A 43,615-nucleotide genomic window follows, 5' to 3' on the forward strand; every position below is an offset into this window, starting at 1 on the left:
CCCGACCTCAGGACACCGTGAACCCTCAGGACACCGCGAAAGCCCCCGCCTTCCCCTGGATCGGCCTGCTCACGCTCGCCGGCGCCGTCTTCGTCTCCGTGACGAGCGAGTTCCTCCCGACCGGGCTCATCCCCGACATGTCGCGCGACCTCGGGGTGAGCATCTCGCTCACCGGCCAGCTCGTCACGATCTTCGCCGCGACCGTCGTCGTCGCGACGACTCCGCTGACCCTGGTGACCCAGCGCTTCTCGCGCAAGAGCCTCCTCCTCGTGGCGCTGTGCACCATCGCGGTCGCCAACGTCCTCGCCGCGCTCGCCCCCACCTTCGGGCTGCTCATCGGCGCGCGCATCCTCGGCGGGCTCGCCCACGGCCTCTTCTGGGCGATCGTCGCCGCCTACTCCGCGCACCTCGTCGCTCCGGAGCAGCTCGGCCGCGCGACCGCGATCACGGCGGGCGGCGGATCCGCGGCCTTCGTCCTCGGCGTCCCCCTGGGCACGGCGCTCGGGCACGCGTTCGGCTGGCGGCCCACCTTCGCGATCCTCGGCGGCGTCGTGCTCGTGCTCGCGCTGATCGTGGTGAAGTTCCTGCCCGCGGTCGACCACCACATCCCGCTGCGGACCGGCGAGATCCGCCTGCCGGCGCGGAAGGACCGGACGCTCCCCCGCATCATCGGCGTCTGCGTCGTCATCCTGCTGGTGCTGATCGGCCAGAACACCCTCTCGACCTACATCACGCCCTGGCTCGAGAACGCCTCCTTCGCCCCCGACACGGTGCCGCTCGTGCTCTTCGCGTTCGGCGGCGCAGGGGCGGTCGGACTCGTCCTGGCCGGCTTCGCGACCGACCGGTTCCCCCGCTCGGGCTTCGTGGTCGCCGCGATCGCGGTCGTGCTGGCGCTCGCGGGCCTGGCCGTCGCCGCGGGCACCGGCGCCGCCACGGCCGTGGTCGTCGCCGCGGTGATCTGGAACATCGCGTTCGGCGGCATCCCGGCGATGCTCCAGACCCGGATGCTGCGCACCTCCTCCTTCCAGCTGCGGAGCCTCGCCGCGGCGCTCCAGACGACGGCCTTCAACATCGGCATCGGCGGCGGCGCGGTCGTCGGCGGACTGGCGATCGACGCGAGCGGGCTCGACGTGCTGCCGTGGGTCGCGATCGTCATCGTCGCAGTGGGGCTCGTCGTCAGCCTGATCGTCGACGCCCGGGCGACGGCGGCGGTGCGGGCGGAGGCGGTCCCTACTCGCTGATCGTGTTGATGACGGAGGAAGAACGCGTTCCGGCGCATGCCGATCCGCGTGTTCGCGCTTGAGTCGGAACGTTCTTCCTCCGTTGTAAAGACGGCGGCCTCCGGCTTCGTGGACACGGCGGCGTTCCTCCGGCGCGAACACCGGGATGTCGTCCGCACGGCCGACGCGGCGGCGCGGGGAGCAGGGGATACGGTCGAGGGATGAGAGACGGAACCCGATGAGCCCGAGCACCCTCGAGCCGCCGCTGACCCTCCCCTACTACGGGGCTCCGCCGATGGCGGCGCTCCGCCGCTTCTTCGGCAACTACCTCCGCTTCCGCGGGAGGGCGAGCCGGGCCGAGTACTGGTGGATCATCCTCCTCGGCAGCGTCCTCACCGCGCTGCTGCAGCTGGCCGACGGCGGTCCGTGGCGCCTCGACTTCACGCTGACCCCGTACCCGAGCGGCGCGCCGTTCCAGACCTTCTGGGTGTCGCTCGCCGCGGGCGCGATCGCCCTGGCGACGTTCCTCCCGTCGCTCTCGCTGATCTGGCGGCGACTGCACGACGTGAACCGCAGCGGGCTGTGGATCCTCGCGATCCTCGTGCCGATCGCCGGCTACGTGTTCCTGCTGATCCTGTTCGTGCTGCCGCCGCGGCCGGAGGGCGCGCGGTTCGACTGAGCGGCGGGCGCCTCGGCGGTGGAGTGCCGGACCCGGCCGACGAGTCGGCAGTGCGGCTCGCCTGCCGCCCGCAGGACGACGCCCGTTCTCGCATCAACCGCAGGAACCGTGATGCGCCCGAGCCCCAGGGTCGTGTAACCGGCTTCCTTCTCACCGGTGACCCTGGACGTGCCGATCGCGAGACAGATCATTGACCAAGCGAGAGCGGCGAAGAACAGCACCAGCTGCACGAAAAGGGGCAGACGCGATCCCGGAGGAAGGACCGCGAACCCGACGAAGAGCCAGATACAGGCGATCGCCTGGGCGAGAGTTCCCCACCCGGTGCTGAGAACACGGGTAAGCGCAGACCAACGGGGCATCACTTCCACCCTCTCCGGCACCAGCGCAGGTACCCTCTCCGCCCCCGACATCATGCGCCCTCCGTCGGCGGCGCCAGGGCGACAGCGCCAGCGGCGCGCGCATCAGCCCGCTGCACCGCCCGATAGACCGTCGACCGCGCGACCTTGAACTCCGCCGCGAACTCGGCAACGGTGCAGTTCCCGGCACGATGCTCTGCGACCAGATGCGCCTCGATCTTCGGCGACAGCTTCGGCTGACGGCCACGCAGACGCCCCTTGGCCTTCGCGACCTTCATCCCCTCACGAGTGCGGGCACGAATCAGATCCCCTCGAACTCCGCGACCATCGCGAGCACGTTGAACAGCAGCCGGCCGATCGGATCCTCCGGATCGTGGACCGATCCCCCGATGCTGAGCTTCACCCCGCGGCGGGTCAGCTCATCAACGATGTCGCGAGGGTCTGTGATGGACCGCGCGAGCCGGTCGAGCTTCGTCACGAGCAGAGTCGATCCGGCGTCGCACGCAGCCAGCGCCTCTCGTAGCGCGGGACGCTCGCGGTTCCGGCCGGTCAGACCCAAGTCGGCGTAGATCCGATCGGATGGGACGCCGGCCGCCCGGAGCGCGTCGCGCTACGCGGTCGCATCCTGCTTGTCGGTTGAGACGCGGGCGTATCCCACGAGCGACCGTGCGCTCAGTGTGTCAGTTGACGCCCCACCATCGGGCATCTCATCGGGCGGGTCTATTGCGACAAACAGCGCCGCGAGATTCCGGTCTCATGCACGGCCATCCTGGGCGGCCGGATGACGACCCCTCATCGGACGCCGGACGCATCGACGCACTAGCCCTCCGAGGCTCGCGCCGCACTACCGTCGAATGCGCCCGCCCAAGGCACCCCTAATCCAGTAAGGGGGTGTCCTGCCCGCAGCATGGTGAGGGTGGCAGCCCGTTCGAGCCGGGCCGGGTCAGAGGAGCCTCGCGCTGCGGGCGCGAGGCTCCCGCTCGACGCGGAGAGCGATTCCCTATCGGTACGCATGTCCAAATCCTCGCGCATCGAACAGGGGCCGGAGAGGCTCCTCGACGCCGGAGCGGCTGTCCTCATCTACTCCGGAGGTGTCCGTTAGGGGGACTTGGGTTCAGCCGGTCGTTGCAATACCACCGCGAGTCGGAGTGTTGGCGATGGGATCGAAGTTGAAGCAGCGTGCCCGGGGTGGCGCGGTTCTGGGAGCTGCCGAGGGAAGGGTCGAGTCGGTCGGCGGCCCGTGATGCTGTCGGCGTGCCGGTGAAGAGCCGCTCAACGGAGCAATCAGCTGCTTTCCGTCCGTCGCCTCGCAGGGGGTGTCTGCTCGGATCTTATGCTTGATTCGTCACATTGTTTAGTGGTTCAGTATCGCGTCGACGTTTTCGGTCGTTCCGTATCCCACCATTCGATGAGGTTGGCGTGCAAGATTAGCGCGAAGGCTTCGACTGCAAGGTCGCCTCCGGTGGTCAGGGAATCGATTGCGGCAGGGTCCCACTGGTCGAGATTCACTACCTCGTCAGTGGAGGTGGGTGTAGCTCGAATGGTTGTGTCAACGCTCCATCCGTTTGAGCTGTGGGTTGCGGTAGCCGCGATGACGTCGTACGGGGTGGAGTAGTGGCGGCGCATCCACCCCACGACGTCGGCGAGGTCGCGGGTGTCGGTCAATCGTTCTCGATCGGGGTGTAGACGGGGCATCCGGTCCCGTAGGGCGGTTGGATGATGGGTGCGGCGGTGGTGCTGCTGGTAGATCGGGTGTTTATGGTGCTGTCGATTTTGTAGGCGTTGACGATGCCGATGGGGTTAGCGAGGGGATCGGAGCCGTTGTAGGCGTTATATCCGAAGAGAACGAAGTAGACGGGTGTGCAGTTCGCGTCGTAGAGCGTCTTAGAGCCTGAGCTCCCGGGTGCCTAGAGGCCGTAGCTGAGTGTCTGCTGAATATCGAAGTTGGTGTCCGCGTCAAAGTGGCCGCGAGCGATGATGTGATTCAGTCCGAACCGGGAATTTCCGCAACGCAGCGGCAAGTCCCCCTGGTCGTTGCTGTAGCTGCCGAGCGAGTGGTCGTACGTCTGTCCGTCGCAGGAATGAGTGTTCAGTCCTGGTACGTCAGCCTGAGCGGCAGGTGCGACAACCGTACCCAGGACGAGCGCAACGAACACCGTGGCGATTTTGCCAGCGGACCGATTTCGTGAGGTGTGCATGACTATTACGACCTTCATCCAAGTCCCCGCGCTCATCCCTTGTGAGCGGTCGTCGTGCACGTCTAGGTCTACTCCGCATAGCTCGGCAATACAACCCTGGGTGTTGCCGACACCCGGGCTTGGCAGCGGGACACGCATGCCCTTCGAAGATCATCAGTGGGACAGTGTTCGTGGCAGCGAGCTGCAAGTTGGCGTCTGCGGGAGGGCCGTTCCCCGCACCAGCCCGGCGCGCGGGATGCGCCGCGCGCGGGCGCGGGCGGCAGCGTTCCGCAGGACAGCCGCTCGCGGCCATCACTGCTACTGCAGCGACCAGCGCCAGTTCCGAGCGCAGTAGGAACATCCCGCGCTGATGTCCTCCGGCCCGAACGTCGGAGTAATGATCGACGGTGCGAGCTTCACCGCCACAGGCTTCGCGGGACGATACCGCTGCCCGCAGACGTCTAGGCGCCCGGCCAACCATCCCCATACGGGACCAGGCGGTCTCGGGGTGGAAGAATCTGCGGTAGCTTCACGACCGCGGGTGGTCATGGTGGAAGTACTCAAAGGCTTGAGCCTGCTCGCGTCGGGTGTCGTGATCGCCTTAATCTGCTCGGCGTTGGGGTTTCGGGCCGGCGTTCGTGCGGACCTGAATCAGACCGGGGGCCAGCTCAGCCCGGTCCTGGTCGTGGGCTTTCTGATCGGACTCGTCGTGTCAGCCGTCGGCGCGATCCTGCTCTACCGGTGCTACGAACGTGCCCGCCGCGTTCGATAGCCGCAGTTGCTTCCCTGACGGTTCATGCCTGAAGCTCATGGAATGACCGAGCTGATTATCGAGATCCACATCCCCCTCGTCGCAGACCCCTCGATATCGGCTGATGAATACCCCTACCCCTGGATCGACGACGTCCAGAACCACCTCGCCACCCTCGACGGTCCCGGCGAGGAGTATGACGACGGCGAAGAATGGGCCACCCTCGATGGCGACCCGGAGTACCTCTTCTTCCTCGACGGCGCCACCGAACCGGAACTCCTCGCGATCGCACGCGACGTCGCCCAACTACCCGGCGTACCCACCGGCGTCTACGCCACCGCAAACGACCCCGACGGCGACATGGGCCAAGGACGGCGCATCGACCTCGGTCTTTGACCCCACCCGGCCACCGCACCGAAGTACCGCCCAAAAAGCTCTACCGGTTGCGTCTTAGCCGCCCGGGATCGCGGCGTGTCCGCTTGGCCAAACGGCCGTAGCCGGTGCTGTGATCGCCGCACCGGGTGCCATCCTCTGGCGCCGCGAACGTCGTTCCTGACGTCCCGTCGCACGGATCACGGCGACCCGCTGAGCGATCCCCTACCGGACGCATGGTTGACGGTCCCATGGAGGGCGGCCGCCTCCACTAGACCTCTTTATCCGACTGGGGTAGCTACCCTCGAGCCCATGACCGACCAGCAGAACGATGCACGGTTGCGCGCGAGGCGGATCGCCGGTGCGACGGCGATTGTTCTCACCGTTGTCGCCGCGCTTCTCGTTCAGGCCGGCGCGAGCTTGCTGACCCTCGCCTCACCAGCCATGACGGACTGCCGGCCGCGCGAGATCCCGCTGAGCGCAGCAGCCTGGTACCTCGGCGCCCTGCTCGTTATCGGAGGATCCGTCTATGCGGCGGCGAAGACCGCGCGTGCGCTCACGTCGACCGCGCTCCCCTACGCCCTCCTCCTCACAGCGATCCTCGGAATCGTGACGTTCTCGGGACTAGCGATCCTCATCGCCGGGCTGATGGGCTTCGCGGAGATGGATGACCCTGGACCGCCTCCGACAGGCGGACCCGTCCTGCTCCTCATCGCCGCACTCAGCACACCTGCCTGGGCGCTCGGCGCATCCAGCATCCTCATGCTGTCCAAGAGACGCAGAGTGCCGTCTCGTCCGGCGGCGTCGCTCATCGCGTTCGCTGCCATCACTGCGACGAGCGTTGGTCTCCAGCTCGTCAGGTTCACCCTGACCTGCTGACGGTGATCACAGAGGTCCTCTACGAAAGGGGCAACGACGGTACCGCCACACGGCACCGATCATCGGCACCGCGGGACTCGAGAAGTTCCTGCTCAGCGACCCCCTTACGGGACGCCAGAAGCGATGGAAGCACGGCGGAGCGCGCGACGGCGTGGCGATGCGCTCGCTACGCTCACGGATGTTCGGCCTCTCGCGTTGGCGCCCGCGAGCTGACGCGCGCCGTTCGCGCCGCGCTCGGTTCCGCTCCCTGCTCGCTGAGGCCTGTTGCGCGTGCTCTCACCCGTGGGTGGAGCACGTCGCGGATGCCGGACCGGCCGGCGGTCACGTCTGCTCGGAATGCGTCTACGAGCTCGAGCACGGGTTCAGCCACGGGCCGACCTGTCACCGACCGGTTCCGATCGACGTGTCGAGTCGCGCTGACGCCGCCGCCGCGACAGCAGCGCGGGGCGGCAGCGAGCGACTGGTCGGAGGAGGTCGGATGCGAGACGATGCAGAAGACCGTGATGACCCTTCGATCCCGACCCTGCGCGAAACGACAGCCGCTCTCTTCTTCGGGCTGGTCCAGCCCCGAGACGTGATCGCTCTGGCAGCGAATCTCGTCGCAGCAGGGAGTGACAGCGAGTCCCTTGTCGCTCTCGCGTCCCTCTACTCCAGCGCCACTCCCGCCGACGTCTTCGACCTCAGCTCGGCGGCACTCATCGAAGCGGGCGCGCGGCCATTGGATCGGGACGGTGAGGAGATCCCGCTTCTCGCGCTGCGCGTCGCATGCCGTCGTTTCCTCACCGGCGACTGGGATCTCCGCTCCTTCTCATCCTGGGTGCACGACCGGATCGGTCACGACGGACCGGCAGCTGCGCAGCCGCTTGTCGAGGTCGATGACGAGCTCGACGCGCGAGGCATCGGAGCCTGCGAGCGATACCGCCAGAAGGTCGCTCGACTCGCCGCCGCCTTCCTCGCTGACACAGAAGGGCCGGCGAGCGAGAACCCCTAACGAATCCGTCCGGTGCACGATCGGCTATCGAGACTGAAACTCCTACCGCCTTGGTACGCGACTGGTTCCCCCGCATCGACCGCGACGCCTGCTGACATGATCGTGGTCATGCCCTCAATTCGTTCGGCAAAGTTTCGGGCAGAGTCGTCGGTGGACGCTGTGCTCCTGCGGGTACTCGCCGGGCACGAGTCGAAATCGGTGCGCATCGCTGTTGCCGAGAACGCCGCTGCGGATGACCTGACGATCGGGCGTCTCCTCGCTGATGACGTCGACGCCGTGCGCCTCGCCGCCGCCACCAGCCTTCGTGAACGCCCTCAACTCCACGAGATCGCGGCGAAATCAACGGACAAGTGGGTCCGTGCGATCCTTGCCCACCTGTACGCGGACGACGACCAAAGGTCGCTCGCCCTTGCGGTACAGAGAACACTCGCGGCGGATCCCTTCGGGGAGACTCGTGGCCGGACGGCTCAGACCACCGACGACTTGGAGATCTTCGAGTCGCTTCTCACCGACCCGTCACCGGTTGTCCGCGGCATGTGCGCGCGCAACCCCCGCATCTCCCTGACACAGATGGAGCGTCTCATCACCGACCGCGATCGCGCCGTCCGCGCCGGAGCCGCAGAGGGCGGACTCCAGTACCCCAATGACGAGCAGTTGCTCCGGCTGGCGCGCGACCGGTCGGTCGAGGTGCGCTGGGCAGTACTATTCCGCGCCGACCGACCCAGACGAGCAATCGAACTCATCGCAGAAGACAGCGACGAGATTAACCGACACCACGCGCGGATCGCCCTCCACGACGAGCACGACATCATCGCGCCAGCGGTGACGCACCGTGCACGCGCAGAACGTCGACGGGCACAGCTTGTTCGCTCATTCGGTGAGTGAACGGCGGGGAGTGAAGAGCGCCTTGTACGGCACGCGGTCTCGTTAGCCGATCCCCATATGGGACGGAGCTGAGCGGATAGCGTCACCGGCATGACCTCGGGTTCGCGTCACCGCATTCGAGTTGCTGCCGCACTCACAACCGGAGCGGCGCTGCTCACCGCCGCCGGCTGCGCGCCGGCGGTGCAGACGTCGGGATGCCCGGGCTGGGCGTATTTTGGATCCGCGGAAGCCCGCTACGAGGTCGCCGAAGCGGTCATCACGACCGCCTCCCCTCGCGCCTCGGGAACTCAGAGCGTCTTCAGCGTCGCAGCATCCGCATACATGGTCACCGTGGATGAGACAGAGAAGGGACCGTTCATTGCAGGAGAGACAATCCGTGTCGTGTCGATGCCTGATGCGTGCAGCGGCACCGACCTCTACCCGGACGGAGACCCGATGGACACCGACCAGCCCCTCCGCCTGTACCTCAGTTCCGGGAACGGATTCTGGGCGACGCTGACTCCGCTCGAGGGCGCTGAACCGATCGAGGAATAGCCCGCCAGTCGATCCTCTTACGGGACGTAACGCCTTCCGTGGGATGGCTCAGTCGGCAGATGCCGCGAGTGCCGGCGCTGCCAGGCCGAGTCCTTCGCAGAAGGGGCCAGTGGGCTGGCCCGCTCTGTTCGGGAAGACGCCGAGCCTGGTGTCCGCGAGGACGCAGACCGTCGGGTTAGGTACGTTGATGGGTCCGCTTCCCGGGTAGGGCTCGTCGGGGACGGCGCTCCAGCTCGCTTCGCATCGTTCGAGGGCGGCGGCGACCCGCTCGGACAGTGGAAGCAGCTCGAATGCGTTGCGGTCGTCGTCCACGAGGATGCTCGTGGTGTGGTCCGCGCGGACGTCGGCGACGGAGTAGCAGTCGAAACTCGTGTTGGCTTCGTCGTTGCTAGCCTGCGTTACGGTGATCGCGGCGGCGCTGGTGCCGATCGCGACGACGGCCGCGAGGCCGAGCCCGACGAGGCGGCGGCGCTTGGTGGAGCGGTGGCGGGCAGCGATGTCGGTGAGGATGGTGGCGCGCATCCTGGTGAGCTGTCCCGTGGTCGGGCCGAGGTCGTGGGTCATCAGTTCTCCCTTTCAAAGGGGCGCAGGGTGGTGCGGAGCGCGGTCCGGAGCCGGCTGAGCCGGTTGCGGATAACGCCGTGGGTGGAGCCGAGTGCTTTCGCGGCGTCGGCGTAGCTGCTGCCCTGCTCGATACACAGGTAGTACAGCGCTTGATCGGTGTCGGAGAGCTCGGAGACGGCTTCCTCGATCGCCGCGGCGAGCTGGCGCCTCGCAACTTCTTCGTCAGGGGTGCCACGTCGATCCGGGTGCAGGGACAGGTCCGCGTCCTCGGTGCGGTTCCGTGCACGGGTCTTGGTTCGGACGAGGTTCAGCGCGGTGAACCGGGCGGTGGTGAGCAGCCACGGAAGGGCGGATGCGTCCACGATCGCGACGTCGTTGATCCGCGTCCACGTGGTGAGGAATACGTCTTGCACGACGTCTTCGGCGTCGCTGGGCGTGCGAACGATGCTGAGGGCGTAGCGGTAGGTCGTCGCCGCGTGCCGGTCGTAGAGCCGGCCGAACGCAGCCCGGTCGCCTCGCCTCGCGCCGTCCATCAGGGCGGCGTCATCAGTGCGCGCCGCAGCGTCTCGCGCGAGTGCTGCTGCTTCCGGTGGCGTGCTCATGCCTAGTGGTGTCCGATCCGAGCCGATCGTCTCAGACGAGATCCGCTTTGCAACTCTCCGCTCGAGGATCCCCAAACGGGACTGGCTGACGTCTCCTCAACGCCCTGCCGGTTTCACGTCGAGTTGTATCACTTGAGTTTGATTTGGAACCAACTCGATCAAGCGGACACTTCTAGGCATGGGTGTGGAATGGGAGACGGATCGCGAGGTCTGGCGGCGCGCGACGGGGGCTGATCCGCGGGCATTCGCGCTGATCTTCGACCGGTATCACCTGCGCGTTCGGGCCTACTGCCGTCAACTGCTCGGGGAGTCCGTCGACGCGGAGGATGCCGCGGCCGTCGTGTTCCTTGAGGCGTGGCGTAAGCGCGCCGACGTCCGCTTCGTCAACGACTCGCTCGCCGCGTGGCTGCTCGTCGTCGCCCTGAACGTCACCCGGAACATCGGTCGCGGTCGACGCCGATACGAGCGGATGCTGCGCACTCTTCCACCTCCTGTCAACGCGCCCGATCCAGCAGTGACGGTGGCAGCCGCAGCGGCATCCGCCGAACGCAGCCGCACCATCAGAGCTGCACTGACGATGCTGCGGCCGGCGGATCAGCAGATCCTCGCGCTCTGCGTCATTGAGCAGCTCACCCTCGAGGAAGCAGCCGCCGTGCTGCGCATTCCGGTCGGGACGGTGAAGTCCCGACTGTCCCGCGCCCGAGGTCGCCTACGCGATGAGTTCACACGCAGGCGGACACTTCCCCACACCTTCCGACCCGCGGAGTACTGACATGACAGCACCAGAGCACGACCGTACCCTCGCCCTCCGAACGGTGATCGCGCAGGCCGCAGAGAATGACCCAGGCAGCGGGCGCCACCGACGTCACCGGATCGCGATCGCCGCGGTTCCCGCGGCCGTCATCCTCGCCGCGGTCTCGGGCGGACTCTTCTTCGCCCAAGCGCCGGTGTCCGACACCATGACGGTCGCTTGCTTCGCGCGAGCAGAACGCAATGGGTCCGAGTTCCCCGGCACCACAGGAGCCCTCGCAACACAAGACGGAATACCCGGCAGCGGCGATCAGGTGCCGATCCCGGACGCGATCGCGTTCTGCTCCGACCTGTGGAGGCAGGGCGCACTTGACGTCGACACGGCGAATGGCTCACCAGTCGGCCTTCGACCAGGACAGATTCCCTCCGAACTGACCGTCTGCGTCATGCCCGACGGCATTGCAGCTGTCATTCCCGGTACCTCCGACGTCTGCGGGCAGCTCGGCCTCGCCAACCGCGTCAAGTGACTACCAGCGCACCCGATGAACCATCCCCTACCGGACGCCCGCTGGATAATCCTCCGATGAAATACCCGTGCGCCCTCTTCGGCACTGCTCTGGGAGGCGCCGAACTACAGCTAGGGAGAGACTTGAGGCATGTGGTTAGAGGGAATCGCGCTTGAGCGGCGGTTGCGCGAGCTGGACATCCCTGGGCCCGGCGATGAGCCGGTTGACTTCGACGGTCAGCGACTGGCGGCAAAGGTGGACGCCCTCGTCGCACTGCTCGATGAGAGCTTTCCCAGTGCTGTAACGGCGGATCGTCCCTGGGAATGGCAGGACTCCGCGACCTTCACGCACGTCACGATCGACGGTGCAGCAAACCGCACTTCGGCGAACCTCGTCATCTGCATCAGCCGACACGGGGACCTTTGCTTCATTGCCCTCGAAGCCCAGGAAGCGTATACACGCGAGGAGTTCGATGCGCTGGTCGAACCAGAGGACTTGTCACCGATACTGGCAGCCCTCGACACCGTGAACTTCACAGTCACTGCCGAAGAAACGCTCTGGGCCCGATACGACGGACCGCGCGTGATGAGCAACTCGAGCTGGATCGAACGCTACTTCGGGTATCCGATTTGAGCGCGCCCGGCGAGCAGGTCCGCGCGCCGAAGCTGCGCTGACCGGTAACCCATCCCCAGTACGGGACATGTCGAGCTACACCGCCCACTGCTTGGGTCCAACTCCACGCAGCTCATCAGGCGTGCCGGAAGAGCTAGGTTTTCCCACGACCAGAACTGCTGGCGGTGAGCGGGCGGCCGGCAACAGAATCGCCGCTTCGGGTTTCTCCTGTGGCGACGAGTGCGTTGTCCCTACGCGCAGAAGAGAAGTATAACCAATGGACGAACGATATATTCAACTAGTAGCAGGCATTATTTTCATTACCGCCGCAATATTGCTGACATGGAAAGGAAAGGCTTACGCGCGCTTCAACGCGAGGATGATACGGAGAATTTACGGGAACAGGGCGGAACGTGTCGCCAGGTCATCAACCCCGGCCACCGTATTATTTGTTTCTATAGCAATGCTTGTTCTCGGGATTTCTTTCTTAGTATCATCTATTGTTAAAATCAGCGCCTAGCCGAAGCGATGCTTAGACAGCAAATTCCGAACGACTCAACGGTGCGGATCCACCCCGACGACGCTGTACTGGACGATGCCACAGGAGACCGCTGGACGCAGCCCGGCAATACTCTGTCCTGCACCGACGCAGCCAGCGAGACCTCGCCAGAGATCACGATCCACCACTACAGGTGGGACGCCACCGCCCTCTTCACCGTAGCCGCCGCCCTCGCTCTCGCGGGAACCGTCGTCGCGCTCAGAGCCGAACGCAAGCAGGAGCTCATCACCGAGTCGCAGGAAGATCGAGCGAGGACGTAGCGGAGAGCCCCTCTGCCGGTCAACGATCCCCTTACGGAACGGGGTGCGTTCGACGTCGCCTAGCTAGCTGGTGCCGTCCGTGACGAGCTCGTTCTCTGTGAGCAGTTCGCGGAGAGCTGTGCGGGCGCGTTGGTATCGTCCGCGGGCGGTGCTGGCGGAGAGGCCGAGGATGTTGCCGGCATCGATGACGGTGAATCCGTCCCAGAGCACGAGCTTGATGAGCTCCGCCTGGTCGGGAGCGATCGCGTCGAGCGCTCGTCGGACGTCGAGATGCTCCGCGGTGGGGTCCTCGAGTGGCATCGCCCGCAATGTCCCGGCGAATTTCATGGCCAGATCGGAGCGGCGGGCATTTCCCCGCTGAGCGTTGGCGAGGGTGCGGCGGGCGACGCCGAACAGCCACATTCGTGCTTGCTCGGGATCCGTTGGGATGGAGTCGACTTTGCGCCAAGCGACGAGGTAGGTGTCGCTGAGTAGATCCGCTGCGTCCGCGACGGGCGAGACGCGTCGCTCGAAGTAGCTGAGCAGGTCGGAGGCGTTGGCGAGGTAGACGGCCTTCAAGACGGCGGTCCTCTTCGCCTTCACGGCGCCTGCTCCTCGGTAATGTTGCAGCCGCCAGCCGATTCAATGGACACGCCTTCGCCGTATCCGGCCTCTCTGAACTGCTCGATGATGCGGTCCGCGATCAGCCGGGTCACCGCGATCCCAGGATCCGCCGTGAAGCCACGGGTGTCTGCCTCTGTTTGCTCCTGCTCGATGACGGTACGTCTGGCTTCGGCGTCGACGCTCGCGATCGTCGGGTCCCAGTCGTGGGTACTGAGGAAGACGCGCGCTTCGCGCGCCTCACGCTCGACGTCTGCGCCCTGGCCGGCGGAGTAGTCCGGCTCGACGCGAATCGCGACCTGGCAGAGAACGTTGCCCTGCCCGTCTCCGAGGTCGAAGGAGCGCTGCACGGCTGCGTCGGGGGTGAAGCCTGCCCAGTCGAGGATCGCGGGGCCTGCCACCGCGCCCGTGATGCCTAGGCTCAGGCCGGCGACGCTCAGCGCGCCGACCAGCCACAGGTTGCGACGTCGCCGCGGACGACGGGTGCTGTCGCCGACCTCCTCGATCGTCAGGCGAGCAAGACGGTCCGCATCGCCGCGCAACGCGGGATACGACTGGCGGGTGGGTGGTGCGGCGCGGCGGATCAGGTCGTCGAGTGGGTCGGCCACGGGTGCTCCGTTTCGGGTGCTCATACCGAGTACATGTCCGGCACCAGCCCGAACGTAATGGGAGCCGTACGAAACGGCCCCATCCGCCCGGGTGGCAATCCCCTAACGGACACCACCCGGAGCAAGGCAGCGTGAATGAGCGACGACTCCTTGGCACGACCACGGACACAGGCTTGGATGAGCACATGCAGACGCTCATCCCTCTGTCAGGCCGCGAGCTGTGGACCACGACTCATGGCGCCGGCACCGATGAAGACACGACGATCGCGATCGATCGCGGACTGCACGTCGCGCGTTGCTCGGTCCGCACTATGGTGCGACCCGGGACTCGCGTCGGACCCCGCGGTCACGTACACGGGATGGTGACCGACCCTGTGACGATCGCCTCCCTCGCCGCCGGCTGTCTCCTCCTCGGCACGCTCCCCACAGACTCCCGAAAGCGCGATGGGGTCGCCGTGATCGAGGAAGTCGAAGCTCGTTCGCTCGCTCTCGCCCAAGACCGAGACGGATGGACCGTCTCGATACTCTCTGTCGACGGGATCGACTACGCCCTCTTCTCGCGCACCATCCCGGAGGGCACGATCGCACACGCCGACCTCGGGTGGGCCGTCATCGCCATGTGGAGCACCGGCAGCGTCTACGACGGACCTCTACAGCGAGCGGACATCAATCCGGATGATCACCTGCCCGACCGGTAACCCATCGTTCAGCGGGACGGTCGGCGGACTAGCATTTCGAGCATGGGGCGACGTCAGCACACCAAGGCTCTGGTCCGGTTGGCGTGCGCAGCTACGCTCATGGGCGTCGCGCTGTGGGTGACCTGGGCAACGTCGTCCTACTGGCAGGCATGCACAGGCGCTAGATGGAATAAAATGAACCCGTCCTGCGCTGACGCCATGTCGTCCTACGACCTCATGCCCCTTCTGTACCTCTGGGGCGCCCTCGCTCTCGTCGTTGTAGCCCTGGTGGTCGCACGCCTCGTTCCCTGGGTTCCCGCAGGGGTAGCGACGGTTGCAGCAGTTGTTCTCGCCTGCCCTGTGGCAGACCCCGGGTTCTTCTGGGTCGAATGGGGCAGCGCCGACGGCACTCCCGGACACGGCCTCTGGACGGCGTGCTGGATTGCAGCTGCCGGTCTCGCCCTCGTCTACCCATCACGCACCTGGAACCCTGGGGCTCGCCCAAACACACCGGTTGAAGCAGCTGCTACACGGTCCTTCGCTAGCTAATTGTTCGGCCCGGCCCGCTGCGCACTCCGGGCTGAACACTGCGGCTGGACCCAGCTCGGCAAGAACCTGTAGGTCTGCGCGAGCTGACAGCAAGGGCACTCTCTCACTGAACCGCCGAACCCGGCGGAGAGACGACCCACTGAACGATCCCCATACGGTATGCGCGCGGAACGGCCTAAGCCGCTCACCTCGTGCCATAACCTCGTGCCATGCGCACCCTTGAGCGGCTACTGCTAGCGGCGCTCATCACTGCTGCCTGCGCTCTTGTGGCGACGACCACCCTCCTGGGGTTGGCGTCCCTCGACTCCCCTCGGGACACGACTCCGCCATACGACCCCACACCCTCGGTCCATCCGACCGCTCGTCCGATACCTCAGAAGATCGATGGCTGACCGGTCAATGATCTCTATACGGAACGTGCCGTGGTCTGCTCAACCGACGATCACGGCGGTACGCAGAGCCAGAACCCAGCTGGTGACGGCGCCGACGACCCCCAAGGCGAGCAGCAGCGACCTCCATCGAGCGTGGGAGCGCGTGCTGACGCGCATCGCTACGACCAGGAGAACGAGGGTCGCGAGGGCGACAGAGCACAGAGCCGGCCACGCGACGTGGAACCCCGTGCACTGAGGAGGAAGGGACTCGTTGCACGCAAACGTGAATCCGTCGAGGAAGACGCCCGCGACGAGGGCGAGGAGAGTGATTACGCCCGCGATCACGGCGGAAGCATTGAGCGACAGTGTCTGCACACCATCACTCTCGGACCAGCGAGTGAACGGCAGGAGCGCACTGGTCCATCCGGGTCGGATCTGTCCCGGAGACCGATCCCCATACGGAACGGATGCAGCGCCCGTTCCTTGGTCCGTGTCACGCCGGCGGTGCACCGCGCTTCGCGCGCGTGGTTACGGGATGAACTCTTGGGACCAGTAATCGGCCCGCACCTTCAGGAGAGGTCCCTCGATGGCGGAACTGACCGTGATGGTGCGCGGGTCCCAAAGCGTTCCTGCGATGCGCGCTTGCGGCGTCGTTCCGAGCTCGCTCGACAGCTGCTCGGGAGTCATCGCGTCGGGCGGGCGCACCGAGAACAGCCGCCAGCATCCACCGGAGGCGCACTCGACGGTCTCGCTGACGAGCTCGCTTCCGGCCGGAAAGTCGATGGCCGAGGCCGCCGGCACGTCCCCCTCGGTCCGGAAGACGGCCAGACCGGCGTAGTACACGAAAGCGCAGAGGACGGCTGCAGCCGCGATCGTCGCTCCCGCGACGACGAGCGGGTGTCCGCGCTTTCGGGGCTCATCCATAAGTCCGGACCCTAGCAAGGCGCTGTAGCCCCTAGCTGGCCTCAGCGGAGGGAACCGCGACCACTCCATCCAGTCGCCCCAACCGCACGACCAAGGGAAGAGCGAGGACGTCGCTTACCCTGAGCCAGTGGGGACATTCTCGAAGGCGCGAAAAACGGTCGCGATCGCAGCATGCCTGATCGTCGTCACGGGATGCACGCCACAGCCTGAACCGCCGGCTCCGCCTCCGGTGTCCACAGACAGCAGCTCCGACGCCGCACTGACCGGTGACCTTGGCGTGGCAACGTTCACGGGGAGCGATGGGACGGCCGGCAGCATCCGTTTGAGTGCGGCTGATGGCCGGCTGGCTCTGGCATCAGACGAGCTCGACATTCCCGCCGCGACCGCATCTTCCTCAGGTTCCGTTGCGGTCATGGCAGCGCTGGACCCGATCGATGAGGGCGCCACCTGTTTCGACATTGCTTTCCCAATGGGTCTCGCGGATGCGGAGCCAGGGAAGCCCTACAAGGCCTGGCGGAACCTCGCAGAGTTCCACGGCGACCCGACAGCGATCGATCAGCTCGTCATCACCACCAAGCCCCAGAACGACCCCGACTGCTCGATGAGGATCATTGCTGTCGCTGACGTCCAATGGAGCGTGAAGCCTCAACGCAGTGATCTCGTCGCCCAGGACGCCGGGCCGCGTGCAGCAGCGCGTGGCGAAACGACATCGACGGACGGAATGCCGACGACGTACACGGTCGCTCGCAACGACCTCGCAGAGGACGTCGCGGCACGATTCGACATGACGGCCGATAACCTGTTCTACCTCAACCCGTTCCGCTTCCCTTCCGACGAAATTCTGCGCGTCGGCGAAGAATTGAACCTCACCGTCGCGGCGCGATGACCTCCACGCGGGCCACTCGATACCGGGCCTGACGTTCCGGCTCTTGATCAATCTGGTGGAGCGCGGTGCATGATGTCCCGATGAACGTTGGAGAGCCCCCGCGACCGAGTGCAGCGACGCCCATCGTTCTCGCCTTGGTCTTCGGCGGTCTTGCAGCCGCCCTGGGAGCCGTAGCCTCCATCTACATGTGGGACCCGAGCGAGACGTGCAGGACCCGCGGCGGAGGCAGCCTGACGGGAGAGGGGTTCCTCTGGAACCCGCTGTGCTCAGATGGTTCAACCGTTCAGCCGATATGGATGACGTTGTCGACTGCTGCGGCGTTGATCGTGGCCGTGACATGCGTCGTCATTGCGGCCAGCCGTCAAGTTGAACGTGACGGACAGGAGATTGCGTCGCCCGACGTTCTGCACGACTACTCGCGCCAAACCCTGCCGGAGGACAACGGGCTCCGCAAGCTGGGCGATGAGTGGTGAGAGATGGCAACTCCGGGGGGGGGGGGGGGGGCACCCTCCCGATGAGCGTTAGACAGTCTCCTCGGCCGGATCACGCGATCCCCCTCGTTTTCGCCGTGATCTTCACCGTTTTCGCCGCCGCTCTCGGGTTGATGTCCTCTCTCTACATGTGGGATCCGGCAGAGGCGTGCGAGGTTCGTGGAAGCTACTCCAGCTCCGAGAGCTTCCTGTGGAATCCGCTGTGCGTGGACGGTTCGGCTGTCCAACCGCTGTGGATGACGGTGGCTGGCGCTGCCGCATTGATCGGTGCCGGCGTCTGCGTCGTCCTCGCGATCGCTTTTCGAGTGCTCAACCACGAGCGGGAAGTCCCGCCGCCCGTCGTCTCGCACTGGGAGTGAGCAGTCAAAGGTAGATTCGCCGGATGACGACGACTCGGACCTCCCACTCGACTCTCGCCCTGCTGCTCGCCGTTTCGGTGTTCGCGCTCGTCGGTTGCGCCGGTTCGACGGCGGGGGCTCCGGCATCGACGTCGGCCGCCGCGCCGGCGTCGACCGCGACCGCCGCCCCGACGTCCGCCCCCGCTACTCCGGCGGCGACCGCGACTGCGGGTGCGGCGGCGGCTGGTCCGGTGTGGCCGGCGGACCCGTGCCGGGACACGCAGCTCACGGTCACGGTGGAGGACCGGCCCGAGCTTTCCGGGGCGGGCCAGGAAGGGTTCGCGATCGTGCTCACGAACGCCTCGGATCAGGCGTGCTCGTACTTCGGGTGGCCGGGCGTTCTGATGCTCGGTGCCGATGGGACGCAGCTCACCACCGCCGGCACGTCGGGTGCGGAAGCGTTCCCGGGGGCTCTCGCTCCGGGTGAGTCGGCGCAGGCGGAGGGCCAGCTCTCGGCGGTCGGCGCATACGACTGCACGCCGACGACCGCGACGACTGTCCGGGTGCTCGTCACCTCGGACGGCGCCGGACCGGGAATCGACACGCCCTCCGATTTCCAGGTCTGTGGCGGGGACGGTCGGAGTGACTTCACGACCGGGCCGCTCACGCCGGCGTCCTGACTCTTCTAGAGTCGCGGCTGCGGTCATGGACGGGCTCGAGGGTGGAGACAGCTTCGTGCTGTTCCTGGTTCTAGGTGCCCTTCCCTTCCTCCTTCTGGTCGCCGTGGTTTCGGTCGTCACGATCGGCATCCTTCAATGGATCGGAGGGCGGGGGCGGCCCCGTCCGTAGACTGAGTGCAACCACCCCTTCGGCACGGCGCCGACCGGAACTCAAATGAGCAAATGAAGCAATGAGCACATGGGTGTGGAGTTGATCGCTTTGTGGCGGCAGTCTTTGATCGCTCCTTGACGTCGCGCTACGCGTGCGTCGGATCACCGAGGATTTCAGCGAGTCAGGAATTTCGCGAGAAACGTGCGGTAAATCACTGTGAGCTGCTGCAGATCGCTTACCACGACGTGTTCGTCGATCTGATGGATTGTGCTGCTGATGAGGCCGAATTCGGCGACCTCGCCATAGTGGGCGATGAATCGCGCATCGGAAGTTCCTCCGCCGGTATCCAACGAGGGAGTTCGCCCGGTCACGGATGTCACCGCCTCGGATAACAGCGCGACGTGGCTCGATCCAGCAGTGATGAAGGGGTCGCCACTTACCTCGACTAAGAGGGTGAAGTCGGTTGCGAACTCTTCTGCCGCCCGGCGGATCAAGCCCTCGAGGCTCTCGGCTGAATGAAGGTCGTTAAAGCGAATGTTCAGATGCGCGGTTGCTTCGGCGGGCACCATGTTGTTCGCCGCATTGCCGACGTCGATCGTGGTGATCTGGAGACTCGACGGCTCGAAGCACTCGGACCCCTCGTCGAGTGGTGTTGTGGCGAGTCGGTTGAGAACGCGGATGAGGCGGTGCACCGGGTTGTCGACGAGGTGGGGGTAGGCAACGTGCCCCTGGAACCCGCGCACCGTCAGGTTGGCGTTAAGGCTTCCGCGCCGTCCGATCTTGATCACGTCGCCGATCCGCTCCGGGTTCGTCGCTTCGCCGACAAGGGTGAAGTCCGGCATGTCGCCGCGATCGGCGAGCCACTCGAGCACACGCACGGTGCCACCCGTGGCCGGCCCCTCTTCGTCTCCGGTGATCAGGAGGCTGACCGACCCAAGGTCGAGCACTTCGGGCTGCGTCTGCGAGACCGCTGCGAGGAAAGCGGCGATGGCGCCCTTCATATCGCTGGCACCTCGACCGATGATCGTCCCGTCGCGGAGTGTCGCATCGAAGGGGTCGGAGCTCCAGTCGTTAGAGCCTGGGGGAACGACATCGGTGTGACCGGCGAAGCACAGGTGCGGTCCGTCGATTCCTCGGCGGGCGTAGAGATTCGGGGTGCCATCGAAGTCCAGCCGATGAACGATGAAGCCAAGGCTCTCAAGTACGCCTGCCACGACATCGAGGGCTCCGTCGTCGCTCGGGGTGACCGAAGCACATCGGATCAAAGACTGCGTGAGCGCGACGGGGTCCACGGGAGCGAAACTATTCGGCACGGAGACACCGTACCTGCAACATCAACTGCATCTCGGAAAACAACAGCTTTCTGAGACGCCCGGTCGGCATCGCTGTCGCGGTGTCGGGTCCGCGCGATTCCGAGGTCGCAGATGTCTCGAAAATGCGTCTCAACAGAAACCGTCTCAGGGTCATGACTGCGAGGAGTTTGTGAGTCAAACTGGTCGAGTGAGACTTCTTGGATACACCCGCGTGAGCACATCGAGTCAGGATGCGCAGTTGCAGCTCGACGCGCTGGTGGCTGTCGGCGTTCAAAAGCGCGACGTGTTGGCTGATGTCACCTCCGGGAGCAAGACCGCGATCGAGCGCCGAGGGATGAAGAAGCTCCTCGAGCATGCAGAGTCCGGTGACACCGTGGTCGTGTGGCGAGTTGATCGGCTTGGCCGCTCCTTGATGGACGTCCTGAACACGGTGAACCTGCTGCGTGACCGCGGCATCCACGTCCGGTCTATCTCTGATGGCATCGATCCGGCGACGTCGACGGGCCGGCTGATGCTCAACATGCTGGCCACCCTCGCCGAGTACGAGCGCGAACTGATCGTCGAGCGGGTGAATGCGGGGATCGCAGCGGCGCGGCAGAACGGCACACGCTTCGGCCGCCCACTGTCCGATCCTGCAGTAATCGCCGACAAGCTCGCCATCGCCTCCGATGCTCGAGCGAAGGGCCGCACCGCCGAAGACGCAGCACGACTCGTTGGCTGGAGTCGCGCCACCCTCTACCGTCACCAGCAAGCCCTCGCCGGCCGCGAGAGCACCGCCATGTAGCAAATGCCATGGACGGTGACGAGCGGTGGCGAATTCTCCGACTTCACGTCGAAGATCAGATACCCCTCGCCGCCCTCGCACGAGACATCGGCATCGGCCTCCGCACACTACAGCGCTGGCATCAGCTCTACCGAGGAAGCGGCGTCACTGCTCTCGATCCGCACCAGCGATCGGACGCTGGTGTACGTCGAACGCCGCCTGAGCTCGTGGCGTTCATCGAACGACTGGCTTTGAGCAGGCCGCGACCAGCGCTGACCACGCTGCACCGCCTAGCAAGCGCTGAAGCAGATCATCATGGCCTGTCGGCGCCGAGCTACGCCACCGTCAGGGAAATCGTGCAAGCTCTAGACCCGGCGCTCGTAACACTCGCGTTGGAAAGACCGGCCGCCTATCGAGACAAGCACGAGCTGGTGTTTCGCCGACGCGCCGAACGTCCCAACCACATGTGGCAGGCGGATCACACCGAACTCGACATCCTCATCATGGGCACCGGGGGCGCGCCCGATCGGCCGTGGCTGACGATCGTGATGGACGACTATTCGCGCGCGATCTGCGGCTACATCGTCTTCGCCGGGGCACCGTCCGCGATGAACACAGCACTTGCTCTCCGTCAGGCGATCTGGAGAAAGCCCGACCCGACGTGGGCTATGTGCGGGATACCTGACGTTCTCCACGTCGACCACGGCTCCGACTTCACCAGCCACCACCTCGAGCGCACCGCCATCGAGCTGCGCATCCGCATCATCCATTCCATCGTCGGCAGACCCCAGGGCCGCGGCAAGATCGAACGCTTCTTCCGCACCATCAACACCGAACTCCTCGCTACCCTCCCGTGGCACCTCGGGCCCGGCAGCAGAAGCCCCCCACCCAGTACTTGATCTGGCGGCCCTCGACCAGGCGATCGGCGCCTTCGTCAGGACCTACAACGAGCGCCCGCATCGCGAGCTCGAAGCCTCTCCGCGAGACGCATGGGTTGCTGACGGCTGGCTCCCGCGTATGCCTGACAGCCTCGAACAGCTCGATGGGCTTCTTCTCACTGTTCCGAAGAATCGCGTCGTGCAGCGCGATGGCATTCACTTCCAGGGCCAGCGCTACCTCGCCCCGACGCTCGCACCCTTCGTCGGGCACACCGTCACGATTCGATATGACCCACGTGACGTCTCAGAGATCCGGGTCTACGACCGCGACACCTTCGTCTGTGTTGCCGTCGACGAAGCTCACCCCAACCTCCGACTCAGCCTCCGCGACATCGAAGCCGCCCGCCGCGCCCGCCGACGACAACTCCGGCACGTCATCAACGACCGCATTCCCACCGCCACCGTCCGGGAGGAGCCGCACAGCGTCGCGCCCGTTCCCCATCGGCGCCGGCTACGCACCTATGAAGAGGACGAGTGATGAATTAGGCCTTCATCGTGACCAAAGAGCACCGACGCTTCACCGAGTTCGCCAACGCCGTCCGCAAGGAACGAACCATCGGCATCTGTCACGGTGATGCTGGTGTCGGCAAGACCAACTCCGCCCGCCGCTATGCGAACTGGGACGCTCTCGAGCCCTACATCAACGAATGGGGCCCGCGAGGAGATCACGACGCCAAGCACTACGCCCTCGCCAACCGATCCCGCACCGTGTTCTACACACCCGAAGTACTCTGCCGACCCAAAGACCTCATGCACGACATCGACCATTGGCAAATCAAAGTCGGCCTCTGCGCCGACGAACATCTGCGCTCCCTCGAACCTGACCCGCCTTTCAAAGCACGACCAGTGGCTCACCTCGTCGAGCTACTCATCATCGACGAAGCCGAACGACTCACACCCACCGCACTCGAGCTGCTCCGCGACCGACACGACCGCGAACACCTCTCCATAATTCTGATCGGCATGCCCGGCATCGACCAACGCTTCCGCCACTACCCGCAGCTCTGCAGCCGCCTCGGCTTCTCCACCATTACCGCGCCCTCGGCCGAGACGAACTCCTCTTCGTCCTCGACCGACACTGGAAGCGCCTCGGACGCACCCTCAACCCCGACGACTTCACCGACGCCCAAGCCATCGCCTCCATCGAACGCATCACCCGCGGCAACTTCCGCCTACTCGAACGAGTCTTTCCGCAGATAGCCCGCGTGCTCAAGATCAACGACCTCGAAACCATTACCGACGACGTCATCGAAGCCGCTGCCAGCATCCTCGTCATCGGCAACTAGCGCCACGCAACGATCAAGAGACGCCGCCACTTAGCGATCAACTCCACAAACGCGGCGCGCCGAGCAGTGTTGTCCTATAACTTGTCACTCATTCTACGACTCGCGAAAGGGTCGGGTTCGGGGTTCTGTGACGACCGATGCTAGGCGAGGGACGATGATCTCCGTGACTTCGCTGGTGCCATTACCGGGTTTTGATTCCCAGGCCCACGTCTCCTTCATTCGAAGCAGCCCAGTTGGGTCGAGAACAATCTCGGAGACGCAGGATCCCGTCGAGGTCTCGCCGTCCTCGTTGAGCTGGCAGTAGCGGAACGCCACCGTGTCACCGGTTCGAGTGCCGACAAGGAATCCCCGCCGGACTGCGCCGCCGGCGTAGGTGGCCCACACCTCGCCGTCCGCTTCGTGGTAGTCGAAGACAGTCTCAGGTCCTACTTCGCCGCCGACTGTGTCGCGGACAGCCGCGAAGCGGTAACCGTCAAGAGAGGGCAATGAGCTCGATGCGTTCATAGGAAAAGACTAGGGACGAAGTGACGGCAACTCCGGGGCAGGGGATCTACCGCGTCCAGTGCAACATCTCCGGCGAGGAAGATCATGCGCGAGCCGGCGGGAACTGTCGCGGCGTACGCATACTGCGCTGCGCCGGAGAGGCTGTTGGAGCGGATGAGGCTCACTACTGAAGTCACTGGCGTCACGCTCCGCTGTCGTCGGCCCAACGAGTCTTCCACGGCCGGGCACCAGATCGGCCCGGTGAACCATCCCGATACGGGACGGTGCCGGCCCCGCCTGCCGGTTGCAAGTAGACAAAGGCGCGGTCTTGAGTACGGTGGCGCCGTGAAACGAACAGGCGAGGGAATGGCGGGACGGCATTGCGCCGCTACGGCGCTCATTGCTGCTGGCGCACTGATGCTCGCCGCGTGCTCAGGTTCACCAGCTCCGGAGGGTGATCCGATCCGGGCAGCTCGCGCGTTGCGCGACGCGCCGCTGATCGTGCAGGAAGGCAACGCTGCCGACACCTGCGGAGAGTTCGTGCTTGATCAAACCGAGCTCGTGCCCATCAACGCGGTCGCAGGCCTCGACACGGCAGCAGCAGCGGGCGAGGAGGCGGAGCTCGCCTGGAGTTCTCTCACGGATGAAGGGGATCCCGTCGTCTCTTTCGCCTACACGGCACCCTGGAACGCAGGGATCGTCTTCTCTCTGACAAACGAATACAACTCCTACGCGGATGATCACGGTTGGACCACCGGCCTCTGCCCGGACGCAACCACCGCAACCTCCGATTTCAGCCCCGAGACGTGCCCCGGTCCTGTGGAGGGATGAGTCCACGCGGACGACGAAGATGGCCCGCTCAACCATCCCCTTACGGAACACATGATCGTGGAGTGCTGAACGTTCTGATTCATGGCGTGTTCACCGACGTGCCGGACCATGATGCTCATGGAAACACGAGAACTGGCATGGGGCATTCTGGCGTGGCCTGCCGTTGCGGTCCTCGCGCTGGTGCGAACCGCGGGCAGCTGGGATGTATCGGGCGGGTCCGCAGCAGGGCTCATCGCGGGCACGGCAGCTGCGTTCACTGTCGCGGGCGCACTCCTGTGGCTTCCCTCGAGTCTCTGGCTCGACCGGCGGACACTCCGCTTCCCGCGCGTCGGGCAGGCGGCCGCGTTCCTGGGCCTGGGACTCGCGATCGGCGCCGCCGCCTCCACCGCACTGGTACTCGCGTCGGGAAACGCGACCTGGCCCTCCTCCGCGGGCCTCATCACGGAATACGCAGTCACGGCAGGAATCGCTTCCCTCCTCGGCTGGCTCCTCGCCGCCACCCTTCGTGCGAAGAAGCTGCCGATCGTTCAGACGGCCGCGAATCGCGTGAACCGCTGAATGATCCGGGTCGTCGATCGATCAGCGTGCCAGCAGCAGTCCGGCCAAGCCGATGACGACCGGCACCACGGCAAAGGCCAGGAAGAGGTAGGAGAGCACGAGTCCCACCGTCGACTCCCAGCGAGGACCGACGTGTCGTCGCGCCTGATGACCGACGAGGACGCCGGCCAGCGGGAGAAGGTACTGCAGCGTGGTCGCGACTCCAATGACCAGGGGATCGCCCACCCACAGGTGGGCCACCGCCAGGTATCCGACGGCGTAGGACACGACGGCGAGAACGCCCAGCACGAACGCAGCCCGCGTCCACCCTCGTCCGCTCCGCCGCGCGGTACCCGTCTCCTTCATCACACTCATACCTCCACTGTACGAATCGCTCCTCGCGCACGCCCGCCCCTCGGAGCATGTGCCGGTCCTTCGCCCGACGTCTCGTTCGGTGACACGACCACGCCTCGGCGAGCTGCTGTCCAGCGTCAGCCGGCGAGCCGGCGTCCACAACGAGGACGCGACTCGGATTCGGAACATGTCCGATGGCTGCCTCGATAGCCTCAGCGCATGAAGATCCGAGCCGGTTCGCCTGACGATCGCGGGCCCTGCATCGACCTCTGGCTGGAGGCACTCAGAGCACGAGACGGATGCAGTCAGGACGACGCGGTCGCCGAGAGGGCTCGAGCGAAGTTCCACCGGCCTCTCGTTCGGTTCGCCGTCATCGGCTCGGATCCCCTCGGGTTCGCTCTCACCGTCGACACGGGCGATGGTCCGGGCCGACACAGTGCGCTGCTCGAACTGCTCGCCGTCGCACCGAGCGAGACAGGGCGCGGGCTCGGCCGGACACTGCTCGACGACGCGGTCCAGTCCGCCTCTCAGCTCGGCTACCTCGTCCTGAAGCTGCACGTCCGCGCCGGAAACGATCGGGCGGAAGGGCTTTACAAGGCGTCCGGCTTCGAGCCTCACGGGGATCCCGCGCCGCATCCGCTCGGTGGTCATCCGATGATCGAGTACGCGCGGACTCTGACTCACGTCAGCAACTGAGGACCTCCGGCCACCGATCCCCGTACGGGCCACCTCGCGCGACCGGATCACATGCGCACTCAACGCTGGTCGAGCGGTCGGGTCATGGCAACCTCATCCCATGAGCGTGAGCGACGGACAGGCCTGTGCCCCACGGGACCTCGACGTGCTCACCGACCGGCTCCGACTGTGCCGGCCCGCCGAGACCGACCTGGACGAGCTGTTCCGCCTCTACACCGATCCGCGGATCGCGGAAGAGGATCCGCTCCTCCTCCATCTCTCCGCCGATCAGACCCGGGCCGTGATCGCGTATCGAAGGACCCAGTGGACACGGGACGGACTCAGCAGCTGGGTGATCCGCCGGCGCGACTCCCCCATCGACAGCCGTGATCTGATCGGAATGGGTGGATGCACTCTGCTCTCCGATGCAGCCTGGAATGTGGCGTTCACCCTCCACCCCGACCACTGGAGCAAGGGCTACGCGCAGGAGGTCGCCCTCGCCGGCATCGAACTCGCCCACCGCCTCCGACCGGAGCTGCCCATCACCGCGGTCGTCGCAGAACGCAACGCACGCTCCCGCCGCACCATCGAGCGACTCGGCCTCGCGCTCAGATGGGAGGGTCCGGACGCGCACAGCCCAGACCCGACCGCACGAGTCGTGCTCTTCGCCGACCGCCAGCTCTCCGCTGAACAGGTCCGCCGGCTCACCGGCTGAACCCGATCGCCGATCGGCTCATCCGCCAGCTCAGCGAGAGCTCCCCTCACGGGCAGCGAGTCGGCACCGCCGGTGAGCATGGCGATCCTCCGCTGCGGGAACTGCAAGCGAAGCCGACCTGTCGGTCCACCAGCCGGCGCCTCCCCCTCCCCGCTCCTCGATCCCCGACCGCAGGGCAACGAGACACGACGACGCTGCGCTCGGGAGTCCACCGGCAACTCCTTAAAGGGGCACGGCGTCCGTCGCCGGACGGATTCACGTCCACCTCTTGTTCATTCCGGCTTCGTTGTCCAGCGCCGTCGGCTGCCCTAGCGTTCGGCAGGTGGACACCAGGAGATCGACCTCGACCGGCTCTAGCTCCGTTGTGTCCTGGGTCGCTCTCGCGTCAACCGGCGTCGCCGCCGCGACACTCTGGATCGCGGACGCCGTCTGGTACGGGATCCCCGAGTCGGGTGGCCCGGGAGTCAGTCTGCTCTTCATCGGCGGATGGGGTCTTCTCACGTGCGCCGCCCTGCTCACGGTCGGCGTGCTCATCCATCTGGCGCCCTCCGCGCTGAGCCGCCACGGAAAACGCCCCGTCGAGTTCGTGCTGCCGAGCGCCGCACTCGTCCTCATCGCGGGGATCCTGCTCGCGCATCCGCTGGCGGGCAGCGCTTTCGCCTGACCCTCACCGGCATCGACCCTCGAAAATGTCTCGGCGCCTCCGGGCCCTCTCGTCAACGGGCTCTGGTGGCTTCACAATTACAGCGAGGGGTGCAACCGTTCGGGTCGGTGCACCCCTCGCTGCCGGTTGGCCGAACGCGCGCCAACCTCGAACGACCAGCAGCCAGGGATCGCCGATCGAGCGGTCACAGCCTAGATTTTCTAGACGGTCTAACTAAGTCCCCTTTCCGGGTGAGGTGGATCGTGCAGGCGATGCTGGTGCTTCGGCTGACCGCGGGCGCCGAGTTGGGAGCGGCCGGCGTGTTCGAAGTACTCGCCGGCGACCGCTACACCGCCACCACCGCCGGGCTGTCCCCCGCAGACACAGTGAACCCCGCGATTGCCGCGACCGTCGCGGAGCTCGGTCTCGACATCAGCGACCGCACCCCCCGCGCCGTCACAGTGGAGGACCTCGAGAACGCGGACATCGTCGTCGCCATGAAGCCCGGCCTCGCGATCCCCGCGACGACCCGACCGACTGGAGCGCCGAGAACGTCCGCCCCGCCGCGAGGCCGTCGCCGCCCGGAGGCAGGTCGCTTCGGCCGGTACGGTGACCGCATGGACGACGACAGCGAACGTCAGAATCTCGTGATGAGTACCGAGATCATCAACGCCTGCATCAGAGCCATCGAGAACCCCGAGAAGCTGTTCCGGGTGTGCGCGAGCGTCTCGGGAGGTCGCGACGACGAGAGGGCGGCCGTTGCCGCAGCATTCGGGACCAGCGACGTCGTGGCCGATGCGATCCTCGACATGCAGGTGAGGCGTTTCACGCCGAGGTCGATCGAGCAGATGCGTGCCGAACTGGCCCGCTATGACCGTCGACTAGCTGAACTCGGCCGGCCGTAGGACGATTTCCGTACTGGACAGCAGAGCCGAGACGCGCTTGAGGACGACACCGGCCGAGCGCGTCGAGAAGTCCCGCCGATGTCAGGAGGGATCCCGGTCTCCGCGCACTGTGAGGACCCAGACGGTGTCGTTGTCCGCGTCCGATGGGGTGGCGTCGACACTCGAAATCGGCTTCTCACCGAGCGACGCGGGATCGATCTCGTGTGGGCCGTCGGCGCAGTCGATAGCGTCGAGGGTGGTCGTCGTTCTCGTCGTCGGTCCCCCAGCCGTGGAAAGCGATCCGATTTCGAGGTCGATCACTCCTGGTACGGGTCGAAGCGGTGGGCGGGGCGGGGTGCGGTGGTCGTGGTGGTCATGGTCAGGCCTTCCTGTGCAGCAGTGGGAGAAGAGGAGGGGGCGGGGACCGGCTCGAGCCGGACTCCGCGACCGCGAGGCCCTTTTTCACCGCGTCGGTCTTGGTGCCGGTGCGCTTGGCGATCGCTGCGGCGGACACGCCCTCGAACGCGAGCTGCGCCCACGCGGCGGTGCGGTCCGCGACGCTCAGCTCGGCGCGCTGGTCGTTCTCGATGATCTGCTGAACGATCCGGTACTTCCGAGCCGCCAGCAATCAGTCAGGTGGACGAGCCGGTCGTCGGCCCGGCCCCTACGCGCACCAGTCGCGCGAGCGTCCGTTGACGCTGCGCGCGGTGTCGCCGGTGCCGAGGTCGACGAGCACGGTCGAGGTCGCGCTGAAGCCCGGCTCGCCCGGGTAGTCGTCCGGCCGACCCTCGACCGAGACGGTCTCGACGGCGAGGTACTGCCCGTTCGGCGAGAGGCAGACGCCGCGGATGCGCCCCGTCGGCGAGGTGCGGAACACCTCCGAGGTGCCGGACGCGTCGACGCGGACGACGGAGTACTGGGTCGCCCCCGTCTCCGGCGCGTACTCGGCCTCGAGCTCGACGTAGCTCCCGGAGTCGAGGAGCAGGATCTGCACGGGCGACGCGGTCGCGCTCACGTCCGCCGGCGGGAGGGCGAGCGTCTCGACCGAGCCGTCGGCCAGGTCGATCAGCGAGCCCGACTCCGGATCGGCGACCACGAGCCGGTTCGCGCCGGGCACGAATCCGCGCAGCTCCGCGTGCTGCCCGAGCGGGCTGATCGACCCGGGCGTCAGCAGGTCGAGCAGGAGCACAGTGTCGTCGAGCGAGTGGGTGACGACCGAGGTGGTGCCGGGCACGAACATCCAGTCGCGCGCCCGCAGCGGCCCGCCGTCGATCCCGAGCACGGGGACCGCCTCGGCCTTCTGGTCGGTGAGGTCGTAGGAGTAGAGGGCGCGGTCGAGCGGGCCCGACGGCGCCTGCCCGGTGAAGGTCCAGCCGAGCACGCCCTTCTCGGGCGAGGAGTGCAGCTCGCGCACGGTCCCGGGGCCGGGGAGCGGGATGACGCCCTCGGAGCCGGTGTCGAGCGTGACCGTGCGGAGGAGGTTCGTGTCGTCCGGCTCGATGGTCACGACGACCAGCACCGGGCCGACGACGGCGTAGTCCTGGATCCGGTCGGCCGTGACGAGGACCCGGGCGTCGCCTCCGGAGAGCGGGCGGACGCGGACGGCGTCGGGCTGCGAGGGGTCGTCGGCGGTGCGATCGAGGGTGAAGAGATCGGGGTCCTTCGTGGTGAAGGAGGCGGAGACGTCGGCGGCCGAGCCGGTCGCGGCGCTGCGGGCGTCGTCGATCCCGATCTCGTAGCGGGTGGCGTAGCGGAGGGTGTCGGTGAAGGTGACGGTGAGCACGCCGCCGTCGAGCTCGGCGGTGTGCGGGGCGTCCGGAGCGACGCGGACGCGGTCGAGCGCATCCGGCTCGAGCGCCTGGTCGAGGTGCAGGCGGGCGCGGGAGCCGTCGCGCTCGACCACGCCGTCGGTGCTGACCTCGAGGGAGGCGACCCGGGGCCCCTTCGCGACGGTGGCGGCGGTCAGGCCTCCGACCGCGAGGACGAGCACCGCGACGACCGCCCAGAAGAGCCGCGGGAAGCGGGAGGCGCCTGCGGAGTCGAGGCCGGGAGCCCGCCGCGCGCCGCCTCCGGCCCGTCGCCCGCTCTGCGCCGACGTGCCGCGCTCGGGAGTCGCGCCGGGCTCAGGATTCGCGCCGCGCTCAGTAGACATACGGCATCGCCGGCTCGTCGATCGGAGTGACCGCCTCCGGCTCCAGCACGACCGCCTCGGCGCTGGTGACGCTCGGGTTCGCGCCGAAGCCGCCGCTCGCCTCCAGCCACTGCCCCTCCGACCAGGTGTCGGCCCAGCCGGCCTGGTAGACCGGCACGCCCACCGGCTGCGCGTCCACCGCGCAGCAGGTGACGACGAAGCGGGCGATGTAGAAGACGTTCTCGGGGTCGGAGGCGTCGGGGGTCACGAATCCGCTCACTGTGGCCGTGCGGCCGGCGAGGAACTGCTCGCTCGCGCCCTGACGCAGCAGGGTCGCCCAGTCGCGCACGCTGAACGAGGCCGTGTCGCCGGTGGGCGCCGCGGCGGTCACGGAGGCGTCGACGGCGCTCGTGTTGACCTCGCGCTGCGTCGCGGTCGAGGCGGTGAGGGCGGCCGGCGGGAGCACGAGCAGGGCGACGGCGGCGGAGGCGATCACCGCGACTCCGGCCGCGACCGCGACCACCCGGCGCCAGGGGCGGGCGGGCATTGGGGCGTGGAGGTGCTCGACGTCGTCCTCGTGCTCGTGGGCGTCCTCCTCGGCGCCCGGCACGACCGCGAACGCCGCGATCAGCAGCACTCCGGCGATCACCGCGAGCACCACCGAGAACTCGAAGTAGCGGGGGTGGATGTAGAGGCCGAGTCGGCCGGTCGCCGCGAGCCACAGGGTCGAGACGACGCCGATCAGACTGAGGACGACGCCCTTCCAGCGGGCGAGGAGGCGCTCAGAGCGCATAGTTCACCGCCAGTCCCAGCACGGCGGCGGCGAGGGCGACCAGCACGGTGACGCGCACCAGCGTCGCGGCCGAGAACGTGGTGCGCAGCAGCGCGAGCATCTTGACGTCGATCATCGGGCCGAAGACGAGGAACGCGATGATGCCTCCCGGCAGGAACGTGGAGCCGAACGAGAGCACGAAGAACGCGTCGACGTTCGAGCAGATCGAGATGACGAACGCGAGCACCATCAGCGCCAGCACCGACCAGAGCGGGTCGCCGCCGAGCGTGGTCAGCACGTCGCGCGAGACGCCGACCTGGATCAGCCCCGCGATGGCGGCGCCGACGAACAGCGCCGGCATCATCGCCCCGGTCTCCTCGGCGAACAGCAGCACGCTGCGCCGGGAGCGGTCGCGGAGGAAGCGGGAGGGCCGCTCGCCCGCCTCGCAGGCCGCGCGGAAGCGGTCGGTGAGCAGGCTCATCGGCTCGGAGTGGCGGCTGAAGATCCAGCCGACGAGGTTCGCGATCGCGAAGCCGCCGACGATGCGCCAGACGAGGATCCCGTCGGCCCAGCCGAAGGCCTGGTACGTCGTGACGATGGTGATCGGATTCACGATCGGCGCGGCGAGCAGAAACGTCATCGACTCCGACACCGAGAGGCCCTTGACGATCAGCCCGCGCGCGAGCGGCACGTTGCCGCACTCGCAGACCGGGAGGAGCACGCCGAGCAGCGAGATCACGAGGCGCCGCGGGAGCGCCCGCTTCGGCAGGATCCTCAGCAGCACGGCCTCGGGCACCCACAGCTGCACCGCGATCGAGAGGACGATGCCGAGGAACACGAACGGCAGCGACTCGATGACGACGCTGATCGAGAGGGTGAGGAAGTCGCGCACCGCGTCCGAGAGGGCGTCGCCCGCCGCGTCCGGGGCGAGCAGGCGCGTCGCCACGAGGACGGCGACCAGGGCGAGCCCGAGGAGCGGCCCGCGCCGCGACCGCCGGGCGCCCGGGGACGCGCGGGTCGGGGCGGCGAGCGCGGATTCGGGGGACATCCCGACCCATCGTAGGCGGGGGTCCTGCGCGGGCCGGCGCGGGGCGCGGCTGCGACGTACCCGGCGAGTGTGAGCCCGGCCCCGCGAGGTCCGGCCGACCGCGAGTGTCCGATGGTCGTCGCGCTCGCGCTCGAGTGCGACGACTTCTGGACACTCGGTGCGAGGGCGGGCGCCGAGGTTCGCGGGAGGCGGGCGCGGCACTCGCGCAGCGGCCCTCCGGGTGCAGGATGAGCGCATGCCCGCCTCCCCCGCGCACCCCCTCCGCGTGCGGATGCAGCCGCGCGCGATCGACGAGGCGCACCGCGTCTCGAGTCCGCTCGAGCTGCTCGTCGACCTGACCTTCGTCGTCGCGATCGCGCAGATCGCCCAGCAGCTCGCCCACGCGACCGAGGAGGGGCACCTCGCCGAGGGGCTCCTCCCCTTCGGCATGGTGTTCTTCGCGATCTGGTGGGCGTGGATGAACTTCACCTGGTTCGCCTCCGGGTACGACACCGACGACGTGCCCTACCGGCTGCTGACCCTCGCCCAGATGGGCGGCGTCCTGGTGCTCGCGGCGGGAGTGCCGGCCGGCTTCGAGGACGGCGACTACCGGGCGATCACCATCGGCTACGCGATCATGCGGTTCGCGCTGGTGAGCCAGTGGATCCGCGTCGCCGTGTCCACTCCGGAGCACCGCACCTCCGCCGTGCGCAACGCCGTCGGCTTCTCGATCGTGCAGGTCGGCTGGCTGCTGCGGCTGCTCCTGCCCGAGGAGGTCGGGGTGGTGAGCTTCCTGCTCCTGGTCGCCTGCGAGCTGGCGGTGCCCCTCTGGGCGCAGCGGGCGGGGGACGCGAACTGGCATCCGCACCACGTCGCCGAGCGGTACGGGCTGTTCACGATCATCCTGCTCGGCGAGGGCGTCCTCGCGGCGGTGATGGGCGTGCAGCGGGCGGTGACGGAGGCGGGCGTCAGCGCCTCGCTCGTGCTGGTCGCGGCCTGCGGGCTGGTGATCGTGTTCGCGCTGTGGTGGCTGTCGTTCTCGCATCCCTCCGGCGAGCTGCTGGAGCGGCGGCGCGGCCTCTCCTACCGCTGGGGCTACGCGCACTTCGCGGCGTTCGCGGCCCTCGCGGCGCTGGGGTCCGGGCTGGAGGCGGCCGTTGCTGCGACCGCGGGCCACCTCGAGGCGTCCGACACGGTGATCGGCGCGGCCGTCGCGGTGCCGGTCGCGGTCTTCGTCCTGACCCTGTGGGCGGTGCACGCGCCGCTCGGCGAGCACCAGCCGATGCCCGCGCGCCTGGCGCTCCCCGGTGTCGCGCTGGCGCTCGCGACTCCGCTCGTGGCGGGACTGCTCGGCGTGGGCGGGGTGCTGGTCGCGCTGGCCGCGGTGTCGGCGGGGCTGGTCGCCGCGGTGGTGGGGCGCGGGCGCACCGCGGAGTGACGGGGTCGGCGGGCGAGGCGCGGAGCCGTCGCGAGAGGCGCGTCCGAGGCGGTGTCCCGGCGGGAGCGGAACGCCTCTACGACCGCACTGCGGCAGCGGCTACCCCCGGCGCGGCAGCGGTTCCGGGCGGCGGGGCACCCAGCAGCGGACGCGCGAGCGGTAGCGCTCGAAGTCGGCGCCGAAGCGGGCGGCGAGGTCCGCCTCCTCCAGCGGGCGCACGGCCTGGTTCCAGACGACGGCGCCGAGGAGTGCGTACAGCACGACCAGCCACGACGAGAGCAGCAGCCCGACCGCCGCTCCCTGCACGATGCCGGCGACCGCCATCGGGTTGCGGACCCAGCGGTAGGGCCCGGCGATCACCAGCCGGTTGGTCATCGCGATCGGCAGCGGCGTGCCGTCGCCGAGGAGCGACATCGTGAGTCCCGACCAGATCCCGAGCGCGCTCGCCGCGACCAGCAGCAGGACGCCGACGCCGACGACCGCGGGCGGCGCCGCTCCGAGGCCCACGCCCCAGCGCTCCTCCAGCGCGGCGATCACCAGCGGGACGACGACCAGCGCGCCACCCCAGAACACCGCGATCTGCCCGAGGGTCGCGGCGAGGTGCGATCCGGGCCGGCGGCCCGCGGTCGCGACCCGGAAGGAGAAGGGACCGGAGGCGATCCAGCGCGTGGGCACCCGGCCGAGCAGGAGCAGGCACGCCGCGACGACGGAGCCGCCCGCCGCGGCGATCATCGCGACGACGCCCCAGCCCGCCTCCCCCGTCAGGGTGGCCCAGACGGCCAGGGCGACCGCGACGAGGAGCGTCCAGGCCGTCGCGGTGACGGCCGCCCAGCGGATGCCCGTGGCGGCGAGAGCGGAGGCGCCGACGAACAGCGGGAGGTCGAGAGCCGCGACAGGGACGGGATCGAGGCTGCCGAGCGTCGCGATCCGCAGGGCGGGGACGAGCGCCACGGCGACCCACCAGGCCGCGCCGCCGAGGGCCTGCACGGCGAAGTAGAGGCGTCCCCAGGGCATGGCTGCACGGTACTTCATAGCTGAACCCAAGGAACGACCCAGGGCGTTGACGGGCTCGGCGCCCTAGGCTCGGAACCAGTTCCCGCCGCCTCCACGAGAAGCGGCCCACCACGACGCCAAGGACGACGCCGATGAACCGCACGACCGTGATCACCGCACTCGCCTGCGGGCTCCTCCTCACCGCCGCCGCAGCCACTCCCGCTGTCGCCGCGACCTCGGACACCGCCGGGGACTCCACCCGCTCCGTCGACGAGTTCGGCGTTCTCGCCGCGACCGACGGCGACACGCTGCTGATCAACGGGCGCGCCTTCCTCCTCGAGTAGGTCCTCCCCGCCGGGCACGGCCGCGAGGACGCCACTCGCGGCGCCGGCCTCCTGATCCGCCGCTGCGTCGACGTCGACGCCGCCGCGGCCGTATTCCTGGTGACGACGGTGCACGGCTTCTCCGGGCCCGAGATCCTGCCCGCCTACCGCGAGGCGCTGCGGCACCCGCGCACCGAGCACCTGGTGTCGATCTCGGACAGCGACCGCTCCCCCGAGCTCGACTACGCGGCGACGGTGCACCACGGGATCGACGTGGACGGCTTCCCCGCCGGATCCGGAGGAGAGGACCTCGTGATCCTCGGCCGGATCCACCCCGACAAGGGCACGGCGGAGGCGGTCCGGATCGCCGCCGCGGCCGGGCGGCGACTCGTGATCTGCGGCATCGTCCAGGACGAGCGCTACTGGCGCGAGGAGGTCGAGCCGCTCGTCGACGGGACTCGCGTCGTCTACCGCGGCTCGGTCGGGCCGGAGGAGCGCGCCCTCGTGCTCGGCGGGGCGCTCGCGCTCCTGCATCCGATCGGCTTCGACGAGCCGTTCGGCCTCTCCGTCGTCGAGGCGATGGCGTGCGGGACGCCGGTGATCGCGTACCGCCGCGGATCCATGGCCGAGATCATCGACGAGGGCGTCACCGGGTTCGCGGTGTCGTCACGGGAGGAGGCGGTCGCCGCGGTCGAGCGGGTCGGGCTCCTCGACCGCGCGGCCGTGCGAGAGACGGCGCGCCGCCGCTTCGCGGAGGATCGGATGGTCGACGAGTACCTGGTGGTGTACGCGGGAGTGCTGGGGCGCTGACGCCGGCCTCGCGTCGGCATCGGATGCTCGCGTGACTCCCGGCCCTCTCACCGAGTCGCCCGGGAGGGCTCGTTCTCGATGCGGAGAACGAGCCCTCCCGGGCGACTCAGCGATGCTGATAGGAAGAGGCCGTGCCTCGACCTCATCTCTTCGTCACCCGCGGAAGCCTCCTCCACTTCGCCTGCGACGCGTGGCTCCTGCCGACGGACCGCTTCCTCTCGTTCACGGACTTCTGGCGCAGGGTCCCGCGGCTGGAGGATCGCGCACGCGCCGCGCTGACTCCGGAGTTCTCGGACGGCCGACAGGCGGCACTGCCGCTCGCGCCGCGCGACGGCGAGCCCACTCCCGTCCTCACCGCCGTCCCCGATCGCGCCGTGCGCGACGCCGAGGACAGCGAAGGACTCGCCGACATCGCCCGCCGCCTCCGGGCCTTCGTCGAGGTCGCCGCGCAGACGGCGACGAGGGATCGGCGCACGAGGCGGCCGCTGCCACTCCTGGCCGTGCCGCTCTTCGCGACGGCGGGCGGCGGATCAGGGACCCTCCGCGACGCCGTGCTCGCCCAGCAGCTCCGCGTGCTGCGGGAGGCCGCCGAGGCGTTCGAGGTCGACATCGCGATCGTCACCCTCCGCGCCGACGTCCACGCCTTCGCCCAGTCCAGGCGGCGACTCGATCCCGCGACGTCCTGGCCCGAGCTGGAGGCTCCGGCCCTCGAGGAGGCGCAGAGCCTCGCCGAGCGCGCCCGGCGCCGCCGGCTCGTGCCCTTCCTCGGCGCCGGGACCAGCGTCAGCGCCGGCGGCCCCTCCTGGGACGGACTGCTCGAGGAGCTCGGTCGCGAGATCGGACTCGACTCCGAGACGTCCGCGGTCCTCAGCGGGAAGAACGTGCTCGACCAGGCGTCCTACCTCGCGACGCTGTTCGACGAGGAGCAGCCCGGACGGTTCGCCGAGGCCGTCGCCCGTGAGATCGGATCCCTCGAGCGGTACGGTCTCGCGCCGGCGCTCCTCACCGCGATCGACTCCGAGCAGGCCATCACGCTCAACTACGACCGCCTCTTCGAGACGGCGTCCGAGGATGCGGGCGTCCCCCGCGCCGTCATCCCCGGCGACCACGAGGGCGACCACGAGCGCTGGCTGCTGAAGCTCCACGGCACCGTCGACGACCCGTCCTCGATCGTCCTCACCCGCGACGACTACCTCGGCTTCGACTCCTCCCGCCGCGCCCTCTCCTCGATCGTGAAGGCCACCCTCGCGACCCGGCACCTGCTCTTCGTCGGCTTCGGCCTCAGCGACGACCACTTCCACGAGATCGTCCACGACGTCCGCCGCGCGTTCCCCTCCTCCGCCTCGGGAACGCTCGCGACCGCGCTCACCCTCTTCGCCGATCCGCTCGACGAGCGCCTCTGGCAGGGGAGGCTGCGGCTCGTGCCGATGCTGCCGGTGCCCCGCGATCCGTCCCGCATCGGCGAGGCCGCCCGCGTCCTCGAGATCTTCCTCGACGCCCTGGCCGCCTTCGCGACGGACGCTCACTCGTACCTCCTCGCGCGGGGGCACGAGAGCGCGATGACGGCCGCAGAGCTGCGGCTGCGGGAGCGGTTGACCAGGCTGCTCCGGGAGGCGACGGCGGAGGAGCGGGCGACCGGAGCGTGGCAGGAGGTCGCGGGGATGAGTGAGCGGCTGGGTGGGGAAGGGCGCTAGCTCGGACAGCGCTCGTCGCTCGAGGGCCGAACGGCCGAGCCGGCGGTCGTCGGCGAGTCCTGCGCGAATGGACGAAGGACCAGCGGATCGACTGATCTCGGGCGAGAGGTCACCGACCTCCCGCCCGGCACCGCTCAGACGGCGTCGTGGAGCTCGACGTTGTCCTGATACTCGAAGTGCGTCTGGACACGATCCGAGACGTCGATGTTCTGCAGCTTGCTGGACGCTGGGATGAAGCCCACCAGACCAGCTGCCGTCTCACCGGCCTGAGCCGTCCGGTAGACGAACTTGAGGATCGCGTCGTTGCGGGAGTGGTAGCCGTAGACCGCTTCGTCGACCGAGGCGGTCAACGAGTCCCAGTTGCTCTTCGCTCCGATCGCGGTGCCGAGGAGATGTGCGGCCTGGATCCGCGGCCCTCCGGGCTTCGTGCCCATGGACTGCGCGGCGACGACCATCGCCCTCGCTCCCAGACTGTGACCGATGAGCACGTACGACTTCGCGTTCGTGCGTGCAAGGAGATCACCGATGATCACGCCCGTCTTGTCGGCGCGGTTCTTCGCGACGTGCCAGGGGTTCCTCGCGAGGTCCGAGGCGATCATCGCCGGCCCGGCGACGCCTCCGAGAAGCTTCGCCCCCGCCTTGTGCCCGAGCGCCGCCGCTCCTCTGAGCAGCCCCATGGCGACGCCCTTGCCTGCTGCGCCTAGGGCGAGATCCGTCAGATCCCGCAACTCCTTCGACCCCCATCGGACGCGGTAGACGGGCGAGTCCGGGTAGCGGGAGTCGACGATCGACTTCCACTTGCCCCACCGCTCTCCCTCACCGTCGGTGAGGAACCCGTTAGCGACGACCACGGGGACGCCGCCCGTTCCCGGACGGAGCAGCTCGATCTGGAACGACTTGTCCTCGCTCAGGTAGGCGTTCGCGACCGATGCCCCGAGGACACCTCCCACCGCCGCTCCGACGGCCGTCACGACCGCCGTGCCGCCGGCCATGCCGAGCCCGCCCGCTGCGAGGGTGCCGCCGCCGAGCAGCGCGAGTCCGTGTGAGCTCGCCGCTGCGCCGGTGAATCCGCCGAAGACGCCGAGCGAGCCGATCGCGCCGCCGATGGCGGGAGCGGCGAGGAGAGCGACCGGCGCCGCCATCGCGAGGACAGCGATTCCGCCCACGATGATCTTGGAGGTCGCGTCGAGGTCGGGCTTCTCGTACTCGAGGAAGGCCTCGTAGTCGTGCAGCTCGCCGAAGATCCCCTGGGCCTTCTCGAAGCCCGGGATCTCGTGCTTGTGCTCGGCGCAGAACTGGGGGACGCGCAGAGCGCCGCGCTCGCGCACCGCCATGTTGCCGCAGCCCACAGCCACGCATGGGAGCGTCGCGGATCCGCAGCCCTGGCAGACGTACACCGGAAGCTGCCCCGCGGGACGGTTCGACTTCCGGTGCTCGGTGTTGAAGAAGCACGACGAGCACCATCCGTGCTGGACGTCCAGCAGCGAGACGTCGTCTGCGACGTCCGCGATCCACTGCGCCGTCTTCGCGTACGTCTCGGCCACTTTCTGTGCGGTCCGCCGCTCCTGCTCCACCTGCTGGAGAGCGGCCTTCTGCTCGGCCGGATCCGAATACGCGAGAGCCTCGGCATTGGACGTCATGCGGGCGCGATACCAGGTCTTGGCGTACGCCCACATGTTGCTGCGCAGTGCAGGATTGCTCTCGAGAACGCCACCGCTCTCCGTCACCGGCTCGAGATCGGTGAATTCCCCCGCGAGGGAGAGAGTCGCCCCCTGATCCGAGACCACATCCACTCGGAGACGGGTTCCTTCGACGACATAGGCGTGCAGTGAGCCGGGCATGGGTTGATCGTGCCATACCGGTCGAGGTCCGGTTCGCTGCGGAAGGGCTGTCGCTTCCTTCTCGATCGGTCGCCGTCCCGTTGGATTCTCCGCGCTCATCGCGTCGGACTCTCCCCCATACCAAGACCGGAGCAGACGGACTCGAAGACGGTCAGTGACACCCCCTCTTCTCCCGGCGCGAAAAGGGAGCCGATGCGGTGAAAGTCGGTACCGTCCGACAGACTCACCGGAACGACGAAGGGGACGAAGTGCAGTTCACGATCAACGGCGCCACCTACGAACTCACACGGGAACAAGTCGAGAGCACCCTCGCCCGTACCGCGCCGGCCGAGGTGAGCACGTACTCCGTCGAGGTGAGCGGCAGCCGCTTCCCCGTGAAACAGGTGATCTCCGAGGCCACCGGTCTGCAGAGGAGCGAGTTCACCTCCGGCCAGGCACAGCGGGTCCTCACAGGGCTCGGATTCCTGGTGCTCAGCACTGCTCCGGGAGCTCGAGGGCGCATCTCCGGTTCCACGCGGTCCTTCGACGGCGTCGAGTGGGGGCTCGCCGCATCCGAGCACGGTTACGAGGAAGCGTCCTCGGGCAAGCTGCATCTCCCAGGATGTGCTCACGGCGTGACGACTCCGATCCGCATCTGGGCTCAGGACGAAGTGCTGAAGGCCTGGGGTGCTGCGCCGGATGTCGATCTCAGGACGCTGACGCGACCGGGATGGTGCTCGGACTGCGCGGCCATAAGAGGAACGACCGACCCCGGCGTTCCAGCGGAGCAACCGGAGACGTCCGGACGGACGGGCCGGGCGGAGCGGACGGCGATCGCGCAGGCCGCCCGGGTCGTCCTCGACGGTGGTCTCCGACGCCAGGCCTCCGCGTTCGACGGCCGGACGGTGACCTGGACCGCTGATACTGCGGCGGCACTCCGGCGAGCGATCGAGACACCCGGGTCGACCGGCACTTTCCGTGAGCGGATCGCCGAGCAGATGACTGATCAGCCGAGGGCGGTCGTCCTGCTCGCCGCTGAGCTCTGCTTCCTGCAGCGCCTCCCCCTCATCAACATCCGGGCGCAGACGAAGCTCGCTCTTCTGCAGGAGATCCTCGACGTGCTGCCCGATCGCCCCCGGGTCCCTGATGTGATCGTCGACGCCCTCGACACTCGCGGCGTCTTCAACGGCGGTCAGGGGTTCAACCAGCAGATCGCACAGCATCTCCTCTGGTTGTGCGATTTCGTCCGGCAGTGGGACGCCCTCGCGTCCGATCATCGCGAAGCCGCGCTCGGCGATCCCTGGCTCTTCCGCGACCGCACGCTCGACGTACAGGGTGATGCTCCACCGATCCGGAGCTCTCTGCTCGCTCTGGCCTGGCCGAGCTGCTTCGAAGCAATCGTCTCCGTCGCGCAGAAGCACGCGATCCGCGACGCCTTCGCGGGAGCGCTCCCGACGGTGACGGACGACGTCGACCGCGATCTGCTCGCTCTGCGGGACAGCCTCGACCCGAGCGGCGAGCTCGACATCGCCTGGTACTCGCCACCGTGGGACGCGGAATGGTGGCTTGCGGCACCGCAGACCGAGCATCGCGGCTGGGCCGTACCCTCGGCCGCTCCCGGCGCGCCACTCGCCCTCCCAGGCCTCCACGTCACGCTCCCGCCGGATGGCGGTCGAAGCGGCATCCGCGACGAAGCGCTCCGTTCATGGAGAGACTGGCCGACGTCCGGGGCCGGTCCGCGACCGCTCATCACCGATCTCCTCACTGAGGTGGATTCGGCTGCGCAGTTCCTCGTGACGATGGCGGCCGGCGACCAGGTCTTCGTCGACGGCTCCGACGACGTGCACTGGGGCGTCATCGGAGAACTCGATTCCCGAGGACGACGCGGCGTCGACTGGCGAACGCCGGTCTCGAGGTCGGAGATACCGAACGCCGTCCTCGACGTCCTGTCCGGCAGCGCTCCGATCACCGACGTCGGCTTCCTGATATCGCCGCCGATCGCACCGACGCCCGCACCTCCGCTGTCCGGCCCCCTCCGCCTCCCCCGCAGCACGCCCGAACTCGCGGGTCGCCTGCATTACGACTCACTGTGGCTGAACGAGGTGCTGGGTCTCCTCGAGGAGCGTCGCCAAGCGATCTTCTTCGGGCCTCCCGGAACGGGCAAGACCTATCTCGCCCGTGCTCTCGCCGACTTCATCGCGCCGAAGGGCGCGGTCCGCATCGTCCAGTTCCACCCCTCCTACTCCTATGAGGACTTCTTCGAGGGGTTCCGGCCGACGGTCGATGAGAAGGGGTCCGCGAGTTTCCGACTCGCACCGGGGCCGGTACGTCTTCTCGCTGCTGCGGCGGCGGCGAACCCGACAGTGCCGCATGTGCTGATCATCGACGAGATCAACCGGGCGAACATCGCGAAGGTGTTCGGCGAGCTCTACCTGCTCCTCGAATACCGCGACGCCGGGGTCTCACTGCAGTACTCGCCGGAGGAGGACTTCCGTCTGCCCGAGAATCTCTTCGTCATCGGAACGATGAACACGGCAGACCGCTCGATCTCCCTGGTGGACGCGGCGATCAGGAGGCGGTTCTCGTTCGTCGAGCTGCACCCCGCAGAGGAGCCGGTACTCGGCCTGATCGAGCGATGGTCGAAGGCGCAGCACCATGAGATCAGCCGAAGTGCTCTGCTGAGGCAGCTCAACGAGCGGATCGGCGACCTCGACCGCGATTTCCAGATCGGCCCGTCCTACCTCATGGGCGCTTCTGCCCGCACGGACTCCGGATTGGCGAGGATCTGGGAGTACGACATCCTTCCGCTGCTCGACGAGCACTACTACGGACGCTTGTCTCGCGCGGAGGTCCGGGCGACGTTCGGTCTCAGCGCTCTCGAGCCCGGTGCTGTCGCGGATCCGGACGAAGCGGTCGACGACGCTCCGGCCCGATGACCCGCGTCGAGTTCGACGAGAACGGCGGCTGGACGGCGGTCTCGTTCGACCCTGAGGTCATCGGTCGCGTGTGCAGCGCAGGGCTGCTCGAATCCCGCATGACAGCGTCAGGCGCCGAGGTGAAGCCTCAGCTCAACAGGATCGGGGCGATTCGGATCGATGGCGACGAGGTCGTCGTCCGTCCGAAGGCCGCCTTCTCCTCGGTGCTCTTCATGCTGGGGTACGCGGCGGACCCGGGCTTCCGACCGGAAGAGGTCTCCGGCGACGGCAGGGAGATCTTCCCCGCGGTCGCCGAGACGTACGCGCGCATCGCGGAACGTGCACTCGGGCACGGCCTCCTGCAGGGGTACCGACGGTACGACGAGAGCGCCATGACGGTGCGCGGGCGGGTCCGGTTCTCCGACCAGATGTCGCGCCGCGGCGGACGACTCCTCCCGATCGAGCTGACGGTCGACGACTACTCGGCCGACATCGTCGAGAACCGGATCCTGCGTGCGGCCGGCCGGCTGCTGCTCGCCGTGCCCCGCGTGTCGCCGGACGTCCGGCGGCGCCTGGCGCACCTCGACTCGAGACTGTCGGAGGCAGCCCTCCTGCGGCCAGGGACGATGACACCGTCGTGGCAGCCGTCGCGGCTGAACCAGCGCTATCAGCCCGCCCTGCGCTTCGCCGAACTCGTGCTCGCACGCATCACGCCCACCACGACGAACGGCGGCCACACCGTCGCCTCCTTCGTCGTCAATATGGCGGAGGCGTTCGAGGCATTCGTGACCACGACTCTGAGCAGCGCTCTCTCAGGGGTCTCGCGGGGCGTCAGTATCGGTCAGTTCCCCGCTCATCTCGATCTCGAACGACGCCAGCCGATCCGACCCGACTTCGTCCACGTCGCCGGCGGCCGACCAGTGGTCGTCATCGATGCCAAGTACAAACTCGGGCCACCGAGGGTCGAGGACCTCTACCAGATGCTGGCCTACTGCACAGTGCTCGGGCTGGCTGAAGGGACGCTCGTCTACGTCTCGAGCGCCGGAGACCCGAGTGATCGGACAGCGACGGTGAAAGGCTCCGGTGTCGTGGTTCGGACGGTGCGGATCGACGTCACGAGGCCGCCCGCCGAGATGCTCGCTCAGCTGGACGACATCGGTCGAGCGGCTGCCAGGCGGGCAGGGATCAATACTTCTTCCGGCCTCTGAACTCCGCGCCTCGTCGTAGGGCCGCCTGCTCCATCGGACGACTCAGCCCAGACGGCCCGTCGCCTCAATCCCGCCCCGCCCCCACTCCCC

Annotated in this window: 49 protein-coding genes and 2 pseudogenes; 33 read left to right on the forward strand and 18 right to left on the reverse strand. The window is 67.7% G+C overall.

Annotated features, from left to right (window positions below; translation table 11 throughout):
- Window positions 1–1,241: MFS transporter (locus tag C5C56_RS14435; protein WP_104319814.1), on the forward strand; the 1,241-nt coding region annotated here is incomplete at its 5' end.
- 217 nt (window positions 1,242–1,458) lie between these two features.
- Window positions 1,459–1,899, forward strand: coding sequence for a DUF805 domain-containing protein (locus tag C5C56_RS14440; protein WP_181127784.1), 441 nt, complete (start codon window positions 1,459–1,461; stop codon window positions 1,897–1,899).
- Between the two features lie 409 nt (window positions 1,900–2,308).
- Here the strand turns inward: C5C56_RS14440 and C5C56_RS14450 are convergent.
- Window positions 2,309–2,961, reverse strand: a pseudogene (locus C5C56_RS14450) (recombinase family protein).
- A gap of 1,201 nt (window positions 2,962–4,162) precedes the next feature.
- Window positions 4,163–4,513, reverse strand: a complete 351-nt coding sequence (locus tag C5C56_RS17590; protein WP_146086491.1) for a hypothetical protein — start codon at window positions 4,511–4,513, stop codon at window positions 4,163–4,165.
- A 466-nt stretch (window positions 4,514–4,979) separates the two neighbouring features.
- Here C5C56_RS17590 and C5C56_RS14455 point away from each other — a divergent pair, with 466 nt between their 5' ends.
- From C5C56_RS14455 to C5C56_RS14480, 6 genes are all read left to right on the forward strand, one after another.
- On the forward strand, window positions 4,980–5,204 hold the full coding sequence (locus tag C5C56_RS14455) for a hypothetical protein (protein ID WP_146085706.1): 225 nt from the start codon (window positions 4,980–4,982) through the stop codon (window positions 5,202–5,204).
- 42 nt (window positions 5,205–5,246) lie between these two features.
- Entirely contained in the window at window positions 5,247–5,579 is a 333-nt protein-coding gene (locus C5C56_RS14460) for a hypothetical protein (RefSeq protein WP_104273606.1), read from the forward strand.
- A 288-nt stretch (window positions 5,580–5,867) separates the two neighbouring features.
- Complete coding sequence (locus C5C56_RS14465) at window positions 5,868–6,434, forward strand: hypothetical protein (protein WP_104223345.1); 567 nt, start codon at window positions 5,868–5,870, stop codon at window positions 6,432–6,434.
- 478 nt (window positions 6,435–6,912) lie between these two features.
- Complete coding sequence (locus C5C56_RS14470) at window positions 6,913–7,425, forward strand: hypothetical protein (protein ID WP_104263155.1); 513 nt, start codon at window positions 6,913–6,915, stop codon at window positions 7,423–7,425.
- Between the two features lie 96 nt (window positions 7,426–7,521).
- Window positions 7,522–8,310, forward strand: a complete 789-nt coding sequence (locus C5C56_RS14475) for a hypothetical protein (RefSeq protein ID WP_104288640.1) — start codon at window positions 7,522–7,524, stop codon at window positions 8,308–8,310.
- Between the two features lie 90 nt (window positions 8,311–8,400).
- The gene (locus C5C56_RS14480) at window positions 8,401–8,844 is read left to right on the forward strand and encodes a hypothetical protein (protein WP_146076925.1); all 444 of its coding nucleotides are present in this window, start codon (window positions 8,401–8,403) and stop codon (window positions 8,842–8,844) included.
- Between the two features lie 48 nt (window positions 8,845–8,892).
- On the opposite strand, the gene C5C56_RS14485 is transcribed toward C5C56_RS14480, so the two are convergent.
- The gene (locus tag C5C56_RS14485; RefSeq protein ID WP_104223349.1) at window positions 8,893–9,408 is read right to left on the reverse strand and encodes a hypothetical protein; all 516 of its coding nucleotides are present in this window, start codon (window positions 9,406–9,408) and stop codon (window positions 8,893–8,895) included.
- The gene (locus tag C5C56_RS14490) at window positions 9,408–10,010 is read right to left on the reverse strand and encodes an RNA polymerase sigma factor (protein ID WP_104319816.1); all 603 of its coding nucleotides are present in this window, start codon (window positions 10,008–10,010) and stop codon (window positions 9,408–9,410) included. Before C5C56_RS14490 ends, C5C56_RS14485 begins: the two co-directional genes overlap by 1 nt.
- A gap of 178 nt (window positions 10,011–10,188) precedes the next feature.
- On the opposite strand from C5C56_RS14490, the gene C5C56_RS14495 reads away from it, so the two are divergent.
- The 4 genes from C5C56_RS14495 to C5C56_RS14510 all read left to right on the forward strand — a co-directional run bounded on the left by C5C56_RS14495 (window position 10,189) and on the right by C5C56_RS14510 (window position 12,697).
- A complete protein-coding gene (locus C5C56_RS14495; RefSeq protein ID WP_104226387.1) occupies window positions 10,189–10,782 on the forward strand; it encodes an RNA polymerase sigma factor in 594 nt (197 codons plus the stop codon).
- Between the two features lie 43 nt (window positions 10,783–10,825).
- Window positions 10,826–11,287 carry a hypothetical protein gene (locus C5C56_RS14500; protein ID WP_146086492.1) on the forward strand — a complete coding sequence of 154 codons (462 nt, stop codon included), beginning with the start codon at window positions 10,826–10,828 and terminating at the stop codon, window positions 11,285–11,287.
- 129 nt (window positions 11,288–11,416) lie between these two features.
- A complete protein-coding gene (locus C5C56_RS14505) occupies window positions 11,417–11,899 on the forward strand; it encodes a hypothetical protein (protein ID WP_104319818.1) in 483 nt (160 codons plus the stop codon).
- Between the two features lie 540 nt (window positions 11,900–12,439).
- Window positions 12,440–12,697 (forward strand): hypothetical protein, encoded by a 258-nt coding sequence (locus C5C56_RS14510; protein ID WP_104263151.1) that lies wholly within the window; start codon window positions 12,440–12,442, stop codon window positions 12,695–12,697.
- Window positions 12,698–12,760: 63 nt separating this feature from the next.
- Here C5C56_RS14510 and C5C56_RS14515 read toward each other — a convergent pair whose 3' ends face one another.
- Both C5C56_RS14515 and C5C56_RS14520 read right to left on the reverse strand, forming a co-directional pair.
- Window positions 12,761–13,279 carry an RNA polymerase sigma factor gene (locus C5C56_RS14515; RefSeq protein ID WP_104263150.1) on the reverse strand — a complete coding sequence of 173 codons (519 nt, stop codon included), beginning with the start codon at window positions 13,277–13,279 and terminating at the stop codon, window positions 12,761–12,763.
- A complete protein-coding gene (locus tag C5C56_RS14520; protein ID WP_104258120.1) occupies window positions 13,276–13,905 on the reverse strand; it encodes a hypothetical protein in 630 nt (209 codons plus the stop codon). Before C5C56_RS14520 ends, C5C56_RS14515 begins: the two co-directional genes overlap by 4 nt.
- 359 nt (window positions 13,906–14,264) lie before the next feature.
- On the opposite strand from C5C56_RS14520, the gene C5C56_RS14525 reads away from it, so the two are divergent.
- Complete coding sequence (locus C5C56_RS14525) at window positions 14,265–14,603, forward strand: hypothetical protein (RefSeq protein ID WP_146082451.1); 339 nt, start codon at window positions 14,265–14,267, stop codon at window positions 14,601–14,603.
- 959 nt (window positions 14,604–15,562) lie between these two features.
- Here C5C56_RS14525 and C5C56_RS14530 read toward each other — a convergent pair.
- Together C5C56_RS14530 and C5C56_RS14535 are read right to left on the reverse strand one after the other, a co-directional pair.
- Window positions 15,563–15,877, reverse strand: coding sequence for a hypothetical protein (locus tag C5C56_RS14530; RefSeq protein WP_104224248.1), 315 nt, complete (start codon window positions 15,875–15,877; stop codon window positions 15,563–15,565).
- Window positions 15,878–16,030: 153 nt separating this feature from the next.
- Entirely contained in the window at window positions 16,031–16,426 is a 396-nt protein-coding gene (locus C5C56_RS14535) for a hypothetical protein (RefSeq protein ID WP_104260795.1), read from the reverse strand.
- 127 nt (window positions 16,427–16,553) lie between these two features.
- Between C5C56_RS14535 and C5C56_RS14540 the strand changes: the two genes are divergently transcribed.
- The 4 genes from C5C56_RS14540 to C5C56_RS14555 all read left to right on the forward strand — a co-directional run bounded on the left by C5C56_RS14540 (window position 16,554) and on the right by C5C56_RS14555 (window position 18,821).
- Complete coding sequence (locus C5C56_RS14540; RefSeq protein WP_146086493.1) at window positions 16,554–17,312, forward strand: hypothetical protein; 759 nt, start codon at window positions 16,554–16,556, stop codon at window positions 17,310–17,312.
- Window positions 17,313–17,497: 185 nt separating this feature from the next.
- Window positions 17,498–17,785, forward strand: a complete 288-nt coding sequence (locus tag C5C56_RS18000) for a hypothetical protein (protein ID WP_181137611.1) — start codon at window positions 17,498–17,500, stop codon at window positions 17,783–17,785.
- A 95-nt stretch (window positions 17,786–17,880) separates the two neighbouring features.
- On the forward strand, window positions 17,881–18,162 hold the full coding sequence (locus C5C56_RS14550) for a hypothetical protein (protein WP_104223367.1): 282 nt from the start codon (window positions 17,881–17,883) through the stop codon (window positions 18,160–18,162).
- Window positions 18,163–18,185: 23 nt separating this feature from the next.
- Window positions 18,186–18,821, forward strand: a complete 636-nt coding sequence (locus C5C56_RS14555) for a DUF4232 domain-containing protein (RefSeq protein ID WP_104319822.1) — start codon at window positions 18,186–18,188, stop codon at window positions 18,819–18,821.
- Between the two features lie 324 nt (window positions 18,822–19,145).
- Here C5C56_RS14555 and dapE read toward each other — a convergent pair whose 3' ends face one another.
- On the reverse strand, window positions 19,146–20,264 hold the full coding sequence (dapE, locus tag C5C56_RS14560; protein WP_219813903.1) for a succinyl-diaminopimelate desuccinylase: 1,119 nt from the start codon (window positions 20,262–20,264) through the stop codon (window positions 19,146–19,148).
- A gap of 208 nt (window positions 20,265–20,472) precedes the next feature.
- Here dapE and C5C56_RS14565 point away from each other — a divergent pair, with 208 nt between their 5' ends.
- From C5C56_RS14565 to C5C56_RS14575, 4 genes and pseudogenes are all read left to right on the forward strand, one after another.
- Complete coding sequence (locus C5C56_RS14565) at window positions 20,473–21,069, forward strand: recombinase family protein (protein ID WP_104317405.1); 597 nt, start codon at window positions 20,473–20,475, stop codon at window positions 21,067–21,069.
- 8 nt (window positions 21,070–21,077) lie between these two features.
- Window positions 21,078–21,947 carry a DDE-type integrase/transposase/recombinase gene (locus C5C56_RS18355; protein WP_258065685.1) on the forward strand — a complete coding sequence of 290 codons (870 nt, stop codon included), beginning with the start codon at window positions 21,078–21,080 and terminating at the stop codon, window positions 21,945–21,947.
- A gap of 118 nt (window positions 21,948–22,065) precedes the next feature.
- Window positions 22,066–22,464 carry a Mu transposase C-terminal domain-containing protein gene (locus C5C56_RS18360; protein ID WP_258065686.1) on the forward strand — a complete coding sequence of 133 codons (399 nt, stop codon included), beginning with the start codon at window positions 22,066–22,068 and terminating at the stop codon, window positions 22,462–22,464.
- Window positions 22,465–22,478: 14 nt separating this feature from the next.
- Window positions 22,479–23,272 (forward strand): annotated as a pseudogene (locus tag C5C56_RS14575) (AAA family ATPase).
- Between the two features lie 93 nt (window positions 23,273–23,365).
- Here the strand turns inward: C5C56_RS14575 and C5C56_RS14580 are convergent.
- Window positions 23,366–23,776, reverse strand: a complete 411-nt coding sequence (locus C5C56_RS14580; protein WP_104319824.1) for a hypothetical protein — start codon at window positions 23,774–23,776, stop codon at window positions 23,366–23,368.
- A gap of 324 nt (window positions 23,777–24,100) precedes the next feature.
- Here C5C56_RS14580 and C5C56_RS14590 point away from each other — a divergent pair, with 324 nt between their 5' ends.
- A complete protein-coding gene (locus C5C56_RS14590; protein WP_146086494.1) occupies window positions 24,101–24,586 on the forward strand; it encodes a hypothetical protein in 486 nt (161 codons plus the stop codon).
- Between the two features lie 108 nt (window positions 24,587–24,694).
- The gene (locus C5C56_RS14595) at window positions 24,695–25,144 is read left to right on the forward strand and encodes a hypothetical protein (protein ID WP_104267942.1); all 450 of its coding nucleotides are present in this window, start codon (window positions 24,695–24,697) and stop codon (window positions 25,142–25,144) included.
- Window positions 25,145–25,165: 21 nt separating this feature from the next.
- On the opposite strand, the gene C5C56_RS14600 is transcribed toward C5C56_RS14595, so the two are convergent.
- The gene (locus C5C56_RS14600; RefSeq protein ID WP_104226378.1) at window positions 25,166–25,498 is read right to left on the reverse strand and encodes a hypothetical protein; all 333 of its coding nucleotides are present in this window, start codon (window positions 25,496–25,498) and stop codon (window positions 25,166–25,168) included.
- A 198-nt stretch (window positions 25,499–25,696) separates the two neighbouring features.
- Between C5C56_RS14600 and C5C56_RS14605 the strand changes: the two genes are divergently transcribed.
- The 4 genes from C5C56_RS14605 (at window position 25,697) to C5C56_RS14620 (ending at window position 28,415) form a co-directional block, all read left to right on the forward strand.
- Window positions 25,697–26,173: a GNAT family N-acetyltransferase gene (locus C5C56_RS14605; protein ID WP_104223376.1), complete on the forward strand. Its 477-nt coding sequence runs from the start codon at window positions 25,697–25,699 to the stop codon at window positions 26,171–26,173.
- Between the two features lie 100 nt (window positions 26,174–26,273).
- Window positions 26,274–26,867 (forward strand): GNAT family N-acetyltransferase, encoded by a 594-nt coding sequence (locus tag C5C56_RS14610; protein ID WP_104247869.1) that lies wholly within the window; start codon window positions 26,274–26,276, stop codon window positions 26,865–26,867.
- A gap of 322 nt (window positions 26,868–27,189) precedes the next feature.
- On the forward strand, window positions 27,190–27,531 hold the full coding sequence (locus C5C56_RS14615; protein WP_146081495.1) for a hypothetical protein: 342 nt from the start codon (window positions 27,190–27,192) through the stop codon (window positions 27,529–27,531).
- 230 nt (window positions 27,532–27,761) lie between these two features.
- Window positions 27,762–28,415: a low molecular weight phosphatase family protein gene (locus C5C56_RS14620; RefSeq protein ID WP_258060023.1), complete on the forward strand. Its 654-nt coding sequence runs from the start codon at window positions 27,762–27,764 to the stop codon at window positions 28,413–28,415.
- Window positions 28,416–28,496: 81 nt separating this feature from the next.
- Here the strand turns inward: C5C56_RS14620 and C5C56_RS17595 are convergent, their stop codons facing one another.
- Genes C5C56_RS17595 through C5C56_RS14640 form a run of 5 tightly spaced genes read right to left on the reverse strand, consistent with a single transcriptional unit; the run spans window position 28,497 to window position 32,345 of the window.
- On the reverse strand, window positions 28,497–28,715 hold the full coding sequence (locus C5C56_RS17595) for a hypothetical protein (protein WP_146076619.1): 219 nt from the start codon (window positions 28,713–28,715) through the stop codon (window positions 28,497–28,499).
- A 58-nt stretch (window positions 28,716–28,773) separates the two neighbouring features.
- A complete protein-coding gene (locus C5C56_RS14625; RefSeq protein ID WP_104319826.1) occupies window positions 28,774–29,022 on the reverse strand; it encodes a hypothetical protein in 249 nt (82 codons plus the stop codon).
- Window positions 29,023–29,058: 36 nt separating this feature from the next.
- Entirely contained in the window at window positions 29,059–30,546 is a 1,488-nt protein-coding gene (locus C5C56_RS14630; RefSeq protein ID WP_104319827.1) for a hypothetical protein, read from the reverse strand.
- The gene (locus C5C56_RS14635) at window positions 30,536–31,318 is read right to left on the reverse strand and encodes a TIGR03943 family putative permease subunit (RefSeq protein WP_104319828.1); all 783 of its coding nucleotides are present in this window, start codon (window positions 31,316–31,318) and stop codon (window positions 30,536–30,538) included. Before C5C56_RS14635 ends, C5C56_RS14630 begins: the two co-directional genes overlap by 11 nt.
- Window positions 31,308–32,345 (reverse strand): permease, encoded by a 1,038-nt coding sequence (locus C5C56_RS14640; protein ID WP_104319829.1) that lies wholly within the window; start codon window positions 32,343–32,345, stop codon window positions 31,308–31,310. Before C5C56_RS14640 ends, C5C56_RS14635 begins: the two co-directional genes overlap by 11 nt.
- 235 nt (window positions 32,346–32,580) lie before the next feature.
- Here C5C56_RS14640 and C5C56_RS14645 point away from each other — a divergent pair, with 235 nt between their 5' ends.
- Entirely contained in the window at window positions 32,581–33,762 is a 1,182-nt protein-coding gene (locus C5C56_RS14645) for a low temperature requirement protein A (RefSeq protein ID WP_219813904.1), read from the forward strand.
- 99 nt (window positions 33,763–33,861) lie between these two features.
- Here the strand turns inward: C5C56_RS14645 and C5C56_RS14650 are convergent, their stop codons facing one another.
- Complete coding sequence (locus tag C5C56_RS14650; RefSeq protein ID WP_104319830.1) at window positions 33,862–34,776, reverse strand: isoprenylcysteine carboxylmethyltransferase family protein; 915 nt, start codon at window positions 34,774–34,776, stop codon at window positions 33,862–33,864.
- 131 nt (window positions 34,777–34,907) lie between these two features.
- On the opposite strand from C5C56_RS14650, the gene C5C56_RS14655 reads away from it, so the two are divergent.
- The 3 genes from C5C56_RS14655 (at window position 34,908) to C5C56_RS14665 (ending at window position 37,582) form a co-directional block, all read left to right on the forward strand.
- A complete protein-coding gene (locus C5C56_RS14655) occupies window positions 34,908–35,099 on the forward strand; it encodes a hypothetical protein (RefSeq protein WP_104223384.1) in 192 nt (63 codons plus the stop codon).
- Between the two features lie 99 nt (window positions 35,100–35,198).
- On the forward strand, window positions 35,199–35,888 hold the full coding sequence (locus C5C56_RS14660; protein ID WP_258065687.1) for a glycosyltransferase: 690 nt from the start codon (window positions 35,199–35,201) through the stop codon (window positions 35,886–35,888).
- A 131-nt stretch (window positions 35,889–36,019) separates the two neighbouring features.
- Complete coding sequence (locus tag C5C56_RS14665; RefSeq protein WP_104319832.1) at window positions 36,020–37,582, forward strand: SIR2 family protein; 1,563 nt, start codon at window positions 36,020–36,022, stop codon at window positions 37,580–37,582.
- Between the two features lie 134 nt (window positions 37,583–37,716).
- Here the strand turns inward: C5C56_RS14665 and C5C56_RS14670 are convergent, their stop codons facing one another.
- A complete protein-coding gene (locus C5C56_RS14670; protein ID WP_219813905.1) occupies window positions 37,717–39,423 on the reverse strand; it encodes a DUF726 domain-containing protein in 1,707 nt (568 codons plus the stop codon).
- Window positions 39,424–40,400: 977 nt separating this feature from the next.
- Between C5C56_RS14670 and C5C56_RS14675 the strand changes: the two genes are divergently transcribed.
- On the forward strand, window positions 40,401–42,338 hold the full coding sequence (locus C5C56_RS14675; RefSeq protein ID WP_146078875.1) for an AAA family ATPase: 1,938 nt from the start codon (window positions 40,401–40,403) through the stop codon (window positions 42,336–42,338).
- Window positions 42,335–43,525 (forward strand): McrC family protein, encoded by a 1,191-nt coding sequence (locus C5C56_RS14680; protein ID WP_104234076.1) that lies wholly within the window; start codon window positions 42,335–42,337, stop codon window positions 43,523–43,525. The genes C5C56_RS14675 and C5C56_RS14680 overlap by 4 nt, the downstream gene beginning before the upstream one ends.
- Window positions 43,526–43,615 lie beyond the last annotated feature (90 nt).

This window comes from Rathayibacter sp. AY1D1 (assembly GCF_002932635.1).
Taxonomy (GTDB): domain Bacteria; phylum Actinomycetota; class Actinomycetes; order Actinomycetales; family Microbacteriaceae; genus Rathayibacter.

Coding starts and splice junctions, on each gene's coding strand:
- C5C56_RS18360 (WP_258065686.1), top strand. CDS start 22,066: ATGCCTGACAGCCTCGAACAGCTCGATGGGCTTCTTCTCACTGTTCCG.
- C5C56_RS14465 (WP_104223345.1), top strand. CDS start 5,868: ATGACCGACCAGCAGAACGATGCACGGTTGCGCGCGAGGCGGATCGCC.
- C5C56_RS14635 (WP_104319828.1), bottom strand. CDS start 31,318: ATGCGCTCTGAGCGCCTCCTCGCCCGCTGGAAGGGCGTCGTCCTCAGT.
- C5C56_RS14595 (WP_104267942.1), top strand. CDS start 24,695: ATGATGCTCATGGAAACACGAGAACTGGCATGGGGCATTCTGGCGTGG.
- C5C56_RS14555 (WP_104319822.1), top strand. CDS start 18,186: ATGACGACGACTCGGACCTCCCACTCGACTCTCGCCCTGCTGCTCGCC.
- C5C56_RS14505 (WP_104319818.1), top strand. CDS start 11,417: ATGTGGTTAGAGGGAATCGCGCTTGAGCGGCGGTTGCGCGAGCTGGAC.
- C5C56_RS14460 (WP_104273606.1), top strand. CDS start 5,247: ATGACCGAGCTGATTATCGAGATCCACATCCCCCTCGTCGCAGACCCC.
- C5C56_RS14610 (WP_104247869.1), top strand. CDS start 26,274: ATGAGCGTGAGCGACGGACAGGCCTGTGCCCCACGGGACCTCGACGTG.
- C5C56_RS14675 (WP_146078875.1), top strand. CDS start 40,401: ATGACTGATCAGCCGAGGGCGGTCGTCCTGCTCGCCGCTGAGCTCTGC.
- C5C56_RS14630 (WP_104319827.1), bottom strand. CDS start 30,546: ATGTCTACTGAGCGCGGCGCGAATCCTGAGCCCGGCGCGACTCCCGAG.
- C5C56_RS18000 (WP_181137611.1), top strand. CDS start 17,498: ATGTGGGACCCGAGCGAGACGTGCAGGACCCGCGGCGGAGGCAGCCTG.
- C5C56_RS14670 (WP_219813905.1), bottom strand. CDS start 39,423: ATGCCCGGCTCACTGCACGCCTATGTCGTCGAAGGAACCCGTCTCCGA.
- C5C56_RS14470 (WP_104263155.1), top strand. CDS start 6,913: ATGCGAGACGATGCAGAAGACCGTGATGACCCTTCGATCCCGACCCTG.
- C5C56_RS14440 (WP_181127784.1), top strand. CDS start 1,459: ATGAGCCCGAGCACCCTCGAGCCGCCGCTGACCCTCCCCTACTACGGG.
- C5C56_RS14655 (WP_104223384.1), top strand. CDS start 34,908: ATGAACCGCACGACCGTGATCACCGCACTCGCCTGCGGGCTCCTCCTC.
- C5C56_RS14645 (WP_219813904.1), top strand. CDS start 32,581: ATGCCCGCCTCCCCCGCGCACCCCCTCCGCGTGCGGATGCAGCCGCGC.
- C5C56_RS18355 (WP_258065685.1), top strand. CDS start 21,078: ATGGACGGTGACGAGCGGTGGCGAATTCTCCGACTTCACGTCGAAGAT.
- C5C56_RS14480 (WP_146076925.1), top strand. CDS start 8,401: ATGACCTCGGGTTCGCGTCACCGCATTCGAGTTGCTGCCGCACTCACA.
- C5C56_RS14490 (WP_104319816.1), bottom strand. CDS start 10,010: ATGAGCACGCCACCGGAAGCAGCAGCACTCGCGCGAGACGCTGCGGCG.
- C5C56_RS14580 (WP_104319824.1), bottom strand. CDS start 23,776: ATGAACGCATCGAGCTCATTGCCCTCTCTTGACGGTTACCGCTTCGCG.
- C5C56_RS14485 (WP_104223349.1), bottom strand. CDS start 9,408: ATGACCCACGACCTCGGCCCGACCACGGGACAGCTCACCAGGATGCGC.
- C5C56_RS14650 (WP_104319830.1), bottom strand. CDS start 34,776: ATGCCCTGGGGACGCCTCTACTTCGCCGTGCAGGCCCTCGGCGGCGCG.
- C5C56_RS14475 (WP_104288640.1), top strand. CDS start 7,522: ATGATCGTGGTCATGCCCTCAATTCGTTCGGCAAAGTTTCGGGCAGAG.
- C5C56_RS14680 (WP_104234076.1), top strand. CDS start 42,335: ATGACCCGCGTCGAGTTCGACGAGAACGGCGGCTGGACGGCGGTCTCG.
- C5C56_RS14640 (WP_104319829.1), bottom strand. CDS start 32,345: ATGTCCCCCGAATCCGCGCTCGCCGCCCCGACCCGCGCGTCCCCGGGC.
- C5C56_RS14535 (WP_104260795.1), bottom strand. CDS start 16,426: ATGGATGAGCCCCGAAAGCGCGGACACCCGCTCGTCGTCGCGGGAGCG.
- C5C56_RS14525 (WP_146082451.1), top strand. CDS start 14,265: ATGGTGACCGACCCTGTGACGATCGCCTCCCTCGCCGCCGGCTGTCTC.
- C5C56_RS14455 (WP_146085706.1), top strand. CDS start 4,980: ATGGTGGAAGTACTCAAAGGCTTGAGCCTGCTCGCGTCGGGTGTCGTG.
- C5C56_RS14600 (WP_104226378.1), bottom strand. CDS start 25,498: ATGAGTGTGATGAAGGAGACGGGTACCGCGCGGCGGAGCGGACGAGGG.
- C5C56_RS14495 (WP_104226387.1), top strand. CDS start 10,189: ATGGGTGTGGAATGGGAGACGGATCGCGAGGTCTGGCGGCGCGCGACG.
- C5C56_RS14605 (WP_104223376.1), top strand. CDS start 25,697: ATGAAGATCCGAGCCGGTTCGCCTGACGATCGCGGGCCCTGCATCGAC.